The organism is Micromonospora sp. WMMD754 (assembly GCF_049315235.1).
Classification (GTDB): domain Bacteria; phylum Actinomycetota; class Actinomycetes; order Mycobacteriales; family Micromonosporaceae; genus Micromonospora; species Micromonospora sediminicola.
In genome coordinates, this window is the sequence record NZ_CP186058.1 from 679,167 (window position 1) to 734,533 (window position 55,367).

A 55,367-nucleotide genomic window follows, 5' to 3' on the forward strand; every position below is an offset into this window, starting at 1 on the left:
CCACGCCGACCTGCGCCATCTTCGCCTTGCTGGTCAGCCCCATCTTGAGGCCGACCAGCCGCTCACCCCGGTCGAGGCGGCGCTGCACCAGCGCGGTCTGCACCGCGTACGCCGCGTCGACGTCGAGGCCGGTCTCGGCGGCCAGCTGCGGGACCGCGGTGGCGTCGTCGGCCGCCGCGCCCAGCTTCTCCGCGATGCCGGCGATGTCCGGCCCGATCATGCTGCGCCACCTTTCGTTCGCGACTGCGGGGCTCGCAAACCCGGCTCACTCCTCGCGCTCACCGGGTCTCCTTGCCGGCCAGGTCGAGTGCCACGTCCACGATCATGTCCTCCTGGCCGCCGACCATCCGGCGGCGGCCCAGCTCGACCAGGATCGAGCGGACGTCCACGCCGTACTTGGCCGAGGCCCGCTCGGCGTGCCGCAGGAAGCTGGAGTAGACGCCCGCGTACCCGAGGGAGAGCGTCTCCCGGTCGACCTGGACCGGCCGGTCCTGCAACGGGCGGACCAGGTCGTCGGCGGCGTCCATCAGCGCGAACACGTCGCAGCCGTGCTTCCAGCCGTGCAGCTCGGCGACCGCCACGAAGACCTCCAGCGGCGCGTTGCCGGCGCCGGCGCCCATGCCGGCCAGCGACGCGTCCACCCGGACGGTCCGCCCGGCCGGCGACCCGAGCGGGCCGTCGCCGAGGATCCGGCCGTGCTCGACCGCCAGCACGCTGTTCGCCACGCCCAGCGACAGGTTGTGGTGGGCATGGATGCCGATCTGCGTCTCGGGTTCCAGCACCTGCCGGTACGCGTCGACGCGCTGCGCCACGTCCGACATCAGCAGCCGCCCGCCGGAGTCGGTGACGTAGACGCAGTGCGCGCCGTACGACTCCATCAGCTTGGCCTGCGCGGCCAGCCCGGCCGGGTCGTTGAGGTGCGACATCATGAGGAAGCCGGAGACGTCCATCCCGTTCTCCCGGGCCCAGGCGATGTGCTGGGCGGAGATGTCCGCCTCGGTGCAGTGGGTGGCGATCCGCACGCTGGTCACGCCGAGCGCCTTGGCCGCCTTCAGGTCGGCGATGGTGCCGATGCCGGGCAGCAGCAGCGTGGTGAGCCGCGCGTTCGTCAGCACCTCCGCGGCGGCGGCGATCCAGTCCGCGTCGGCGGCGGCGCCGTGCCCGTAGTTGACGCTGGAGCCGGCCAGGCCGTCGCCGTGCGCCACCTCGATGGCGGCCACCCCGGCGGCGTCGAGCGCCGCGGCGATGGTCCGCACCTGGTCGACGGTGTAGCGGTGCCCGATGGCGTGCATGCCGTCGCGCAGTGTCACGTCCTGGATGTAGAGGTCGGTCATCGGGCGCTCACCTCCGTCGCGCGCAGCGCCACCAGCCGCTCGGCGGTACGCAGCGCGGCCGACGTCATGATGTCCAGGTTGCCGGCGTACGCGGGCAGGTAGTGCCCGGCGCCGGAGACCTCCAGGAACACCGACACCTGGAGGCCGGTGACGTGCCGGCCCAGCACCGGCGCGTACGTGTCCACCGGGTCGAACTGCACGTCCTGCTTGAGCCGGTAGCCGGGCACGTACTCCTGCACGGTCGCCACCATGTCGGCCACCGAGGCGGCGATCGCCGCCCGGTCGGCGTCGGCGTCCGGGCAGAGGCAGTAGACCGTGTCGCGCATGAGCAGCGGCGGGTCGGCCGGGTTCAGCACGATGATGGCCTTGCCGCGCTCGGCGCCGCCGACCACCTCGATGGCCCGGGCGGTGGTCTCGGTGAACTCGTCGATGTTGGCCCGGGTACCCGGGCCGGCGGACTTCGAGGCGATCGAGGCGACGATCTCCCCGTACGCGACCGGGGTGACCCGGCCGACCGCGTGCACGATCGGCACGGTGGCCTGGCCGCCGCAGGTGACCATGTTGACGTTCGGCTCGCCCAGGTGCTCGTCGAGGTTCACCGGTGGCACCACGTACGGGCCGATCGCGGCGGGCGTCAGGTCGACGACCGTCCGGCCGTGCGCGCGCAGCACCTCGTCGTGACGCTTGTGCGCGCCGGCCGAGGTGGCGTCGAAGACGAGCTGGACGTCGGCGAACTCGGGCAGCGCGACGAGGCCGTCGACGCCCTCGGCGGTGGTGGTCACGCCGAGCCGGCGGGCCCGGGCCAGGCCGTCGGAGGCCGGGTCGATGCCGGCCATCGCCACCATGCGCAGGCTCTCACTGAGCCGCAGCACCTTGATCATCAGGTCGGTGCCGATGTTGCCCGACCCGAGCACCGCCACACCTGTCGTGGTCACGAAACCTCCCGGGAGAAGCAGGTACGCACCGAGCCGAGCCCGGAGATGCGCGCCTCGTACGCGGCGCCGGGGGTGACCGGCACCATCGGGCCGAGCGCGCCGGAGAGCACCACGTCCCCGGCCTTCAGCGGGTCGCCGGCGCGGGCCATGGTGCCGGCCAGCCACTGCAGCGCGTGCAGCGGGTTGCCGAGGCAGGCCGCGCCGGCGCCGACCGAGACCGGCTCCCCGGCGTGCTCCAGCACCATGCCGCACAGCCGCAGGTCCACGTCGGCGAGCCGGCGGGGCGCGGTGCCGAGCACGAACAGCCCGCTGGAGGCGTTGTCCGCCACCGTGTCCACGATGGAGATGTCCCAGTCGGCGATGCGCGAGTCGACGATCTCGACGGCCGGCAGCACGTGGTCCACGGCCCGGATCAGGTCGACTGTGGTGACCCGCTCGTCCGGCAGGTCGGCGCCGAGCACGAAGGCGATCTCCGCCTCCACCCGGGGCTGGAGCAGCCGGCCGATCGGCACCTCGACGCCGTCGCCGACGGCCATGTCGTCGAAGAGCACCCCGAAGTCGGGCTGGAAGACGCCGAAGCTCTCCTGCACGGTCCGCGACGTCAGGCCGATCTTCGCGCCGACCCGGCGGTGCCCCTTGCCCAGACGCTGCCGGGTGTAGACCTGCTGCGCCTGGTACGCGGCCTCGACGTCGCCCTCGGGCAGCAGCCGGCCGCGCAGCGGCGGGCAGGGTTTCCCCTCCTGCCGGGCCACCGCGAGTTCCCGGTTGGCGGCCTCGATGTCCACTGTCATGTCGGCTCCTCGCTCACTGTCCTCGGGACGCCGGCCATTCTCACTCATGAGAGGTCCACGCAGACGTTGGTCAGCTCGGAGTAGAAGTCGAGCGAGTGCACGCCGCCCTCCCGGCCCACGCCGGACGCCTTCACCCCGCCGAACGGCGTGCGCAGGTCGCGCAGGAACCAGGTGTTGACCCAGACGATGCCGGCGTCCAGCCGGGACCCGGCCCGGTGCGCCCGGCCCACGTCCCGCGTCCAGACGGTCGCCGCCAGGCCGTACTCGGTGCCGTTGGCCAGCGCGTACGCCTCGTCCTCGTCGTCGAACGGCGCGACGTGCACCAGCGGACCGAAGACCTCCTCCTGGTTGGTGCGGGCGTCCGGCCCGAGGCCGGTGAGCACCGTCGGCTGCACGTACGCCCCGCCGTCGCGGGCGTCGCCGAAGCGCGGCGTGCCACCGCCGGCGCGGACCTCGGCGCCCTCGGTGCGGGCCAGCGCGTAGTGGCCGAGCACCTTGTCCCGGTGGCCGTGCGAGATCAGCGGCATGTTCACCGTCGCCTCGTCGGCCGGCCAGCCGTACGCCAGCTCGTCGGCGCGCTTCGCCAGCCGCGCGGTGAACTCCTCGAACACCGGCCGCTGCACGTAGATCCGTTCGGTGCAGAGGCAGACCTGGCCGCCGTTGGTGAAGCTGGAGCGGACCGAGCCGGCCACCGCCGCGTCCAGGTCGGCGTCGGCGAAGACCAGGCCGGCGTTCTTGCCGCCCAGCTCGAAGCTGACCGCCTTCACCCCGTCGGCCGCGGCCCGCATGATCGCGCTGCCGGTGGCCGACTCGCCGGTGAATGTGATCGCGTCCACGCCGGGGTGCCGGGTCAGGTGCTCGCCGGCCGAGCCGGGCCCGAAGCCGTGCACCAGGTTGAACACGCCGTCGGGCACGCCGGCCGCGGCCATCACCTCGGCCAGCAGCGTGGCCGAGGCCGGGGTCTCCTCGCTGGGCTTGACCACCACGGCGTTGCCGCAGGCGAGCGCCGGGGCGACCTTCCAGGTGAGCAGCAGCAGCGGCAGGTTCCACGGCACGATCACCGCGACCACGCCGACCGGCTTGCGGACCGCGTAGTTGAGCGCCCGGCCGCCGGTCGGGGTGACGGTGGTGAACGACTCGGTCGGCGCGGTCGCCACGATCTCGGCGAACGCGCGGAAGTTGGCCGCGCCGCGCGGAATGTCCAGCGTGCGAGCCTGCGAGATGGACTTGCCGGTGTCCGCCACCTCGGCCGCGACCAGGTCGTCGAAGCGCCGTTCCAGCTCGTCGGCGACCCGGCGCAGCACCTCGGCGCGTTCCCGCTCCCCCATCCGGCCCCACGGGCCGCGCAGCGCCGCCCGGCCGGCGGCCACCGCGTCGTCGACCACCGACGAGGATGCCTCGACGACCTCGAACACCGGCTCGCCGGTGACCGGGCTGCGCTTGGTGAACCGGGTCCCGGCGTCGACGAACGCGCCGCCGACGAAGTTGCGCAGCAGGCCGGGGCCGTCCGGCGCGTGCCCGGCCATCAGCCGGGGGTCCCAGAGCGTCATCGCCGCCGCCCCAGCGCCGCGCCGACACCGGCGGCCAGCAGCGCCGCCGCGCCGGCAGCGACCGCGCCGACCACCGCGTACTGCCGGCGCACCCGGCGGCGCACCTGCGCGTACGGGGTGGTGGAGAAGGAGACCAGCTCGTACTGGGAGACGTAGCGGCCGGGCAGCGCGCGCTCCAGCGCGTGCTCGACCTTCTTGCGGGTCCGGAACACCGGCGAGGCGACCTTGTCCCGCATCTCCACGAAGTTGGCCAACGCCATCCGGGCGATCGCCTCCGCGTCGTCCTGCCGGCGGTGCTGGAACAGCGGCAGCGCGGCGGCCCACTCGTCGTCGCACTCGTCGAGGCAGCGGTCCAGCTCGACGACGTCCTCGAAGGCGCAGTTCGCGCCCTGGCCGTAGAACGGCACGATGGCGTGCGCGGCGTCGCCGAGCAGGCCGACCCGGCCGGCCACCTGCCACGGCGTGCAGCGCACCGTGCCGAGGACCCCGACCGGGTTGTGCTGGTAGTCGTCGACCAGGTTCGGGGCGAGCGGGACCAGGTCCGGGTAGTGATCGGCGAAGAACCGCTCGATCGCGGCGGGACTGCTCAGCGACGCGAAGCTGCGGGTGCCGTGCGTGGGCCAGAACAGCGTGCAGGTGAAGGAGCGGTCCGGGTTCGGCAGCGCGATCATCATGGAGGTGCCGCGCGGCCAGATGTGCAGCGCACCCGGGTCGAGCGCGAACTCCCCGCCGATCGGCGGGATGGTCAGCTCCTTGTAGCCGTAGTCGAGGAAGTCCAGGCTCTCGGTCAGGCCCCCGTACGCGAGCAGTTGCCCGCGCACCGCGGATCCGGCGCCGTCGGCGCCGAGGACGACCGACGCGGTGGCGGTGACCTTGCCCTGCGGGGTCTCGAACGTCATCTCGCCGCCGACCGGGTCGAGGCCGACCAGCCGGTGGTCGAACGCGACCCGCACGCCCGGCAGCGCGGTCGCGGCGTCGAGCAGCGCGTTGTTCAGCGCGCCCCGGCTGATCGAGTTGATCGCCCGGTCCCCGGAGACGCTGTACGACTGGAACTGCGACTCGCCCTCGACCGGGTGGATCATCCGGCCGCGCATCGGCAGCGCGTCCGCCATCACCTGCTCGTCCAGGCCGATGCGGCGCAACGCGTCCAGCCCGCGCTCGGAGAGCGCCAGGTTGATCGAGCGGCCCCGCTCGACGGTGCCGGTCCGCGGGTCCGGCCGCCGCTCGTAGAGGGCCACCGGGTAGCCGCGCCGGGCCAGGAAGCAGGCCAGCAGGCAGCCGGCCAGTCCGGCGCCGACCACCGCGACCTCGTCGCGCTCCGTGCTCATGAGGCGGCCTCCACAGTCGCGGCGAGCGCGTCGGCGACGCGCCAGCAGTCGTGGTACGTCGAGTAGAGGGGCACCGGGGCGAACCGGACGATGTCCGGCTCCCGGGCGTCGGCGATCACGCCGTGCTCGTGTCGCAGCCGCTTGGTCAGCTCGTTCGCGCTGCCCGTACCGATGCGGACGGAGAGCTGGCACCCGCGGCGGGCCGGATCGCGCGGGGTGACCACGGTCAGCGGGCGACCCGGCGTCACCTCGTCGAGCAGTTCCTCCAGCCAGCCGGTGAGCCGCAGGCTGCGCTCACGCAGCGCGGGCATGCCGACGGAGTCGAACAGCTCCAGCGAGGTGCGCACCGGGCCCATCGCGAAGATCGGCGGGTTGGAGATCTGCCACGCCTCGACGGTGGCCGGCGGCCGGGACACCGGTGTCATCTCGAACCGGGTGGCCGCCTCGGTGCTCCACCAGCCCTCGAACCTCGGCAGCGAGGGGTCGCCGTGGTGTCGCTCGTGGACGAAGACGCCGCCCAGGGCGCCCGGGCCGGAGTTCAGGTACTTGTAGGAGCACCAGGCGGCGAAGTCGACGTCCCAGTCGTGCAGCGCCAGCGGCACGTTGCCGGCGGCGTGCGCCAGGTCCCAGCCGACGACCGCCCCGGCGGCCCGGCCGGCGGCGGTGATCGCCGGAATGTCCATCAGCTCGCCGGTCAGGTAGTTGACGCCGCCGAGCAGCAGCAACGCGACCGTGTGCCCCTCGCGGGCCAGGTAGTCCAGGACGTCCTGCGTGCCCAGCGTGTCGCTGCCGGGGCGGGGCTTGAGCCGCACCACCGTGGCGTCCGGGTCGAGGCCGTGGAAGCGGGCCTGGCTGCGCACCGCGTAGCTGTCCGACGGGAACGCGCTGTCCTCGATGACGATCGTCGTCCGCTCCCCCGCCGGGCGGTAGAAGCTGACCATCAGCAGGTGCAGGTTGACCGTGAGGGAGTTCATCACCACGGTCTCGGTGGGCAGCGCGCCGACCAGGCGCGCGGCCGGCGCGGTCAACAGCTCGTGGTACGGCAGCCAGGCCCGCTCCGCCTCCAGGTGCCCCTCCACGCCGAGCCGGCGCCAGGCGTCCAGGTCGGCGACGAGTTCGTCCCGGGTGGCCCGGGGTTGCAGGCCCAGCGAGTTGCCGGCCAGGTACGCCACGTCGGGATGGCGCCCGCCCTCGGCCGGCGGCACGTGGAACAGGTGGCGGTGGCCGGGATCGGCGGCGTCCCGCCGGTGGGCTTCGCTCTCGGGGGTGTGCATGCTGTTCTCTCCGGTCACATAGCGGTACGGGCCGACCACAGCTCCGGGAAGACGACCCGGGCCATGCTGCGCTGCAACCATGCCAGGCCGGCCGAACCGCCGCTGCCGACCTTGGCGCCCATGGTCCGCTGCACCGCCTTGACGTGGTTCCAGCGCCAGTCGCCGAACTGCTCGGCCACCTCGGTCAGCGCGTCGCCGAGCAGGCGCAGGTGGTTGTCCGGGCCGCTGTCGGCGTAGACGCGCACCCAGGCCGCCTCGACGCCCGGGTGCGGCTCGTGCTCGGCCGCGACGTCCCGGTCCAGCAGATCGTCCGGCAGGTCGAAGCCGCGGCGGGCGAGCAGCGCCACCACGTCGTCCCAGAGGCTCGGCGTGGCAAGCGCGGCGGTCAGCTCGGCGTGCACGTCGGTCTGCCGGCGGAACGGACGGATCAGCGCCGGGTCCCGCAGGCCGAGCAGGAACTCCAGCTGGCGGTACATCGCGGACTGGAAGCCGGAACCCTCACCGAGCCGGTCGCGGAACCGGTTGAAGTCGGCCGGCGTCATCCAGCGCAGCCCCTGCCAGGCCGCGTTCAGCCCCTCCAGGTGCAGCGCGGCGCGGCGCAGCGGGGGCAGCGCCTCCCAGATCCGGTTGGCCCGCACCTCGCGCTGGGCGTGCCGCAGCTCGTGGCAGGTCAGCTTGAAGTACAGCTCCATGATCTGGCTGACCATCAGGAAGGACATCTCGCCCGGATCGTCGCTGAGCGGCTGCTGGAGCCGGTGCAGCGTGCTCGCGTGCACGTACGCGTCGTAGGGCACACGGTCGGCGAACTCCAGCGTCGGCTCGCCACCGTTGCGTGCCGCTCGGGCCGCCCGCTGCTGCGAGGTGGCCGGGCGCACCGCCGTCGTCTGTTCCACCGTCTTCTCCGTCCGTACGCGGGGTAGACGCCATGATCTCGCCGGTCCGGGCGCGGATGGAATGCCTGTTCAACGGCGGTAAGGTGGTCTGACCTCACGACCTGAAAGCATCTCGGGTCGCCGACTTAACGTAAGGAAGGTCGCCGCGTGGACGACATGGACTGGGCGCTGCTGCGCGAGCTCCAGGCCGACGCCCGGCTCTCCTACAGCGAGTTGTCCCGCCGGGTGCACCTGTCCCCGCCGGCGGTCGCGGAGCGGGTCCGGCGGCTGGAGGAGTCCGGGGTGATCACCGGCTACCACGCCCACGTGGACCTCACCCGGGCCGGGCGGACCGTGCTGGCGCTGATCCGGATGTCCTGTTACGGCTCGCGTTGCATCCTCAACGACCCCCGGGTGGCGCAGTGGCCGGAGATCATGGAGATCCACCGGATCACCGGCGACGCGTGCAGCATGCTCAAGGTCGCGGCCGAGTCGATGGGCGAGTTCGAGGAGGTCATCGACCGGCTCGCCCCGTACGGCCAGCCGTCCAGCACGATGGTGCTCTCCACCCCGCTGGCCTGGCACCCGGTCGTGAAAGGCGGGGCCCCCTCTTAACGCTTCCGGTATAGGCGGGGCCCCCTGTTAACACCCCCGCCGTCCGGGAACGCAGCCCCCACTGCCCGTCAGCAGGATTCCGGTGCACCGACGCACCGGGAGGGGGGAACCATGCGAGGGCTCCTGTCACACCGTGCGCTGTCGTCCGTCCTGGGCCTGGTCGGCCTGGTCGCGGCGTTCGTCCTGACCACCGCCGTACCGGCCCGGGCCGGGGAGAGCGTGTTCATCGAGGTGACGCCGAACAGCGTCCAGGCCGGGTCCCGGGTGACCATCCGGGCCGGCTGCGACAACAGCAACAACCGCCAGGCCCAGGTCACCTCGGACGCCTTCGGCCGGGTGATGCTGCGGCCGGACAACGGCTTTTTGACCGGCTCGGTCACGGTGCCCGGCAACAAGGCGCCCGGCGACTACCCGGTGAACCTCGACTGCTCCAACGGCAACACCGCCTCCACCATGCTCACCGTGCTGAACATGAGCCAGCCGAGCAAGGGCCCGGCGACCGGCGGCGGGGGCACCGCCGGCGGCGGCCGGGGCGCCGGCTCGCTGCTGCTGGTCGGCGGCCTGGTGGCGGTGGCCGTGGTGGCCGGCGTGGGCGCCCGCCGCAAGTCCGGTAGCCGCGTCTGACCGGGGTGCGGCCATGGCCCGCTCACCGCGACGCCACACCCGCACCGGACCGCAGCCGCCCCGGAGTCGCCCCGGCGGCACGGGACGGCGCGGCGCCGCGCACCCGCCCCGCGCCGTCGCCACCGAGGTGGGTCGCGACGGCCGGGATCGCGCCCGACGGCGGCTCCGAGCCGCGCTACGGCTGACGTCCCGCGCCGCCCGCCGGTTCGCCCACGCCGCCGGGCACGCCTTCTCGGCCAGCGTCGCCACCGCCGACCCGCAGGCCCGCCCGGTCGCCGTCCGTCCCGGCCGGACCACCACCCGCCGGTACGCCCCGGGGCGCGGCCCCGGCGCCCCGGTGCTGGTGGTGGCGAGCCTGATGGCGCTGATCGTGGCCATGCTCGGGGTGGAGCGGGTGACCGGGGTCAGCGTGCTGCCCGACCGGATCGTGGCCGGCCTGCGCCCGCCGCCGAAGAAGTTCCCGGTGCTGCCCGCCAGCCCGCCGACCGACCTCACCATCGGCAAGCTCGACCTGCGCGCGCCGGTGCACCGGGTCGGCATCGCGCCCGACGGCAGCATCGCGGTGCCGGACGTGAGCCGCGCCGGCGAGGTCGGCTGGTACGACCAGGGCCCCACCCCCGGCCAGTACGGGCCCGCGGTGCTGGTCGGGCACGTCGACACCACCACCGGGCCGGCCGTCTTCCACGGGCTGAAGGAACTCGACGACGGCGACCGGATCGAGGTGACCCGGCAGGACCGCTCGGTGGCGGTCTTCGAGGTGACCTCGATCGAGCGGTACGGCAAGGAGAAGCTGCCGGTGGAGGACGTCTACGGCGACTTCAGCCGCCCCAACCTGCGGTTGATCACCTGCGGCGGGCGCTGGGTGGGCGGCGAGACCGGGTACGCCGACAACCTAGTGGTCTACGCGTCGCTGGTCCAGGCCCGCTGAGCGCCCTCAGGCCGCTTCGACCTCGGGCTCACGCAGGTCGAGCCAGTCCGCCCAGCGGGGGTCGGGAGCGCGGTGGCCCAGCACCCGCCAGGCGTTGCCCTTCGGCGCGGCCGGCAGGTGGTGCAGCCGCCAGCCCAGCTCGGCCGGGGTCTTGTCGCCCTTGGTGTGGTTGCACCGGGCACAGGCGGCGACCACGTTCTCCCACGCGTGCCGGCCACCCCGGCTGCGTGGGAAGACGTGGTCGATGGTCTCCGCCGGCCCGCGACAGTAGGCGCACCGCCACCCGTCGCGCGCGAAGATCGCCCGGCGGGACAGCCCCACGTGGGTGCGGTAGGGCACCCGGACGTAGCGGGTCAGCCGCACCACCGAGGGCACCGGGAGCGCGTTGCGGGCGCTGTGCAGGATGCCCTCGCCGTCGGCCACGCAGACGGCCTTGGCGGAGAGCACGAGGATCGCGGCACGACGCACCGACACGACGCACAGGGGCTCGTAGGTGGCGTTGAGAACGAGTGCACCGGAGCCCGCCGTGGGTCGTATGTCAGGCATCGCGCTCACCCTCCCGGTCCAGCCGCTCCCGCCGCCTGCACTCCGGGACCGCCCGCGACAGCGCGCGACGGCCCCGAGCGCCGGCCGGGACCACCGACGTCCGTTGCGCCAATAGTCCCTGATCGCGCCCCGGATTGCACGCACGAATCTTCAAAGCCGCCCACCGGATCACCCGCATCGGGTCGGTCCGGCGCCGCACGCTACGCCGGGCCGGCGCTACGCAGGGTGTCGAGCCTGACCCACTGGCCGGCGTGAGCGCCGGAGGCCAGGCGGTAGTGCTGGACACCGTCGAGGGCGGCGCGTAGATCCACCGTCACGGTGTCACCGACGGCGAGGTCCGCGGCCACCGACGTCACCCTTCCGGCCTCGTCGACGGAGTACGCCCTGCCGGGCGCGGCGACGACCACCGCCGGCCGCGGGATGCGGTAGCCGATCGGCGCAGCCCTCCCCCTCTGGTACGACCGGCCGGGGATCTCCCGGACCAGGTAACCGCTCAGCGCGCCCTCGGTGAGGTCGTACCAGATGCCGGTCTGCCGGAGCACCTTGTGCCGTTCCGCGGAGGCCGCCTCCGCGGGCCGGGTCAGGGTGACCCGCTTCCGGTCGAGGACCGTGCCGGACGCGTCGAACCTGTACCCCTCGTGGTCCCCGGCGGCGAGCACGACCGTTCCGGACACCCCTCGGGTGGGGTGGTCGGAGTAGAACAGGTCCATGATCCCGGCGAAGGCCGGGTCGCCGGTGATCGCGTGCAGCACAGCGTGCTGGATGATGTGGGTCGAGTGGTACATGCCCGCGTCCTTGCGGTGGGTGAGGCAGTACCTGCTCCGCCACTGGCGGGTACGGACGAGATGGTGGACGTCCCGGGCGGTCGTGATCGCACCCTGGAGTATCTGCTTGGCCTTGGCGTCGCGGCTCATGGTCCAGTAGTCCCAGAGGCCGAAGGCCGAGAAGATGTGCCCGTTGTAGGTCCGGTCGCCGCGCACCCGCTTCGGGTGGGCGTACTCCTCCAGCCAGAGCAACTCGTCCTTGACGTACATCCCCCACGGCTCGCCGGCCACCGGCGGGACCCGGTAGGACGCGAACGTCGCGTCCGCCGCCTCACGCCAGGGGGTGCGCTCGCCCACCACCTGCGCCAGCCGAACGAAGAGGCTCAGCGCCTGCCCCTGGGCCATCATCGAGTACCACGGCGTCTCGTAGACGTCGGTCTCCCGGTGCATGGCGTGCCGGAATCGGTACGGGTAGAACCAGCCGCCCTGGTGGACGACCCGCCGGTCGATCAGGCGCTGCGCCTGCGTCATCGCCCGATCGAGGAACACCTGCTCGCCGGTGACCCGGTAGGTCTCCAGCAGGTTGATGCCGTACTGGGCCTGGCCGACCGGATGGTCGTAGAGCTTCCCGCCGAGCATCGACATGCGTGCGCCGTGCTCGTCGTGCGTGCCCGAGTCGACGATCGGCAGCCGGACGCCGCTGTAGTACGGCCGCTGGCCCTGCGGCAGATCGCGGATCTCGAACGGGTCGTACCGGAACCTCAGCGGCGAGTCGCCGGACAGCGTTGCCGCCGCCCCCGCGGCCGCCAGCGACGCCGCACCGGCCGCCGCGGCCGCCACCGTCAGCACCCGCCGGCGGGACCAGGACCGGTTCGTGCCTAAGTGTTCCTCCGTCATGTCGCTCTTCTCCCCTTTGCTCGCCCAACCTCGACGTGGACGGCCAGTCACGAGGCCCCCGTGTGGGCCAGGGCGCGTTCTCCCGCCCCCCGGGTACAACGGAGCAGGGAGGCAAGGGGGTTGCCCACGCACCGGCGCACGGTGGGTCCGCGCCGGACGGGGTCAGCGGGTGCGGTACGAAAGCACTGTGAATCTCTCCGACCTGATCACCGCTGTGCTGGCCGCCGTCGCCGACCGGCGACCGGACTGCCAGGGCAGCAGTTCCTGCGAGTGGGTGTACCGGGTGTCCGGCTCCGCCTGGTTCGCCGAGAGCAGCTACTGGATCCTGTTCAAGCCGCTGCGGATCGCGCTGATCCTGCTGCTCGCGGTGGCCGCGCGCTGGGCGTTGCACCGCACCATCAACCGGCTGGTGCGCACCACCACCCACGGCGCGGTGCCGACCATGCTCCGCCCGCTGCGGGAGCGGATCCCCAGCGCCGCCCTCGACCCGGAGCAGTTCGTGCCGGAGCGGCGCCGGCAGCGGGCCGAGGCGATCGGGTCGGTGCTGCGCAGCATGGTCACCGCGTTCGTCTTCGGCATCGCGCTGCTGATGGTGCTCAAGGAGTTCAGCTTCGACCTGGCCCCGCTGCTGGCGAGCGCGGGCATCGTCGGCGTGGCCCTCGGCTTCGGCGCGCAGAGCCTGGTCAAGGACCTGATCGCCGGCCTGTTCATGCTGATCGAGGACCAGTACGGCGTGGGCGACACGGTCGACCTCGGCGAGGCGACCGGCGTGGTGGAGGCGGTGGGCCTGCGGGTGACCACGGTCCGCGACGGCCGGGGTGTGCTCTGGTACATCCGCAACGGTGAGATCGTCCGGGTCGGCAACAAGAGCCAGGGCTGGGCGCTGGTCGTGGTGGACCTGCCGATCGGCTTCGCCGGCACCGAGGAGGCCACCGCGGTGCTGCGTACCGCGGCGGCGTCGGTGGCGCTGGACCCGGAGCTGGCGCCGGAGATCGTGGAGCAGCCGGAGGTGCTCGGCGTCGAGCAGATGACGGTCGACGGCGCGGTGATCCGTACCGTGGTCAAGACCACCGCCGAGGGACAGTTCGCGGTCGGTCGGGAGTTGCGTCGGCGCCTCGCGGAGGCGCTGGAGAACTCGGGGATCACGGCCCGGATCGCGGCGGCCCGGCTCTTCCCCGGCCTGCCCCCGCAGCCCTCGCCGCCGCCGCGGCCGGAGGGGACGGGCACCGGCGGCGCCACCTGACGTACCCGTACCGGACGGACGATTTCCGGGGGTCGCGCGTCGCGCGGCCCCTCGGGTATCGTCCGTTCGTTCAGTCGGAGATGCGACGATCAATCCGTTCGCCCTAGCCAGTTGTCAGACGATCGGGCAGAATCCGGTGAACGCACTCCACCGGGGAGTGTGCTCCTGTCCTCGCTGATCGGTTGATCTGACGACGGTTCCCGGCCGGGCCATCACAAGTGGTCGACCAGGAACGATGGAGGCGACGGTGTCCGACGAGCGACCCGACCAGGAGGGTCCGGCCACCTTCCGCGACGTGTTCGGTCAGTCCGAGTTCCGCGCGCTCTTCGCCGCCAACGTCCTCTCCTGGATCGGTGACTACCTCGCCAAGGCCGCGCTCACGGTGCTGGTCCTCCAGGAGACCCGCTCGGTCGCCCTCTCCGCCGCCGCCTTCGCGGCCAGCTACCTGCCCTGGCTGATCGGCGGCCCGCTGCTGTCGGCGCTGGCCGAGCGGCACCGCTACCGCCGCGTGATGGTCCTCTGCGACCTCATCCGGATGGCGCTGATGGTGCTGGTCGCGATGCCGTTCATGCCGGCCTGGGCGATCCTCGTCCTGATCTTCGTGGCGACGCTGGCCAACCCGCCGAGCCAGGCCGCGCGTTCGGCGTTGTTGCCGCACATCCTCGAAGGCGACCGGCTGGTGGTGGGCCTCACCGCCTCCACCAGCGCCGTCCAGACCGCCCAGGTCGTCGGCTACCTCGCCGGCGCCACCATCGCGGCGCTCAACCCGAGCACCGCGCTGCTGATCAACGCGGGCACGTTCGCCCTGTCGGCCCTCCTGGTCCGGTTCGGCCTGCGGGACCGGGCGCCGGCACTGGCCACGGGGCCCCGCAACCACCTGCTGCGGGAGACCGCCGAGGGCTTCCGGATCGTCTTCGAGCGACCGGTGCTGCGCGCCATCGCGGTGCTGGTGTTCAGCGCGATGGTCTTCTCGATCGTCCCCGAGGGCCTCGCCGCCGGCTGGGCCGCCGAGCGCACCGGCGGCGGCATGGACGCCGGCACCGCGCAGGCGCTGATCATGGCGGCCAACCCGGTCGGCTACGTCATCGGCGGGATCCTCATCGCGCGGCTGGTCGGTCCGACCCGCCGGTTGACCCTGCTGCCGCCACTGGCGGTGCTCGCGCCGGCCGCGCTCGTGCCCGCGCTGCTCGACCCGCCGCCGGCCGTGGTGGCCCTGCTCGCCGCCGCGTGCGGCTTCGCGGTCGCCGGGATCGTCCCGGTCGCCAACAGCCTCTTCGTGCAGGCCCTCCCGGACGGCTACCGGGCGCGGGCGTTCGGGGTGATGGCCAGCGGCACGCAGGTCATCCAGGGCGGCGCGGTGCTGGCCACCGGCGCGCTGGCCGAGCACTTCTCCATCCCGGCGGTGGTCGGGGTCTGGAGCGCGGCGGGGGTGCTCCTGATGCTCGTCGCGGCGGCCACCTGGCCCCGCCCGGCGACGATCCAGGCGGCCGTCGAGACCGCCCAGGCCGAGTCCAGCGCCGCGCGGGCGCACACCCCGGCCCGGGGGCCGGGAGGGGGCGAGCGGGGGCGGGAGCACGGCCGACGCCGGCACGCGGTGACGTGACCGGCGCCGCCCGGCGGGCGGAGGCGGCGGCCGGGGCGCACCTGGCAGGATGGAAGCGTGACTTCCCCAGGCGAGTCGATGACGCTCTTCGAGGCGATCGGCGGTGAACCGGCCTTCCGCAAGCTGGTGGACGTGTTCTACGCCGGCGTCGCCGACGACCCGCTGCTGCGGCCGATGTATCCGGAGGAGGACCTGGGCCCGGCGGCGGACCGGCTGACCCTCTTCCTGGTCCAGTACTGGGGCGGCCCGCACACCTACTCCGAGCAGCGCGGCCACCCGCGACTGCGGATGCGGCACGCCCCGTTCCGCATCGGCGCGGCCGAGCGGGACGCCTGGCTTCGTCACATGCGCCGGGCGGTGGACGAGCTGGACCTGCCGCCGCAGCTCGCCGCCGCGCTCTGGGACTACCTGGAGCGGGCCGCCTATTTCATGGTGAACGTGGTGGAGGACCCGGCCGCCGGCTGACCGACGGCCCGGTGGAAAGTCAGAGCAGGGCGCCCTCGTCGTGCAGCCAGTCGACGAACGTGGTGGCCACCGCGGCGCCGCAGTCGAGCATCTCGACCAGCAGCGCGTCGTGGGTGCCGGCGCCGAGCGGCACCTGCAGCTCGGCGTAGATCGGGAGCTGCCCCCGCTCGGTCGGGTCGCCGATGTAGGCCTTGCAGAACCGTCGGGTGTGGTTCCACTCGTTGACCACCCGGTAGGCCCGGTCGGCCCAGTCCGGCGGCACCGTCGCGTGTGGACGGGCCCGCATCACCAGGATCTCGTCCTCCGGGCCCTCCAGCGCGACCAGCACGGCGTGCCGCTCCCACATGGCGAGCAGGTTGCCGTCGCCGTCGGCCAGGTAACGCACGTCGAGCAGGTCGAGCGCGTCGCAGACCCGGCGGAGGGTGACCGGGGCGACCGTGGCCGGCATGTCGGCGATGACCGGACGCTCGGGCGCCGCCGCGTCGTCTCCCGGCTGGCGCGGGGCCGGTGGCCCGACCCGGACGGTGTCGTCCACTGTGGTCCCGCTTCGAGTCTCCGGATCGCCGCCACCGGCGGGACCGGGGCGCCATGACCACCACGGCATCGCTCGCGCACCTCACTCCCCAGCGGATCCAGCCGCCTACGGTGCGTTGGATCCGAGGATGGACGGTACCCGGACAGCCGGCAGGAGGCATCCCCCCAACGACCGCCCCAGCCCGGAAGAACGATGCGGGGTCAGCCGTTCGGATGAGCCCGGGTAGGCGTCAGTGCAAGATCCGCGACGGTACGCGACCACGCCGCCCCGTACGGACCGACGAGTCCGACCCAACGGCCGGCCACCCGCACCTGAACGTCACCCGCGCCGACGAAGCCCATCCGGACCACGCCCTGCACCAACCGCTGGGACACCTCCACCGGCGCCTGCGGCGCCTCGTCCGGGGTCACCACCACCGCGACGTGGTCCAGCAGCGCGTCGCGCAGCACGCGCTGACCGACCGCCCGCCCGGCCACCCCGTGCGCCGCCGCCTCGCGCAGCGTCCCGGCCGCCGCCTCGGCGATCCGGCGCACCTCCCCGCCGGGCAGCACCTCCACCGGCCGGCTGGCCGGCGGCGGCAACGGCCAGCGCCAGGCGTCGTCCCGCCGCCGCGGCAGCCCGTTCCCGCCGGCCGAGAGTTCGGCCAGGAGTTCCCCGGCGGCGACCGTGACGTCACCGGGGGCCGTGCCGGGCACGCTGCGCACCACGAGCACGCCCCAGGGCAGGTGGGCCCAGAGCGCCGTACGGCCGGCGCCGGGCACCGGCCGGAGCCGGACCGGGGAGGCCGGGTCGAGCCGGACCAGCCGGGCCAGGAACGCGCCGGCGTCGGCCACCGCGGTCAGCCCGTGCCCGGCCGTCGGCCCGGTCACCCGGCCAGCCCGGGGGCGTAGCGGAGCAGGAACGCCCGCTCCTCGGGCGCGATCCGGCGCGGCCGCTGCGCGGACAGGTCGAACGGCACCAGCACCGACCGGGCGGTGCCGGCCAGCGCGTCGCCGTCGTAGAGCTCGTAGGCGACCGAGAAGGACGCGGCGCGGATCTCGTCGACCCAGAGTTCGATCCGCACGGTGGGCGCCGCCTCCGCGGTGGCCCGGCCGAGCGCGTAGTCGACCGGGCGCAGGTAGTCGACCTCGTGCCGGCGGATGACCACACCGTCGGCGAACGAGCCCACCCCCCACGCCCGGCCGCCGGCGAACATCATCGCCACCCGGGCCTCCTCGTAGAGCGTGAGGAAGCGGGCGTTGTTGACGTGGCCGTACGCGTCCAGGTCGGACCAGCGCAGCGCGCAGTGGTAGACGAACCGGTCAGTCACGGGTGAGCTTGCGGTAGGTCACCCGGTGCGGCCGGGCCGCCTCGGCGCCGAGCCGGTCGATCTTGTTCTTCTCGTACGCCTCGAAGTTGCCCTCGAACCAGAACCACTTGGCCGGGTTCTGGTCGTCGCCCTCCCAGGCCAGGATGTGCGTGGCGACCCGGTCCAGGAACATCCGGTCGTGGGAGATGACCACCGCGCAGCCGGGGAACTCCAGCAGCGCGTTCTCCAGGCTGGAGAGCGTCTCCACGTCCAGGTCGTTGGTCGGCTCGTCGAGCAGGATGACGTTGCCGCCGATCTTGAGCGTCAGCGCCAGGTTGAGCCGGTTGCGCTCGCCGCCGGAGAGCACCTTGGTCGGCTTCTGCTGGTCCGGCCCCTTGAAGCCGAACGCGGCGATGTACGCCCGCGAGGGCATCTCGACCTTGCCCACCATGAGGTGGTCCAGCCCGTCGGAGACGACCTCCCACACGCTCTTGTCGCCGGCCAGGCCCTGCCGGTTCTGGTCGACGTACGACAGCGAGACCGTCTCGCCGACCCGGACCGAACCGCCGGTCGGCTCCTCCAGCCCGACGATGGTCTTGAACAGCGTGGTCTTGCCGACGCCGTTCGGGCCGATGATGCCGACGATGCCGTTGCGCGGCAGCGAGAACGACAGGTTGTCGATCAGGACCCGCTCGCCGAACGCCTTGGTCAGGTTGTTCGCCTCGATGACCGTGTTGCCCAGACGCGGGCCCGGCGGGATCTGGATCTCCTCGAAGTCCAGCTTCCGGGTCTTCTCCGCCTCGGCGGCCATCTCGTCGTAGCGGTCGAGACGGGCCTTGGACTTGGTCTGCCGCGCCTTGGCGTTCGAGCGGACCCACTCCAGTTCCTCGGAGAGGCGCTTCTTCATCTTGGCGTCGCGGCGGCCCTCGACGGAGAGCCGGGCGGCCTTCTTCTCCAGGTAGGTGGAGTAGTTGCCCTCGTAGGGGTAGGCCCGGCCGCGGTCCAGCTCCAGGATCCAGTTGGCCACGTTGTCCAGGAAGTACCGGTCGTGGGTGATGGCCAGGACGGTGCCGGCGTACTTGGCCAGGTGCTGCTCCAGCCACTGCACGCTCTCCGCGTCCAGGTGGTTGGTGGGCTCGTCGAGCAGCAGCAGGTCGGGCGCCTCCAGCAGCAGCTTGCACAGCGCCACCCGGCGACGCTCACCACCGGACAGCGTGGTGACGTCCGCATCCGGCGGCGGGCAGCGCAGCGCGTCCATGGCCAGTTCGAGCTTGGAGTCGATGTCCCACGCGTCGGCGGTGTCCAGCTCCTCCTGGAGCTTGCCCATCTCCTCCATCAGCTCGTCGGAGTAGTCGGTCGCCATCTGCTCGGCGATCTTGTTGAACCGCTCCAGCTTGGCCTTGGTCTCGGCGACCGCCTCCTCGACGTTGCCGAGGACCGTCTTGGCGTCGTTGAGCGGCGGCTCCTGCGCCAGCATGCCGACGGAGTAGCCGGGCATCAGTCGGGCCTCGCCGTTGCTCGGCCGGTCGAGCCCTGCCATGATCTTGAGGAGGCTGGACTTGCCGGCGCCGTTCGGACCGACCACACCGATCTTGACACCCGGCAGGAAGTTCAGCGTCACGTTGTCGAGCACGACCTTGTCGCCGTGCGCCTTGCGCGCCTTGTCCAGGACGTAGATGAACTGGGCCACGGTGCGGGCTACCTCCGTCGGTTGCGATCGCGGGCTTGCGGGGCGCGAGGCGCGGGCGTCGATCTCCGCCCGCCGCCGCCGGCCGGGGGCCGGCCGCGCGCACGCCGTCGTCAATCCTGACAGGTACGGGCGGCCCCGCCCACATCACCCCACCCCAGCGGTACGAGGCCGGGGATGTCGACAAGATCACGCGGAGGGTTCGGCGGTTCTCGGACGGGTAGGGAACTCCGGCACGGGGGATCAGACGCCGCAGCTACGCTCAGTACGCTCATCGCGGTGGACCCGTCATACCCGGAGGTGGCCGATCGTGACCGTCCGTAGCTCCTTTGTCGTAGTGGCCAACCGCCTGCCCGTCGACGAGGTGAGCACACCCGAGGGGCGGCAGTGGCGGCGCAGCCCGGGCGGCCTGGTGACCGCGCTGCACCCGGTGCTCGCCGAGCACCAGGGCACGTGGGTCGGGTGGGCCGGCGGCACCGGCGCCGCGCCCGAGCCGTTCGACCTGGAGGGGATCCGGCTGCACCCGGTGCCGTTGAGCGCCGAGGAGCTGGAGCGCTACTACGAGGGCCAGTCGAACGCGACCATCTGGCCGCTCTACCACGACGCGGTGGAGACGCCGGCCTACAAGCGGCGCTGGCGCGAGGCGTACCGGTTGGTCAACGCCCGGTTCGCGGAGGCCGCGGCCGACGTGGCGGCCGAGGGGGCCACGGTCTGGGTGCAGGACTACCAGCTCCAGCTGGTGCCGGCGATGCTCCGCGAGCTGCGTCCGGACCTGCGGATCGGGTTCTTCCTGCACATCCCGTTCCCGCCGATCGAGCTGTTCATGCAGATGCCGTTCCGCACCGAGATCCTGCGCGGCCTGCTCGGCGCGGACCTGGTCGGCTTCCAGCAGCGGCTGGCGGCGCAGAACTTCGTCCGGCTGGCCCGGCACCTGCTCGGCCTGCGCTACGAGGGGCAGATGATCCAGGTCGACGGCCGGCAGGTGAAGGCGGGCGCGTTCCCCATCTCGATCGACACCAAGGAGATGGAGCGGCTGGCCGAGGACCCCGCGATCCAGGCCCGGGCCAAGCAGATCCGCGAGGAGCTGGGCAACCCGAAGACCATCATCCTGGGCGTCGACCGGCTCGACTACACCAAGGGCATCGAACTCCGCCTCAAGGCCTTCCGGGAACTCCTCGCTGACGGAAAGTTGACAGTTCCCGACGCGGTTATGGTGCAGGTCGCCACGCCCAGCCGCGAGCGCGTGGAGCACTACCAGGCACTTCGGGTGAAGGTGGAACGCGAGGTTGGCCGGATCAATGGTGAATTCGGCCGGGTCGGCGTGCCGGCGGTGCATTATCTGCATCAGTCGTACAGTCGCTCCGAACTGGCCGCGATGTACGTCGCGGCCGACGTGATGATGGTGACCCCGCTGCGAGACGGAATGAATCTGGTGGCCAAGGAGTACGTCGCATCGCGCGCCGACCAGGGCGGCGCGCTCGTGCTCAGTGAGTTCGCCGGCGCCGCCACCGAGCTGCGCCAGGCGTTCCTGTGTAACCCGCACGACCCGGACGCGGTCAAGGACGCGTTGCTCCGGGCCGTACACATCGAGAAACCCGAGGCCCGCCGCCGGATGCGCGTCATGCAGCGGCACCTGCGCAGCCACGACGTGGGCCACTGGGCCAAGTCGTTCCTCAGCGAGCTCGGTGTCCCCGATACGGAGGTGGCGTGACCTCGCCCGCAACCGCCACCGCCCACGGTGGCGCGCTGGACCCGGAACTGCGAGCCGCCATCGGCCGCATCGCCCGGATGCCCCAGCTCCTCGTCGCCTGCGACTACGACGGCACGCTCGCCCCGATCGTCGAGGACCCGAGCAAGGCCGTGCCGCTGCCCGAGTCGGTCGCCGCGGTGCGCGCGCTGGCCTCGTTGCCGCAGACCAGCGTCGCGGTGGTCTCCGGTCGCGCGCTGCGTGACCTGGCCACGCTCTCCCGGCTGCCCAGCGAGGTGCACCTCGTCGGCAGCCACGGCTCGGAGTTCGACATCGGCTTCGTCGAGCGGCTCACCCCGGAGCTGATCGCGGTCCGGCACCGGCTCCGCGAGGTCCTGCGCGACATCGCCGCCGCGCATCCGGGGGTCCGCCTGGAGCGCAAGCCGGCCAGCGTGGCCGTGCACACCCGCGGGGTCGACCCGCAGATCGCCGCCGCCGCCGTCGAGGCGGTCCGCAGCGGGCCCGCGACCTGGGAGGACGTCACCGTCACCCAGGGCAAGGAGGTCATCGAGCTGTCGGTGGTGGCCACCCACAAGGGCACCGCCGTCGACCAGCTCCGGACCCAGCTCGCGGCCAGCGCGGTGCTCTTCATCGGCGACGACGTCACCGACGAGAACGCGTTCGGCAACCTGCACGGGCCGGACGTCGGCATCAAGATCGGCCCCGGGGACACCCAGGCGGACTACCGGGTGGCCGAGCCGATCGAGGCGGCCCGGGCGCTCGGCCTGCTGCTGGAGACCCGGCGGCACTGGCTCTTCGGCGAGCGGGCGGTGCCGATCGAGCGGCACTCGATGCTGGCCAACGGCCGTACCGTCGCACTGGTCACGCCCGAAGCCAAGATCACCTGGCTGTGTCACCCGAAGCCGGACTCGGCGGCGATCTTCGCCGACCTGGTCGGCGGCAGCCCGGCCGGGCACTTCACCGTCGGCCCGGAGCGCGGCGGCATCCCACTGGGCCAGCGTTACCGCAGCAACACCATGACCGTGGAGACCCGCTGGTCCGGCCTGACCGTCACCGACTGGCTGGACCTGCCCGTCGGGGAGACGACCCCGGACGACCCGGTCGTGGTCAGCGGCGACTCGACCCTGGTCCGCGTGCTCAGCGGCACCGGGCGGGCCCGGGTCGAGTTCGCCCCGCGCCCCGAGTTCGGTCAGGTGGCGGTCCAGCTCCAGCCACTCGACGACGGTCTGCTGGTGCTCGGCTCCAACGAGCCGGTCGCGTTGCACTCCCCCGGTGTCGAGTGGGAGGTCACCAACGACGCCGGCTACGAGACCGCGAAGGCGGTGGTGGACCTCTCCGCCGCCGGCGGTCAGGTGGTGCTGGAGCTGCGCTTCGGCACGCAGAGCCTGGAGCCGCACCGGCTGCCGGTGCACGAGCGGCAGACCGCCGCCGAGCAGCCCTGGAAGGACTGGGTGGCCTCGCTGCGGCTGCCCGCCACCGCCCGGGACCTGGTCGCCCGCAGCGCGCTGACGCTGCGCGGGCTCTGTCACGAGCCGACCGGCTCGATCCTCGCCGCGGCGACCACGTCGCTCCCCGAGGAGCTGGGCGGGGTCCGCAACTGGGACTACCGCTACTGCTGGCTGCGGGACGCGGCGATGACCGCCCGCGCGCTGGTCGACCTCGGTTCCACCGAGGAGGCCGAGGGGCTGCTGCGCTGGATCGACGGCGTGGTCGACCGCACCGGCGGCCATCCGGAGCGGTTGCACCCGCTCTACACCGTCGACGGCTTCGAGCTGGGCGCCGAGGCGGTCATCGACACGCTGCCCGGCTACGCCGGCTCCCGGCCGGTCCGGGTCGGCAACCTGGCGAACCACCAGCTCCAGCTCGACGTCTTCGGCCCGGTCGCCGACCTGATCGCCGCGGTGGCCGACGCCCGGGGCTCGGTCCGCGACGACGAGTGGCGGGTGCTGGAGAACATGGTCGAGGCGGTACGCCGCCGCTGGCACGAGCCCGACCACGGCATCTGGGAGGCCCGCCTCCCACCCCGGCACCACGTCTTCTCCAAGGTCATGCTCTGGATGACCGTCGACCGGGCGCTGCACGTGGTGCGTCAGCACGGCGGCGAGGACCGGCCGGAGTGGGTCGAGCTGCGCGACCGGATCGCCGCCAACGTGTTGGAGCACGGCTGGCACCCGGAGGCCGAGGCGTACAGCGTCGCGTACGGGTACGAGGAGATGGACGCCTCGTCGCTCTGGATCGGCATCTCCGGCCTGCTCGCCGGCGACGATCCGCGCTTCCTCTCCACCGTGCTGAAGATCGAGGCGGACCTGCGCAGCGGCCCGGTCGTCTACCGCTACCACTGGGACGACGGCCTGCCCGGCCGGGAGGGCGGCTTCCACATCTGCACGGCGTGGCTGATCGAGGCGTACCTGCGCACCGGCCGCCGCACCGACGCCGAGGAGCTGTTCACCCAGATGGTCGACACGGCCGGCCCCACGGGCCTGCTGCCCGAGCAGTACGACCCGCTCGCCGAGCGGGGCCTGGGCAACCACCCCCAGGCCTACAGCCACCTGGGCCTGATCCGCTGCGCCCTGCTGCTGGACAACATGCTCAAGCAGTGACCCGACGGCGGCGGGGGCCCCGTTCCCCCGCCGCCCCGCCCCCGGCGATCTTGCACTTGCTGCCCCGACAAAGGGGCGCAACGGGCATCTCTCGGGCGCCAAGTGCAAGATCGGCGAGGGTTGCGGGGGCGTCAGGGGGTCAGGGCGTGGACCACGTCGCCGATCACCACGATCGCGGGCGGGCGCAGCGCGGCGGCCTCGACGTCGGCGGCGACCGTGGCGAGGGTGGAGCGCAGCGTCCGCTCGGCGGCGGTGGTGCCCTCCTGGATCACCGCGGCCGGGGTGTCGGCCGGCTTGCCGTGCGCGATCAGGGTCGCGGCGATCGCGGCCAGGTTCTTCAGGCCCATCAGGACCACCAGCGTGCCGCGCAGCCCGGCCAGGGCCTCCCAGCGCACGAGCGACGCCGGCGAATCCGGTGCGACGTGCCCGGAGACCACGGTGAACTCGTGCGCCACGCCCCGGTGGGTCACCGGCACGCCGGCCACCCCGGGCACCGCGACCGCGCTGGTGACCCCCGGGACCACGGTCACCGGCACACCGGCCTCGGCGCAGGCCAGCAACTCCTCGCCGCCGCGCCCGAAGACGTACGGGTCGCCGCCCTTGAGCCGGACCACCACCTTGCCGGCCCGGGCCCGCTCCACCAGGATGCGGTTGATCTCCTCCTGGGCGCGCGACGGCCCGTACGGGATCTTCGAGGCGTCGACCAGTTCGACGTCCGGCCGCAACTCGTCCAGGAGCAGCCCCGGGACGAGCCGGTCGGCGACCACCACCTCGGCCTCGGTGAGCAGCCGCCAGCCCTTCACGGTGATCAGCTCCGGATCGCCCGGCCCGGCGCCCACCAGCGCTACCCGACCGCCCGTGGTGTTAAGCGGGGCCCCTTCCTCTACCGGAGGCGTTAACAGGGGGCCCTTCCTTGCGCCCAGGAGGTCGCGGACGGCGTCGCGGACGGTCATCGCCCGGCGCGGGTCGCCGCCGCCGAGGACGGCCACGGTCACCGGGCCGTGCCGGGTCACGGCGGGCGTCCAGGCGCTGGCGGCGGCCCGGTCGTCGGCCCGGACGCAGAAGATCCGCCGTTCGGCCGCGGCGGCGCTGACCGCCGCGGCGGCCACCCGGTCGTCCACCGCCACCTGGACCAGCCAGGCGCCGTCCAGGTCGCCGGGGGCGAACCGGCGCGGCTCCCAGCGCAGCCGGCCGGCGTCGGAGTGCGCGCGCAGCGCCGGGGTCAGCTCGGGCGACACCAGCAGGACGTCCGCGCCCGCGTCGAGCAGCGCGGGCACCCGCCGGGTGGCGACCGCTCCCCCGCCCACCACGACCACGCGCCGGCCGGCCAGCCGCAACCCCAGGGGGTACGGGCTGGGCGACGCCTCCGGGGCCGGCTCGCTCACTTCTCGGCCACCCCGGCCGCGTCGAACGTGGCCACCTCGTGCAGCACCCGGACGGCGCCGGTGACGACCGGCAGGGCGAGCAGGGCCCCGGTGCCCTCGCCGAGGCGCAGTCCCAGGTCGATCAGCGGATCGAGCCCGAGGTGCCGCAGCGCCGCCGTGGCGCCCGGCTCGGCGCTGCGGTGCCCGGCGACCATGGCGCCGACCGCGTCCGGCGCGAACGCGGCGGCGGCCAGCGCGGCGCTGACCGCGATCACGCCGTCGAGCAGCACCGGCACCCGACGCGCGGCGGCGCCGAGGATCAGGCCGGCCAGCGCGGCGTGCTCCAGCCCGCCGACCGCGGCGAGCACGCCCAGCGGGTCGGCCGGGTCGGGCGTGTGCCGGGCCAGCGCGGCCCGGACCACGGCGACCTTGCGAGCGTAGGTCTCGTCGTCCACGCCGGTGCCCCGGCCCGTCGCCGCCGCCGCGTCCACCCCGGCGAACACGGCGACCAGCGCGGCGGCCGGGGTGGTGTTGCCGATGCCCATGTCGCCGGTGAGCAGGATGCCCGCGCCGCCGTCGACCAGCTCGTCGGCGACCCGGATGCCGGTCTCCACCGCCGCCCGGGCCTCGTCCCGGGTGAGCGCGGCGGTGACGGTCATGTCGCGGGTGCCGGCGCGGACGTTCGCGGCCACCAGGCGCGGCCCGTCCGGGTCGGCGGGCGTCGCGACGACGTCGACGGTGAGCGCGGACGGGCCGGCCGGGTCGGCGGCGCGCGCCGCCGGGTCGGGCGGGGTGACCGACAGCGGGGTGGCCACGCCGACGTCGACCACGGTGACCGAGGCGCCGGCCTGCCGGGCGAACGCGTTGACCACCGCGCCGCCGGCCAGGAAGTTGCCGATCATCTGGGCGCTGACCTCCTGCGGCCACGGGGTCACGCCCTGGGCGTGCACGCCGTGGTCCCCGGCGAAGATCGCCACCGCGGCCTGGTCGGGCAGCGGCGGCGGGCAGGCGCCGGCCAGCCCGGCGAGGCGTACCGAGAGCGGCTCCAGGGCGCCGAGCGAGCCGGCGGGCTTGGTCAGCCGGCCCTGCAACTCACGCGCGGCCGCCATGGCCGTCTCGTCGAGCGGCCGGATCGCCGCGACGGTGGACTCCAGCATCATGCCTCCAGGATCCGTGCCAGCGTCTCGATGAACGCGTCGGTGGTGGCCCGGTCGCGCACCGCGATCCGGAGCCAGTCCGGGCCGAGCCCGGGGAACGTGTCACCCCGGCGTACCGCCCAGCCCTGCTCCCGCAGCCGCTCCCGCACGTCGGCGGCGCCGACGCGGTGGATCAGCACGAAGGCGCTGGCCGGGCGGCCCGCCACGCGTACCCCGGGCAGGCCGGACAGGCGGGTCACCAGGTGGTCGCGGTCGGCGGCGAGCCCGGCGGCGATCGCGCGTTCGGCCGCCACGGCGACCGGGGCGGCGCAGGCGGTGGCGGCGGCGAGCGCCGGGGTGGAGACCGCCCAGAGCGGCTGGGCGGCGGCGAACCGGGCCAGCAGCGCGGCGTCGCCGAGCAGGTAGCCGATCCGCAGCCCGGCCAGCCCCCAGGTCTTGGTGAGGCTGCGGACCACCACCAGGCCGGGCAGGTCGCGCCGGGCGGCCAGGGACTCGGGCTCGCCGTCGACGCCGGGCGCGGCGGTGGTGTCGGCGAACGCCTCGTCGACCACCAGCACCCGGCCGGGGCGGGCCAGTGCGGCGATCGTGTCCGCCGGGTGCAGCACCGACGTCGGGTTGGTGGGGTTGCCGACCATGACCAGGTCGGCGTCGGCGGGTATCCGGGCCGGGTCGAGCCGGAAGTCGTCGGCCGGGTCGAGCAGGACCCGGTCCACCCGGTGGCCGGCGGCGCGCAGGGCGGCCTCCGGTTCGGTGAACTGCGGGTGCACCACCACCGGGTGGCGGGCGTCGCGCAGCGCGCGGGCGATCAGCACGAAACCCTCGGCGGCGCCGGCGGTGAGGAGTACCTCGTCCGGGGGTCGCCCGTGCCGGTGAGCGACGGCGGCGCGGGCGGGCGTCGGGTCCGGGTACGCGGCCAGATCGCCCAGGGCGGCGGTCAGCGGGTCGGCGAGCCACTCGGGCATCGGCGCGCGGCGCACGTTGACGGCCAGGTCGACCAGGCCGGGCGTGGCCTCGGAGTCCCCGTGGTGGCCCAGGTCGGGCTCGTCGAGCGCGGCGGCGCTCCCGGTCGGTGGTGCGGGCATGTCCGCGATCCTGCCGGGAAGCCGCCGCCCGGGACAGCGCATCCCGGCGTGGGTCGCGTCACGACCCGCCGGTTTATGAGTTCTTCTCATTTCCGAATCGGAAATGTCATAGCTTGACCCCGTGAGCAACCGACCCCTTGCCTCCGCTGGTCGTGCCGTGCCCCTTCTCCGCGCCGGGCTGATCGCCGGCATCGTCGTCGCCGCCGCGTTGTACCCGCTCGTCGCCGTCACCGGCATCGGCGCCAAGGCCACCGCGCACGCCGTGGAACAGAAGACGAACATCCTCAAGACCGCGCTGCCGGCCGAGACGTCGTACGTCTACGCGCCCGACGGCAAGACCGTGCTGACCATGTTCTACGAGGAGTACCGGCAGTACACCAAGATCGAGAACATGTCGCCGAACATCCAGCAGGCGATCGTCGCCGCCGAGGACAACCGGTTCTACCAGCACCACGGCGTCGACCCGAAGGGCGTGGCGCGGGCGTTCGTGTCCAACGCCCGCTCCGGCGGCGTCTCCCAGGGCGCCTCGACGCTGACCATGCAGTACGTCCGGATGGCCCTGCGGGACAGCGCGACCACGCCCCGGGAGGTCCAGGAGGCCACCCAGCAGACCAGCCTGCGCAAGGTCAAGGAGATGCGCATGGCGCTGGACATCGAGAAGCACCTGAGCAAGGACCAGATCCTGGAGCGCTATCTCAACTCGGCCTACTTCGGCCACCGCGCCTACGGGATCTACGCCGCCGCGCAGATCTTCTTCTCCAAGACGCCGGCCACGCTCACCCCGGTCGAGGCGGCCACGCTGGCCGGCCTGGTGAAGTCCCCCTCGGAGTACGACCCGATCACCTCCGACCAGAAGGACGCCACCGGCCGGCGCAACTACGTGCTCGACAACATGGCCCGCCTCGGCTACCTCTCGCCGGACGCCGCCGCGTCGGCCAAGGGCCAGCCGATCAGGCTGAAGCTGACCACGCCGCCGAACGACTGCGCCGCGATCGACGGCGGGCACCGCAGCTGGGGCTTCTACTGCGACTACCTGAAGAACTGGTGGAGCGCGCAGCCCGCGTTCGGCGAGAACCGCCTGGAACGGATGGACAAGCTGCGGCGCGGCGGCTACCGGATCGTGCTCGCCCTCGACCCGAAGACCCAGGCGGCGGCGGAGAAGAACGTGGGCGCCAAGGACAACACCGGCAGCCCGTTCGCCAACGGCATCGTGGTCGCCGAACCCGGCACCGGCCGGATCAAGGCGATGGCGGTCAACCGGAACTACTCGCTGGACCTGGCGGAGAACCCGAACAGCTCGAACCCCGAGGCCGGCCCGAAGGTCAAGGCGAACTACCCGAACACGGTGGCACCGCTGCTGGGCGGCGGGTCGCTCCCCGGCTACCAGGCCGGCTCGACGTTCAAGATGTTCCCGATGCTCGCCGCGCTCAACGCCGGGATGCCGCTGTCCACCGCCTACGACTCGCCGTACACGTACAAGTCGGCGGTCTACGACGGCTGGGCCCCGTCCAACGCCAGTGGCGCGATGACCGGCCGGCAGACCATGTGGTCCGGCTTCGGCAAGTCGGTGAACACCTACTTCATCCAGCTGGAGGAGAAGATCGGCGCGGACGCCGGGGTGCGGCTGGCCGAGCAGCTGGGCCTGCGCTGGCGGACCGACGTGGACAAGGAGCAGGCGTCGCCGGCCAAGGCGAAGAAGTGGGGCGCGTTCACGCTGGGCGTCTCGGACGCCACCCCGCTGGAGATGGCGAACGCGTACGCGGCGATCGCCGCCGACGGGCGCTACTGCGAGGCGATCCCGGTCAACGCGATCATGAACCGGGACGGCACGCCGGCCACCTACTCCACCGCCGGCGGGGTGCAGCGGGAGATCGCCAAGCCCCGGTGCCGGCAGGTGGTGAACGCGGACGCGGCCCGGGCCGCCACCGACGCGGCGCGCTGCCCGACCGGGGACACCCCGGCCAAGGGGAGCTGTGGCGGCTGGTCGACGGCCGACAGCGTGCGGGGCACGGTCGGCCGCCCGGTCGCCGGCAAGACGGGTACGACCGACAGCACCCGGTCCGCCTGGTTCGTCGGCTACACGCCGGAGCTGGCGGCGGCGAGCTTCATCGCCGACCCGGACAATCCGTTCAACGCGGTGGGCGACGGGCAGTCGCAGATCCCGGTGAACGCGGTGGCCCAGACCCTACGGGACTCCCTGAAGGGCCAGCCCACCCGCCAGTTCACCCCGCCCTCCGACCAGATAGTCGGCTGAGCCCCACGTTCCGCCCGGGGGTGCGCCCGGGTAGTTGATCAAGGAGTTTGCGTCCGGGATCCCCAGATCCGCCGACGCGAACTCCTTGATCGACGTGGGAGAGGGGCTCAGCGGAGGTCGGCGGCGACGAAGGACCACAACTCCAGGTCCACCCGGGCGCCGCGGACGAAACCGGCGTTGCGGAGCAGGCCCTCGTAGCTGAAACCGGCCTTCTCGGCCACCCGCCGGGACGCGACGTTGCCGGGCGCCACCCGCAGCTCCACCCGGTGGAATCCGTGCTCCAGGATCAGCGCGATGGCCACCGCGTCCACCGCCTCGGCGGCCAGGCCGTAGCCGCGGGCGTGCGGCGCGATCGCGTACGACACCTCGGTGAGCCGGGCGCCCCAGTCGGTGCGGCGGGTCCACAGGCACCCCACCACGCGCTGGTCCTCCCGGCGGACCACCGCCCAGTGGTCGCCGTCGCCGCTGTCCCGCCGCTGCCGGGCCAGCTCCGTGCACCACGCCCGCCCGTCGATCTGCCCGGCCGCCTCGGCCAGCGGCAGCCACCGCTGGGTCTGCCGGTCGCCGAACACCTCGTCGACCGCCGCCGCGTCCGTCGCGACCAACCGGCGCACCTCGGTCCGCGGGGTGGAGACGGTCAGCGCCGGGAACCGGCGTACCGCCACCTGACCGATCACGCCAGGGCCGCCGAGGGCGCCAGCGCGGCGGCCACCAGGCGGGACGCGACGCCCGGAAGCGCGGCCCAGTGCGGCACCAGCTGGGAGGCGTGCACGCCGTGGCGGACGAAGCCCTCCGGGGTGCCGCCGTCCCAGCGCCAGGCCGGTTGGTCACCGGCGCGCGGGGTGAGCACGGCGGCGTGCTGCTTGTGCCCGGTCACGGTCGCGCCGGCCGGCGCCACCACGCTGCCGGTGACCGCCGTGGCGTCCCGGTAGCCGACCACCAGGCCGTCGCGGACCGTGCCGACCGCGTCGAGCACGCCGCACATCGGCAGGCCGTCCAGCTCGCGCGCCAGCCAGAGCAGGCCCGCCCCCTCGGCGACCACCGGACGGCCCGACCGGGCCAGCTCCGCCACCGCGATGCACAGCCGGCGGTTGGCGGAGAGCTGCTCCGCGTACGTCTCGGGGAGCCCGCCGCCGACGACCAGCGCGCGGGCCCCGGCGGGCAGCGCCTCGTCGCGCAGTGGGTCGAGCGTGACCACCTCGGCGCCGGCGGCCCGCAGCAGCTCGGCGACCTCCGGATGGCTGTAGCTGCCGGCCGGGCCGCCGGCCAGCGCCACCACCGGCCGCTCCGCCGGGGCGGACGGACCGTCCGCCGGCTCCGGCGACCAGGGCTCCACGCTCAGGGCGGGAGCGGACCGGGCCAGCGCCAGCAACCGGTCCAGGTCGACGGTGGCGGCGACCGCCTCACCGAGCCGGCGCACGCCGCGCTCGGCCTCGGCGTCACCGCGCACCACGGGCGCGGCGCCGTGCCGGCGGGCGGGCAGCACCGGGGGCAGCTCGTGCCGGCGCAGCGCGCCGTAGACCGGCACCCCCACGTCGTCGAGCGCCTCGCGCAGCAGCGTCTCGTGCCGGGGCGAGGCCACCCGGTTGAGGATCACGCCACCCAGCCAGAGCTGCTCGTCGTAGGAGCGGAAGCCGTGCACCAGCGCGGCCACCGACTGCCCCATCGCGGCGACGTCCACGACCAGCACCACCGGGCTGCGCAGCGCGGTGGCCACGGCGGCGGTGGACTCGCTCTCCGGCCGACCGGCGACCGAGTCGTAGAGCCCCATGGTGCCCTGGACCAGCGCGAACCCGGCGCCGGCCGCGCCGTGCGCGAAGAGCGGGGCGACCCGCTCCGGGCCGACCAGCCGGGGGTCCAGCGTGCGGCCGGGGCGACCGGCGGCCAGCCCCAGGTACGCCGCGTCCACCTGGTCCGGCCCGACCTTGAAGCCGGCCACCGGCACGCCGCGCTCGGCGAGGGCGGCGAGCAGGCCGAGGGAGAGGGCACCGGTGCCGTGCCCGGAGGAGGGCGCGCTCAGCACGACGCGCGGCACGTCGGTCATCATCGACTCCTGGGTCCGGGGTGATTTCCGCCCGCGTGACCATACCCGTCCGCCCCGGCGCCCGTCGGCCGCGGAGCGTCCCGTTCCGCCCGGCAGCCGCGAGTGGCCCCGCTCATACGGGTAGCCTTGGCCAACGTGTACCGGTTCCTGCTGACCCCGCGCTGGCTCGGCTACCTCGCGCTGACGCTGGTGGCCGCCACGGTGATGGTGTTCCTGGGCAACTGGCAGCTGGACCGCTACCGGGGCCGGTCGGCGATCAACGACCGGATCGACGCCGGCGCCACGATGACCCCCGCGCCGCTGCGCGACGCGCTGCCCGCACCGACCGGTGGCCCGGGCAGCGTCGGTCCCGCCCCGGCCGAGCGGCTCACCTGGAGCCGGGTCACCGCCACCGGCCGCTACGACACCGCGAACGTCGTGCTGATCCGGGGCCGGACCGTGGACAACAAGGTCGGCTTCGAGGTGCTCACGCCGCTGGTGCTGGCCGACGGCAGCGCGGTGCTGGTCGACCGCGGGTGGGTCCCGCCCGCGCCGGGCGCCGGCGCCACCGCCCAGCCCTCGGTGCCGGCCGCGCCGACCGGCGAGGTCACCGTCACCGGCCGGGTGGTCGGCAGCGAGAGCGGTGGCGGCGGGGTGGACCGGCGCGACGGCAAGCTGGAGGCCCGGCGGATCGTCATCCCCCGCCTGGCGAAGCAGCTGCCCTACCCGGTGACCGGCGGTTACGTGCTGCTCGACGGGCAGACCCCGGCCGCCGACCCGGCGTTCCAGGCGGTGCCGATCGGGCACACGAACAACTGGCAGAACTTCGGTTACGTCTGGCAGTGGTGGATCTTCGCGGTGATGAGCCTGGTCGGCTACGGCTGGGTGGCCCGCCGGGAGGCGCGTCGACGGGCCGGCCTGGACGGCCCGCGCGAGCCGGTGGACCGGGCCGCCGAGCCCGCCGCCACCTGATCCGTCAGCCGGTGACCCGGCCGGCGTGGATCGCCCGCACCGCGTCGATCGTGTCCGCCTCGGCGGCGGTCTTGTCGTCCCGGTAGCGCACCACGCGGGCGAAACGCAGCGCCATCCCGCCCGGGTAGCGGCTGCTGGTCTGCACCCCGTCGAAGGCGATCTCGACCACCTGCTCCGGCCGGACCCGCACCACCCAGTCGCCCTTCTCCACGGCCAACGACAGGAAGCGCTCGGTCTGCCAGCGCAGCAGCTCGTCGGTGAGCCCCTTGAACGTCTTGCCGAGCATGACGAACTCGCCGGTGCCCGGGTCGCGGGCGCCGAGGTGCAGGTTGGACAGCCAGCCCTGACGCCGGCCGCTGCCCCACTCGACCGCGAGCACCACCAGGTCGAGCGTGTGCCGGGGCTTGACCTTGACCCAGGCCGAGCCGCGCCGGCCCGCGTCGTAGGGCGCGGCGGGATCCTTGACCACCACCCCTTCCTGACCGGCGTCGACCGCCGCCGCGAACGCCGCGCCGGCCTGCGCCACGTCGTCCACCTCGACCCGGCCGACCAGCAGCGACGGGTCGACCGCCCCGGCCAGCGCCGCCCAGCGCTCGCGGCCCGGCTCGTCGATCAGGTCGGCGCCGTCGAGGTGCAGCAGGTCGAAGAAGTACGGCGTCAGCACCGGCTCGCCGGTGCGCTCGGCGGCGGCCAGCACGGCGGGCGCGACCGGGGTGCGGCCGGTGGTGCTGGGCGTGGTGCGCCGGGCCGCGCGGCTGGACGTCTCCTGGAACGGCAGTGGACGGCCGGTGGCGTCCAGCCCGATCGCCTCGCCGTCGAGCACCAGCTCGCGGGCGGGCAGCGCGCGGACGGCGGCCACCACCTCGGGCAGCCGGCCGGTGATCTCGTCGAGGCTGCGGGTGAACACCGCGATGTCCTGGCCGGAGCGGTGCACCTGGATGCGGATGCCGTCGAGCTTGACGTCGACCACGGCGGGGAGGCCGGTGGCGGTGAGGGCCTCGTCGACCGAGGGCGCGCTCTGCGCCAGCATCGGCGCGAGCGGCCGGCCCACCTGGAGCCCGAACCCGGCCAGCGCGGCGGCGCCGCCGGTGAGCGCCGCGACCGCCACCGCCCGCAGGTCGCCGGCGAGCAGCAGCGCGCGCCGCACGGCGGTGGCCGGCACGTCGGCGGCCCGGGCCACCGCCTCGGTGAGCAGGCCGGCCTGGGCGCCCTGGCGCAGCTCACCCCGGAACAGGCCGACCAGCAGGCGTTGCTCGTCGGCGGTCGCCGCGGCGAAGAGCCGGCCGACCAGCTCACGCCGCCGCGCCTGGGAGCCGGCGCCCCCGATGCGGGAGATCTCCTCGATCGCCGCGTCGACAGCGGCCACGGTCAGGGTGGGCTCGGTCGCCGGCGGGGGCAGGTCACGCAGACCCGCCCAGCCGACACCGGTCTGGCGCTGACGCAGCTCGCCGGCGAGGTAGCCGGCGCCGGCCGGGATCTCGCCCGGATCGAGCGCGCGCAACGCGGCGGCCAGCAGCTCCACCTTGGCCCGACGGCCGCCGGTGGCGCCGACCGCGGCCGAGGTGGCCGCCAGCTCCGCGAAACGCACGTGCACATCCTGCCAGTGACCTGTGACGGCGGGGCGCTTCCGGCGGCCCGGCGCACCACACGGGTGTCGCCGGGACCGCCGGAAGCTCGGACGCGACGACCCGGGCGTGCCGGTCGCCGGGCCGCGCGCCCCGGGGACGGGCCCGGATCGCTCCGGGACCGGGACGAAGGTCAGGCCGAGACCGGCTCCTCGACGCGCAGGCCGCGCCCGCGCACGCCGTCGGCGACCCGGGTCAGCAACGCGTCGAGGGTGACCAGCGTGGCGGAGAGCTCACCGAGCTGTTCCTTGAGCGTGGCCTCGGGCCACGCGGAGACGTCGACGTCCCCCAGTGCACGGACGGCGGCCTGGAGCCGCGCCATCTCGTCGTTCGTACGCATGTTCGAAAGGCTATAACACCCAGCCGGCCGACACACCGCAAACTCCGACATCCGCCCCGAAGTTACGGTTTCGACACCGGGCGCGTCGTCGGCGAGGTGAGAGGTCGGTCAGGAGCGATATACCTCAGCGGCATAATCATGACTCACCGGTATATCGCTCCGACCACCTCAACTCCCCTACGACCGTCACTCTTCGTGACGACGCCGTCCGGACGTGCCGGTCAGGCGCGGCCCGCCTCGGCCACCTTGGCCAGCAGCAACGCCTCGGCCAGGCAGACCCGGGCGAACTCGCCCAGGTGCAGGCTCTCGTTCGGCCCGTGCGCCCGGGCGTGCGGGTCCTCCACGCCGGTCACCAGGATCGCCGCCCGCGGGAACATCTCCTGGAACGTGGCGATGAACGGAATCGAGCCCCCCACCCCGATGTCCACCGGGTCGGTGCCGTCCCAGGCCCCCCGGAACGCCGCCCGCGCCGCGTCGAACATCGGGCCGGTCGCGTCGATGACGCACGGCGAACCGTCGTGCTCGAACGTCACCGTCACCCGCGCGCCCCACGGCGCGTGCCGCTCCAGGTGGGCGGTCAGCGCCGCGTACGCCTTCTTCGGGTCGTCGCCGGGCGCCAGCCGCACGCTCAGCTTGGCCTTGGCGGACGGCACCAGCGCGTTCGGGGCCTCCCCGGTGGACGGCGCGTCGACGCCCAGGATCGCCAGCGCCGGCTTGGTCCAGAGCCGGTCGGTGATCCGCCCGGTGCCGAACAGCCGCGCGCCGTCGACCAGGCCGGCCTCCGCGCGGAACCGGTCCTCCGGGTAGTCGACGCTGGCGCCCTCGCGGGCGGCCAGGCCCTCCACCGCCACGTCACCGGCGTCGTCGTGCAGCGTGCCGAGCAGCCTCACCAGCGCGGTGAGCGCGTCCGGAACGGCCCCGCCGAACATGCCGCTGTGCACCGCGTGCTCCAGCGTCCGCACCTCCACGAAGCAGTTCACGATGCCGCGCAGCGAGGTGGTCAGCGCCGGCACCCCGACGTCCCAGTTGGCGGAGTCGGCGATCACGATGACGTCCGAGGCCAGCTCGTCGCGGTGCTCGGCGAGCAGCCGCTCCAGCGAGTCCGAGCCGTACTCCTCCTCGCCCTCGATGAAGAGCACCACGCCGACCGGGAGCCGGTCACCGAACGCGCGCAGCGCGGCGACGTGCGCCATGATGCCCGCCTTGTCGTCGGCGGCGCCCCGGCCGTAGAGGCGGCCGTCGCGCTCCACCGGCTCGAACGGGTCGGACTCCCACAGCGACAGGTCACCGACCGGCTGCACGTCGTGGTGCGCGTAGAGCAGCACGGTGGGCGCGCCGGGCGGGGCCGCCCTCGTCCCGATCACCGCCGGCTGGCCGCCCGACCGGACGATCCGGGTGTCGAGACCGCAGCCGCGCAGCAGCTCGGCCACCGCCTCGGCGGAGCGCTCCACGTGCGAGTGGTCGAAGCCCTCGAAGGCGATGCCCGGGATGCGGACGAGGCGTTCGAGGTCGGCACGGACGCCGGGCAGTTCGCGCTCGACGGCGGCCCGCACCTCGGACTCGGAGATGATCGGTGAGGTCATGACCGGAATCGTATGCCGGCCTTACCCGAGCACGGTGTCCGAGCCCGGTCGCCGGCCGAACCGCACGTAGTAGCGGTCCGGGTCGTGCGGCACCGCCGGCGCGCCGTCGACGACCAGGTCCACCGCCGCCACCGTGCCGTCGGCGGCGAAGTGCGCCCGCTCCCCCGCGTGCCAGCGACGCAGCTCCGGCAGGACCTGCGCGCCGTCGCGGGCCAGCGCGCGGGACAGCCGCAGCTCGGCCGGCGCGGTGACCAGCACCGACAGGGTCAGTTCGGGGCGCACCAGGGCGCGGGCGGCGCTCACCCCCTCCACGATCAGCACCGGCCCGGCCGGCACCGCCGTCACCCGGTCCAGGAAGCGGCGGCGGACCCAGCTGTACCGCCGGTAGCCGCCCGGCCGCCCGGCCCGCACCGGCCCGAGCACCCACTCCTCCAGCCGGGTCCAGAAGGTGAGCTGGTCGTCCCAGCCGTCGAGCAGGTCGTCGGTGCGCACCAGCGGCGGCCGGTCCCCGCCGGCCCGCGCCGCGAGGGCGTCCGCGAGGCGCGTCGCGAACACGCTCTTGCCCGCGCCGCTCGGCCCGTCGACCGCCACCAGGCGGGTACGCCCCAACCGCGCCGGCCCGGCCAGCACCCGCCCGGCCAGATCGGCGTACGCCTCGACCACCGCCACGTTCACCCGACCGACGCTAACGTTCCCCCGTCCGCTGGATCCTGCGACCCGGGCGGACCCGTTCACCGGGCGGCGTGGCGGCACCCTGGGCATGATCGGGGGGTGCTCCATGACGTGATGTGTCCGGGCGTCGACGCCCTCCTGGAACAGGCCCGCGCCGGTCTCCGCCGGCTCACCCCGCACGAGACCGTCGAGGCGGTCCGCGGCGGCGCGCTGCTCATCGACACGCGTACCGAGGCGCAGCGCCGCGAGGAGGGTGAGCTGCCCGGCGCGATCGTCATCGACCGCACCGTGCTGGAGTGGCGGCTCGACCCGGCCAGCGCCTGGCGCATCCCGGAGGCGACCGGGTACGACCGCGAGATCGTGGTGGTCTGCCGGGAGGGCTACAGCTCCAGCCTGGCCGCCGCCAGCCTGCAGACGCTGGGCCTGCGGCAGGCGACCGACATGATCGGCGGGGTGCAGGGCTGGCGGGAGGCCGGGCTGCCGATGTCCGACCGGCCGGCCGACGTGCGCCACTGAGTCGCGCCGACCGCTCCCCGCCCGGACCCCGCGGTCACGGTGTCCGCGGCGCGCCGGGTGGCACGAACGGCAGGCCCGGCGGGGGGCCGGACTCGATCAGCCGCCAGAGCGCGTCCGTGTCGAGGTGCTCCTCGACCAGGTCGCCGAGCAGGTCCAGCATCCGCTCCCGGGCGGCGGCGAACGAGGTGTCCGGCGCGACCTTGAAGCCGGTCCGCCCGGCCGCCTCGGCCACCTCGGTGAGGAAGCGGCGGCGGAACGCGTCCGAGGAGAACGTGCCGTGCCAGTGGGTGCCGTAGACCGCGCCGAGCCGGGCGCCCTCGCCGGTGCCGTCGGCGTGGCGCAGCAGCGGCGGCAGACCCGGGTCGGCGGCCGAGACCCGCCCGTGGTGGATCTCGTAGCCGTGCACCGGCACGTCCCCGGCGGCGGTGCCGACCGCGCGGCGCACCGTCTTGCGCTCGTCGAAGGTGATCTCGACGGGGAGCAGCCCGAGGCCGGGGACGGTGCCCCGGCCGCTCTCCACCGGGTCGTGGACGACCCGGGCCAGCATCTGGAAGCCGCCGCAGATGCCGAGCAGCGGCCGGTTGGCGGCGGCGTGCGCCCGGACGGCGTCGGCCAGGCCGGTCTCGCGCAGCCAGGCCAGGTCGGCGACGGTGGACTTGGAGCCCGGGAGCACCACCAGGTCGGCGGCGGCCAGCTCGGCCGGCTCCACGGTCAGCCGGACCCGCACGCCCGGCTCGGTGGCGAGCGCCTCGACGTCGGTGGCGTTGCTGATCCGGGGCAGCCGGACCACCGCCACGTCGAGCCAGTCGGTGCCCCGCGGCGCCGCCGGCCGGCCGAGCACCCGCCCGTAGGCGAGCGAGTCCTCCGCGTCCAGCCACAGGTCGAGCGCCCAGGGCAGCACCCCGTACGTCGGACGGCCGGTGACCTGGCGCAGCATGTCGAGCCCCGGTCGGAGCAGCCCGAGGTCACCCCGGAACTTGTTGATCACGAAGCCGGCGACCAGCGCCTGGTCGGCGGCGTCGAGCAGCGCGACCGTGCCGAACATCGACGCGAAGACCCCACCCCGGTCGATGTCGCCGACCACGACCGTGGGCAGGCCGGCCTGCCGGGCCAGGCCCAGGTTGACGTAGTCGCCCGTGCGCAGGTTGATCTCGGCCGGGCTGCCGGCGCCCTCGCAGATCACCACGTCGTACTCGGACCGCAGTTCGGCCAGCGCCGCGTACGCCGTGGCGGCGAGCCGGGGCCGCAGCGTGTGGAAGTTGCCGGCGGTGACCGTGTCGACCGCCTCGCCGAGCAGCACCACCTGGCTGGCGTGGTCGCTGCCGGGCTTGAGCAGCACCGGGTTGAAGCGCAGGTCGGGGGCGAGCCCGCAGGCGGCAGCCTGCATCGCCTGGGCCCGGCCCAGTTCGCCGCCCCGGCCGTCCGGGCCGACCACCACCGCCGAGTTGTTGGACATGTTCTGCGCCTTGAACGGGGCCACCCGGACGCCCCGGCGGCGCAGCCAGCGGCAGATGCCGGCGGTGACCACGCTCTTGCCGGCGTCCGAGGTGGTGCCGGCGACCAGCAGGCCGCCGCTCACCGCCCGCTCCCCCGCCGCGCGCCGCGCGCGCCGCCGCCCACCGGGGCCGAGCCGGCGAGGACGCGGCCGGCGGTGGACCGGCCGGCGGCGCGCAGGAGCCCGCGCGCCGCGGCGCGGCCGGTGGCACTGGCCAGCCGGCCGACGGTCACCGGGTAGAGCGCGGCCAGGCCGAGCGCGGCCACCCCGACCGCGCCGGAGATGCGGGCGGCCCGCTTCAGGTGCCGCGCCTCCGGGCGGGGGCCGTCGCCGAGGAACGGCCGCGTCTCGGAGCGACCGAAGTAGACGTTGCGCCCACCGAGCCGGACGCCGAGGGCACCCGCCATGGCCGCCTCGCACTGGCCCGCGTTCGGGCTGGGATGGTCGGCCCGGTCCCGCCGCCAGACGTGCCAGGCGGCCGCGCGGTCGCCGTGCGCCACCGGGGCGACGGCCACCGTGAGCAGCCCGGTCAGGCGGGACGGCACGAGGTTGAGCAGGTCGTCCAGGCGGGCGGCCGGGGTGCCGAAGCGCGCGTAGCGGGGCGAGCGGTGGCCGACCATGGCGTCGAGCGTGTTCGCCGCCCGGTAGCCGAGCAGGCCGGGCAGCCCGGCGACCGCGCCCCACACCAGCGGCGCGACCACCGCGTCGGAGGTGTTCTCGGCGACCGACTCGACGGTGGCCCGGGCCAGCTCGGGCTCGTCGAGGGCGGACGGGTCGCGGCCGCAGAGGTGACCGAGGCGGGCCCGCGCGGCGGGCAGGTCGGCCCGACGCAGCGCCCGCGCCATCACCCGGGACTCGTGCCGCAGCGTGCGCCCGCCCAGCACCGTCCAGGTGCCGGCGGCGACCAGCGCGGCCCGGGCGGCCGGATGCCGGCGGGTGGCCAGCGTGGCGGCGGCGCCGAGCAGCACCGGCGCGCCGACCGCGAGCGCGGTGAACGCGGCGCCGGCCGACCGGTCGGGGCGGTAGAGCCGGCGCTCCAGCGCGCCCGCAGACCGGCCGAAGCCGGCCACCGGATGCCACCGGCGCGGGTCGCCGAGCAGCGCGTCGAGCGCGTAGCCCGCCACCAGCCCGGTCGCGTTCGCCATGGCGGTCGCCTGCCGCACCCGTCACCACCTCCGGCCGGCCAGCCTAGCCGTACCGCGGGGTGGCCACGTCGTCGTCGCCACCCCGCGCCCCCGTTCGCACGGCCGGACGCTCAGGCGGGCACCGGGGTCCGTCGCCGTCCGCGACGACCCGGGGCGGGCCCGACGCCGCCCGTGCCCGCGCCACCCGTGCTCCCGTCACCCGGCCCGGGGTCGCCCGGCTCGTCACCGCCCGCGCGGTCGGTCTCCGGCAGGTCGACCTCGGCCAACTCGTCGTCCCCGACCTCGACCGGCTCGTCGCCGTCGTCGGCCGCCAACTCGTCGTGCTCGCCCGCGTCCAGGCCGGTGGGCCAGGCGTCCCCGTCGGGGACCGCGCCGCCGAACCGACCGTCCCCACCGCCCGGCCGGCTCTCGGCGCGGCCGAGCCCGCCGTGGGCGCCGCCCGCGCCGTCGAACCCGCCGGCCGCGTCGGGGCGGGCGTCGAACGGGTGGGGCTCGCCGGCCCGCTCGATCCGGCCGGCGAGCCCGACCCGCGCCGCCCCGAACTCCGGCGGCGGGAAGTCGTCGTCGAACGGCCGGTCGTCGAACGTGGCCGGGGCCTGCGCGTCGGGCACCGGCGCGGTCGCCTCGCCGTGCACCCGCTGCTCCGCCTCCGCGTCCTCGACCGAGCTGGTGGCGGCGCGGGGCTGGTTGCGCAGGAAGCGGGCCCGCCCCCGGGACAGGTCGTGCCCGACCGCGACCGCCTCCAGCTCGTAGAGCGTGCGGTGGGTGCCGGCCTCGTCGGTCCAGTCGCGGGTGTAGAGGCGGCCGGCGACGATCACCGGGTCGCCGACCGCCACCGACGCGGCCACTCCCTCGGCCAGCCGGCGCCAGCAGTTGACCCGCACGCGCAGGCTGTTGCCGTCCACCCAGCGGCCGCTGTCGCGGTCGAGCCGGCGGGCGGTCGAGGCCACCTTGAAGTTGGCCACCAGTGTCCCGCTCTGGGTGGTCCGGCGCCATTCCGGCGCGGTCAGCACGTTGCCGACGATCGTGACGTACGTATCGAACATCGCCCCTCCAGGGATCGGCTTGTCCGGCAGAGCGTGGCCGCTTCGCCCGGTCGGTTCGACCGCCGGCGCCCCGCCTGTGGACGACGGACCGCCTTGTGGACAACCCCCTGATCAAGGTCCCGGTCTGCTAGGACCACGGACCCTACGGTGCCGACCTGCGGCGACGCATGATCGGAATGTGACCGGCGGAGGGCGTTCCGGAATCACGCCGGCTGGGTAAGTACTTGATCAACCGAGAGAAAGGGAGCGCCGATGCTTCTCCGAGACGTCCGCGAGGCAGGGCGATGAGCGCCGTGGCGAACCCCGCGACCGTGGCCGAGTGCCTGCGGGTCGGTGCCGGGTTCTCCCAGGGCGACCGCAACTGGATCGCCGAGCAGTTCGCGACGCTGGACGCCCGGCTCGCCGGCTTCCACGCCGACGCCACCGAGCTGGAGGTGTCGGTCAAGGACCGTGAGGCCCGGGGCCAGAAGGTGACCCTGGAGTGCTGGGTCGCCGGCCGGCAGAAGATCGTCACCACCTCGACCGAGGAGGACCTGCACGCCGCGCTCAACGACGTCCGGGACGACCTGCGCCGCAAGCTGAACGACGCGAAGACCCGGCAGGAGCCGCGCAGCAACAAGCATCTGCGCGCGGTCGACCAGCCCGAGGACGTTCCGGTGCAGGCCACCGCGCGCGAGGACGCCGAGACCGCCTGAGCCCCGTACGCCCCCGCCCGCACGGTGCCGGCGGGCGGGGGCTACCGCCGGGTAGCGAGGCGGCGTACCGTCGCGGTCGTGGAACCGGACGTGCTGGGAGCGCCCTACGAGCGGCGGACGATCGACCTGGGCACCGACGACGAGGGCCCGGTGGTCGCCACCCTGGTCCGCCGGCGGGCCGACCGCCCGACCGGCCGCGCCGTGCTCTACGTGCACGGCTTCGTCGACTACTTCTTCCAGACCCACGTGGCCGACTTCTTCGCCGAGCGCGGGTGGGACTTCTACGCCCTCGACCTGCGCAAGTACGGCCGCAGCCTGCTCCCGCACCAGACCCCGAACTTCTGCCGCGACCTGGCCGACTACTTCCCCGAGCTGGACGCCGCGGCCGAGATCATCCGGGCCGAGGAGGGGCACGACACCCTGCTCGCCATGGGCCACTCCACCGGCGGCCTGATCATCTCGCTGTGGGCGGACGCCCGACGCGACGCCGGCCTGGTCGACGGCATCGTGCTCAACAGCCCCTTCTTCGACATCAACGCCCCCTGGGTGGTCCGCCGGCCCCTCGCGGCCGCCGTCTCCCGCCTGGGCCGTCGGGCGCCGCAGCGCATCCTGCCGTTCGGGCTGGGCACGGTGTACGGCGAGAGCCTGCACGCCGACCACCGGGGCGAGTGGCGCTACGACCTGGCCTGGAAGCCGCTCGCCGGGTTCCCGGTCCGGGCCGGCTGGATCAACGCGATCCGGGCCGGCCAGCGCCGGCTGCGGGCCGGTCTCGACATCCCGGTGCCGGTGCTGCTGGCGTGCTCCACCCGCAGTTTCCGGGGCGCGAAGTGGCACGACAACGCCACGCTCGCCGACGCGGTGCTCGACGTCGAGCACATGGTGCGCTGGGCGCCCCGCCTCGGACGGCACGTCACCCTGGCCCGCTTCGACGGCGGGTTGCACGACCTCACGCTGTCCAGTCCCGTCGTACGCGAGAAGGTCTTCGCGGAGGTCGGGCGCTGGGCGGAGGGCTTCCTCCGGGCCGGCCCGACCGAGCCGGAGTCCGCGCCGCCGGCCCCGCGCCGGCCGGCCGACGAGCCGGCCGGGGCGACCGCCGACGGCTGACCCGGTCAGCCGTCGACCACCTCGGCGAGCGCCGCCCGGATCCGGTCGAACGTCGCGACCGGGTGTCCGCCCCCGCCGGATGGCAGCAGCACGCCCAGGCAGCGCAGCGCCGGCCCGCCGTCCGGCCCGGCCTCGACCGCGAACACCGGCGCGCCCACGTACCCGGCGGGCAGCTCGCGGGTGACCCGCACCTCGTCGCCGTCCCGCGCGACCCGCTCGACCACCGCCTCCAGGGGCCGCGACCCGTCCTCCCCCACGCCCAGGGCCAGCACGAACGCCGAGGCGGGCGCCGCGCCGATCCGGGCGACCGCGTCGGCCGGCGCGGCCACCGCCTCGGTCACCTGCTGGGTACGCCAGCGCCAGCCCCGGTCGTCGGCGTAGCCGTGCAGCCCGCCGGTGGGCATCGCGGCCAGTCCCAGATCCGGCAGGTGCAGCCAGTGGTCGGCGAAGCCGGGCAGCTCGATCGGCTCCTCCGCCCCCTCGGCCGGGTCGGTGACGCTCGGCCGCAGCCCGATCTCCCCGTACGCGGAAGCGGTGACCGGGTCCGCGGTGAGCAGCCACTCGTGCGCGATCTCCCCGTCGTCGGTCGCGCCGACCAGCTCGCTGTAGAAGAAGGCGGTGCCGACCGTGCCGACCGCCGCGCCGGGTCCCGCCGACCCGGTGACGGGCAGGATGGCCCGCCCGAGCAGCTGGCACAGCTCGAAGACGATCTCGTTCTCGGTTTCCTGGTCGAGCAGCATCCGCCGAGGGTACGGACCGCGCCGTGGCCGCCGGCCCGGGACCCGCCGGAACCGGGATGCCGGGCGGGGCCCCGGCATGGGACGCTGGGCGACGACGTGGACGCGCCGACCCGTACCCCCGGGCGGGCCGGAGCCGGCGGTACCCTCTTGGCGCGACGATCGTCGGCGCGCGCCCGTAGCTCAGCGGATAGAGCAGGGGACTTCTAATCCCAAGGCCGCAGGTTCGAATCCTGCCGGGCGCACCCCCACCACCGCAGGTCAGCGGCTTTCCGCTCCCGGTCGGGAAGATCTCCACGGCCTCCGTACGGCCATTCGTGCAGCCGAGTCAGCCGACGAGGTGCTTCGCGGCTTCGTAGCCGAATTCCAGGCGACAGCGCCGGTCCTGTCCGCCACCCTGGCGACCATGAGAGCGGACGAAGCAGGGCTTCCCGAACAACCTGAGGTCGTCCTGATGTGCGGGGTGGCTGGCGCGGGAAAGACGACATTCGCCAACGGCCTCGAGGCCATGGGTTACGTCCGCCTGTCCGTCGATGAGGAGATCTGGCGTCGCTTCGGTCGCTATGGCATCGACTACGAGCCCGACCGGTACGAGATGCACACCGAAGTCGCGAGGCAGGCTGTGCGGGAGCGGTTGCTCTCACTCATCGCACAGCATCGCAACGTCGTCATCGACTCCAGCTTCTGGCAACGGTCACGTCGCCAGGCGTACAAGGAGCTGATCGAGCAGGCCGGGGCCCGTTGGCGCCTCGTCTACCTGAAGACCGACCCGGCGCTGCTACGGCAGCGTCTCCATGCGCGAGCTGAGCGCTTCGACGCCAACGCCGCGTTTCCGATCACCGACGAACTGCTGGACCGCTACCTCCAAAGCTTCGAGCCGCCGTTCGGCGAGGGGGAGGAAATTGTGGAGGTGGCCGCCGACTGACGAGCTGAAGGCCGTGTACGGCACGCGCAGCCGCGAGCAGGTGGGCTCCACAGTGTCACCGTCCGGGACAGGCTGGACGGGCTGACGACTGCCCGACGAGGAGATCCGCCTCAACCGCTCGGTACGGTTGTTGACCATGCAGCGGTTGGCGCTCTTCGATCTCGACAACACGCTCGTGGACCGTTCGGAGGCATTCCGGCGCTGGGCGGTCGAGTTCTGCGCCGATCGCGGACTTCCGGACGACGCATTGGCCTGGCTGATCGCTATGGATCAGGACGGGTCCGTGCCCCGCGACTGGTTCTTCGGCGAGGTGACGAAGCGTTTCGGCCTGGCAGCTTCGGTGGATGAGACATGGAGGCAGTACCGACGCCGGATACCGGAGCTGGTGAGCTGCCACCACGAGGTGCTGGCGTCGCTGACGCTACTGCGCGACGACGGCTGGACGGTCGCGATCGTGACCAACGGTCAGGCCGACAATCAGCTGGGGAAAATCAGGCGTACCGGGCTGGACCGATGCGTCGATGCCTGGGCAGTGTCCGGAGAGTTGGGCATCCGGAAGCCAGCACGCGAGATCTTCGAGGCGGCGGCCCGTGGGTGCGGCCTCGATCTGCGGGGCGGGGGCTGGGCGATCGGTGACAGCCCTGTACTTGATGTCGAGGGTGGCCGCGCGGCAGGGCTCGCCACCATCTGGGTCAGCCGAGGGAAGGAATGGCCGGCGGAACTCACCCCGCCCGACCGCACCGTCACGGGCGTAGTGGCCGCTGTCGAGGTACTGCGAGGCGTTGGCGTGCCCGACACGGCGGCCGACCGAGCGTGCGAGCGAGGGCGGTGAGACATGGGCAAGAAGAACCGATACCCGGGGCCCCGCGTGAACAGGCCCTACCGGACAGGGCCCGAGCAGGCGGACCGCTTGACGCTGCTCACCGAGTGGCGCAACTTCGTGCCCGAGCGCCCGGTCCTGGTCCGGGCCGGAGAGACGATCTGGGTCGAGGACTTCGGGCTACCTGAGCACCGCACGCCGCAGTATCACCTCGTGGTGAGGCGGAAGAACGGCCAGCTGGACGCCTACCCCGGCGATCTGTGCCGCTGAGGCGCGGCGACGGACGCCGGGGCGTACCGCGCGAAAGCCGACGGCGCTGGGGCCGAGACTCCCGGGCGCCGGCAGACACCCTGCGCGGGCGACGGCCCCCGTACAGCCGTTCGGATATGTTCTCCCGGTCGCCCGCCGGCGGCGGCACCACGTCCGACCGGAGGCTCCTGTGGGTGTTCTGTACGACTATTTCCGCGCTCCCGACGACGAGGCCGTCGCGAAGCTGATGGCCGCCACCGACGGCGGTCCCGTGGTGCGGGCGGGAAACTCCCCCGTCGCGGATGCCGTGGACGGCACGGCGATCGATCCAGCCGTCGTCCTCGGCAAGGTCGTCGCGTTCGCCCTCGACGTGCCGTGGTCCACCGACCTGGTCGGGGATCGGCTCGTCTGGCCGGAGGGCGTCGCGCAGGACCGCGAGTACGAGGGACCCTGGGTCGTCGTGCTGGGCGAACGCGCCCGGGACGCGCTCGCCGAGATCCCCGACGACCGCCTGCCGGGCCTGGCCGAGCGGTGGTCGCGCGTCGAGGAGCTGTCGTACTACAGCGACACGCGGCCGGAGGTCATGCTGTCGCGTCTGCGGGAGTTCGTCGGGCTGGCCCGGCGAGCGCGCGGGAACGGGGAGTACATCTACTGCTGGATCTGCCTCTGAGCCATGCCCGACGACTCCGGTCACGCCCAGGCGGTCGGTGCGGCACGGAGGTCCTGTTCGACCCGCGCGCGCACCGACTCCGGGTCGACGCCGAGTTCGCGCAGGATCGCGGCGGCCTCGCCGGCGTCGTCCTCGACCAACGCCAGCAGAAGGTGACTGGTGCCGGTGTCGGGGTGACGGTGGGCGAGGGACATCTCCATCGCCCGTGCCATCGCGGCGGTGACGTCGGCGCCGGTGAACGGGTCGCCGGGGCGCAGACTGCCCAGTTGCTCGGTGAGCGCCTCGGCGGGCGGCTCCTCGGGAGCGCCACGCCGCGAGGCCAGGTCGCGCAGGCGGTCGGCGTCGACGCCGTGGGCACGGAGGACGACCGCTCCCCGGTTACGGCTGGCGTGTTCGGCGGTCAGCGGGATCCGGGCCGCGGCGAGCGTGTCGTCGTGGGTGAGAAGTGCGAGCAGCATGTGCGGCGGCCCGATCACGCCGTGGCCCAGTCGGACCGCCTGCCGCCTCGCCTCGCCGTCGACTCCGGCCAGGACGGGGCCGAGGCGGCTCAGTCGGGACATGCGGGCGAACAACCTTCCCGCGAGTCGGGCGCCCAGCGACCCGGCACCCGGCGACACCGCGAGCCTCTCCACGTCGAGGTCCGGATGGGGGTCGTCGGCCCGGCGCATGGCCGGGTCGGCGCGCAACCGGTCGACGGCCTCGGTGCGGGCGTGTTCGTACGGAAAGACGTAGCGGGTTCCGTCGCAGGTGGGCAGTTCCAGGATGCCGAGCACGAGGTGGGACAGGTTGGCGAACGGGGTCCGGCCGTCGCGCGCCGCCCGCAGGGCGCCGGTCAACGCGCCCCGGGCACCGTTGGTCCAGGTCGGACGGTGCCGCGGAGCCGTCGGGTCGGCCCTGCCGCGCCTGTTCGGACGGCGGTGGACGCTCCACTCGACCTCGCGCAGCGCGGCCCGCACCTCGGCGTCGAACTCGCCGACGGGCTGCGTCACCAGCTCGCCGACGGACCGCCCGGCCGGGAGGCGGCGCGGGTCGGCGACGATCCGCATGAGGTTGGCGCCGTTGGCGCCCGCGAACAGCCACGGCGGGACCGACCTCTGGTACGGGGCCACGCGGCACAGCAGGTCGAGGGTGCCGACGCTGCTCGAACCGTTGCGCACCGCCACCGCGTAGGCCTGCCGCATGACCGTCATGGGCCGGTCCCCGAACGCGACGAACGGTCGCTGTTCCTCGTACGGCGGCATCGGTCCTCCCCGTTCGGACGAAGTCGCGCTCGTCAAACGGTAGGCGGCGCGTGTCGACGACGCCACCGCCGTTCGTCCGATCAGGATCGGGCGTCCTCGGCCTAACCTCTGCGGTATGCGCAAGCGGCTACGGATCGCGCTCGGTGTCGCGCTGGCCGGCGCGTTGGTGGCGCCGGCCACCGTCCTCGGCGTCCACCTCGCCCACCCCAGGGACGAGGACGGTTACCTCGCCTATCTCCAGCGGTACGGCGATCCGGGGAGCGACAACCCCGTACCGGTGCTGCCGCCCGCCGCCGATCTGGTCGCCGAGGGCGAGACGGCGTGCGACTGGATGCGCGACCAGCCGTACGCCCTGTGGCGAACGGATGCTCGGTACCACTTTCAGGCTGTCTACCAGCGCTACGAGCAGCACGTCGGAGATCGCTCGCCACGGTGGGGCTCCGCGCTGCCCGAGATGAGCTCGGTGACGTCGGGTGCCTGGGCCTACCTGTGTCCAGCCGAGTGGGAGCTGCGGCAACCTCGACGCCGTCCCTTCGCCCCACCGCCGGACTGACACCTTCGGGGCGGCCGACGGGAAGCAGTCTCGACGGGCGGCCTCATTGGCACCGTCGGTACTCGGACCTGAAGTGCGCCCGCAACGCGTCGTAGCTGACCCGACCGTGTTGGGTCTCGAACGACATCTCGGTGACGGGCGTGCCGGCCGGATACGCGATCATCTCCTCCGGCAGTTCGAGCGCATCGGAGTACGTCCGGCCGTCGGTCGTCACGATCGTCACCGACAACCGCCTGTCGAACCGGGCCGGCGGCGCCTGCCGGACGTTGCCGAACCCCGCGCCGAGGACGATCAGGCCGGAGCGTGTGTCTTCGTCGGTCGGTTTCCAGGCCTCCCAGAGCAGCACGAAGTCACCGCCCTTGTCCTTGTCGGGCAGCCGGTGGAACTCCACCCCGTCGACCGTGTCCCCGGGGCAGATCGGCGCGTGGACGACGGTTCGGTCGCCGATGCGCGCGAAGCCCAGGTCGTAGTCGGGGCGCGGCGGGTGCAGACAGGCACCGCAGAGCAGAACAAGCCCGAGCGACAGTACGGCGAGGAGTGTGGCTCGACGACGAACTCGGATCGGCATTCGGGTCTGCCCGTCCCCTCGGATGTCGGTGACCATGTCGCGGAGTGTGCGCCAGCGTCAGGCGGGGGGCGGGTCGGTGCGGAGTCGGCTGTAGAGCAGGCCGTCGCACCAGCGGCCGTCCCGGAACTCGCACGCCCGCACCACGCCCTCCAACCGAAAGCCGGCCCGCACCAGCGCCCGCTGCTCGGCTGTGTTCTCCGGGTGGGTGCCGGCCTGGATCCGCTGCACCGGCGTGTGCGTGAACAGGTAGTCGCAGAGCATCGCCTGCGCCCGCGAGCCGATCCCTCGGCCCCGCCACTCGGGCAGCAACGCGATGCCGATCTCCCAGCACCAGGTGGGGCCGCCGAAGTCGCGCCGGCCCCAGCCGACGAAGCCGGCCGCCGTCGGCTCGTCGGTCACCTCGACCATCAGCCGGCTGTTCTCCGTGCCCAGCCAGCCGTCGAGGGCGAAGCGCCGGGCCGGGGCCTGCGGGTCGGTGAAGCCGGCCCAGTCCAGGCCGATCAGGCCGGGTTCGGTGGCGAACCGGCGGAACATCGCCAGATCCTCCTCGGCGACCGGCCGCAGCCGCACCGCCGGCACGCCGTCGGCCCTGCCCGTCCCGGTCACGCGCCGACCATAGCGGCCGGAAGTGTCGCCCGCCGCCCGTACGCTCCCCGCATGGTGACCGAGACCGATCTCCGCCTGCCCGACGGCCGCACCCTGCACGTCTACGACACGGGCGGGGCGGACCGGCTGCCGGTGTTCTGGCACCACGGCACGCCGAACGTCGGCGCCCCGCCCGCGCCGCTGTTCGCCGCCGCCGACCGCCTCGGCCTGCGCTGGGTGTCGCACGACCGCCCGGGTTACGGCGGCTCGACCCCGCTGCCCGACCGCGACGTCGCCTCGGTGGCGGGCGACGTGGCGGCGGTGGCCGACGCGCTGGGTCTCGACCGGTTCGCGGCGATGGGCCACTCCGGCGGCGGCCCGCACGCCCTGGCCTGCGGCGCGTTGCTGGCCGACCGGGTGGTCGCGGTGGTGGTCGGCGCCGGGCTCGCGCCCTACGGCGCGGCCGGGCTGGACTGGTTCGCCGGCATGGTGCCGTCCGGGGTGGCCGCACTGCGCGCCGCCGCTGCCGGGCGGGCGGCCAAGGAGGCGCACGAGGCGTCCGACGTCGAGTACGACCCGGAGTTCACCGAGGCCGACCTGGCCGCGCTGCACGCCGAGTGGTCCTGGTTCGACGGTGTGGTCGGCCCGGCGGTGGCGGCCGGCCCCGACGGGTCGATCGCCGACGACCTGGCATATGTGCGGCCGTGGGGCTTCGACCCGGCCGCCGTCACCGCGCCGGTGCTGCTGGTGCACGGCGAGCGGGACGGCATCGCGCCGGTGGCGCACGCGCGGTGGCTGGCCGACCGTTGCCCCGCCGCCGAGCTGCGCACCTTCCCCGGGGACGGGCACATCTCCGTGCTGCGGCACGCCGAGCCGGCGCTGGCGTGGCTCAGTCGCAGATCCGCCAGTCCCCGTCTTCCTTGACCAGCGGGAGGACCTGGGTGATGGCGACACCCTCGCGCGGGGTGAAGCGGACGTTCGCCGAGCCGCGTACCCGGCCGTTGTTGTTCGTGACGTTCAACCCGACGATCTCGTAACCGGTCAGCTCCGGCTGGGCGGACTGCTGCCGGACGAAGTCCGCCTCGCCGAGCCGGTCGCGCACGTCGGCGCAGAACAGCTCGTAGGCGGCCGGATAGTCGCGGGCGACGACCGCGCCGGCGAAGGTGTCCACTGTGGCGCGGGCCGGACCGGTGGCGTCCTGCACCACCCGGTAGAGGACGAAGCCACCCACGACGCCGCCCGAGCAGCAGAGGGCGAGCACCACACCCAGCACGATGAACAGCGTCCGCTTGGACTTCTTCGGTGGCACCATGGCCGGCTCGTACGCCATGTGGGCAGGGTAGGGAGCCCGGTCAACCGGTAAACCGGATGCCGGTCGTCCGCTTCTCGGCGACCATCGACGGATGCCCGCACACCGTCCACCCGAGCCGGACATCCGCACCTACTACACCGACGTCTTCGTCGAGGCGGACCGGCTCGACCGGTCGCCGCAGGGGCGGCTGGAGGGTCGGCGCACCCGTGACCTGCTGGCCCGGCTGCTGCCCGCCCCGCCCGCCGACGTGCTGGACATCGGCGGCGGGCCGGGGGCCTACGCGGGCCCGCTCGCCGCCGCCGGTCACCGGGTGCACCTGGTCGACCTGGTGCCCGCGCACGTAGCCGCCGTGCGGGCCGCGTTTCCGCTGGTCACGGCCACGGTCGGGGACGCCCGGGCGGTGCCGCTGCCGGACGCGGTGGCCGACGCGACGCTGCTGCTGGGCCCGCTCTACCACCTGCCCGACCGGGCGGACCGGGTGACGGCGTTGCGGGAGGCGGCGCGGCTGACCCGGCCGGGTGGGCCGGTGGTGGCGGCCGTGATCAGCCGCAACGCGGCCCTGATCGACCTGACCGCGCGGGGCCTGGTGGACGACGAGAACCGCTGGCTGCTGCGGGAGGAGTACGCGACCGGGGTGAACGACCCGCGCACGGGCTTCACCACCGCGTACTTCCATCGGCCGGACGAGCTGGTCGGCGAGTTCACCGCGGCCGGGTTGCCCGACCCGACCGTGTACGGGGTGGAGGGTCCGCTCTGGCCGCTGCTGAACGCGCTCGACACCGCCCCGTCCGAGCGGTTGTTCGAGGACGCGGTGGCCTGCGCCGAGACGTTCGAGCGGGACTGGTCGGTGCTCGGGGCCAGCGCGCACCTGCTCGCGGTCGCACGCGCCTGATCCGGGGGTACGACAGCGACGCACCGCGTACCGAGGGTGACCAATTCCGAAAAGGTATGTTATTCTCCGGCGTCAATCTATGCCGTGCGGACCCGGCCGGGTCGCTGCCGGAAGGACACCTCCCCGATGCCGGTCGCTGCCGCCACGCCCCTGTCCCGGTCGCCCCTGGACCGTCCGGCGGGCGGCGCGTTCACCCTGATCTTCACCACGCTGCCCGCGTTGCTGCGACTCACCTGCGGCCTGGTCGGCGCGGTCGTCGCGCTGTCCGTGCGAACACCGCCGGTGCGGGTGGCGCTGCTGCTGCCCGCCGTCGCGTTGCTCACCGCCTGGTCCGGCTGGTACGCCTTCCGCGCGCTGCGGCACGGCATCGGCGGCGCGCTGGTCGCCGGTGACGTGGCGCTGACCACCGCCGCCGTGCTCGCCCTGCCCTGGCTGGTCGCCCCGGAGGTGCTCCCGGGCGAGGCGAGCTGGGTCGCGGTGCTGGCCAGCACCACGGTCATCAACGCGCAGGCCACCGCCCCGGCCCGCTGGTCGGTGCCGGCCGGCCTGCTGGTGACCGCCGCCTACGCCACCGGGGCCACGGTGGCCGGGAACCCGGTCGAGGCGCGGGCGCACACCGGCACGCTGCTGGTGCAGACCGGCTGCACGGCGGTGATGACGGCGGTGATGCGCCGGCGGATCGGGCGGGCCGACGCGGCGTTCGCGGACTACCAGCGCCTCTCCCACGAGGCGGTGGTGGCCCGTGCCGCGCGCGAGGCCGAACGGCGGCACCACCGGGACCTGCACGACACCGTCCTGGGGACGCTCACCATGGTCGGGCTCGGCGCGGTTCCCGGCAGCTCGGCGGCGTTGCGCGAGCGGTGCGCGGCGGACCTGCGTACCCTCACCGCGCTGGCCGGCGCGCGGACCGCGACCGGCGACGTGGACCTGGACGAGCGGCTCCGCGCGGTCCTGGCCGGGTTGCCCGAGCTGTCCGTGGCCGCGACGCTGGCGCCGTGCCGGGTGCCGGCCGAGGTCGCCGCGGCGCTCGCGGACAGCGCCGCCGCCGCGTTGGCCAACGTCGCGCGGCACGCGCCCGGCGCGACCACCACGCTGCGCCTGGCCCGCGAGGGGCGCGCCGTCGTGGTCGAGGTGGTCGACGACGGTCCCGGCTTCGACCCGACGACCGTCCCGGCGCACCGGTACGGGCTGCGCGAGTCGATCCACGGTCGGATGGCCACCGTGGACGGCCGGGCGGTCGTGACCTCCGCCCCTGGCGCCGGCACCGGAGTCCGGTTGGAGTGGTCGAATGGCGACTGAGGCGGGTACGGCGGTGACCACCGGCGCCGCGCCGCGTACCCTGCCCCGGCCCCGGCTGGCGGCGCGCTCCGGGACCGCCTCCGCCCCGCCGGAGGCGCACGCGGTGGCGGACGCGTCGGACCGGGGCGCCCGGGTCGTCGCGGTCGTCATCGCGCTCGCCTGGCATCTGGCGATCGGGCTGCCGGCGGTGCTGGCGGCCGGTCCCGGGATGGCCGCCCCGGCGGTGGTGGCCGCCGGTTGGCTGGTGACCGCGTTGGTCGGCGTCGCGACCGGCGTACGCCTGCTGCGTGGCGGCCTGCCCCCGGCCGGGCGACTGGCCGCGGTGCTGCTGGTGGTCGACGCGGCGGTGTTCGCGGCGGCCGGCGGGCGGTTCCTGTTCACCTCCGCCAACTGGGTGTGGGGCGGCCTGGCGTGGTTCTTCCTGCTGGTGCTCTGGCGGCGGCCGGTGCGCTGGCTGCTCGCGCTGCTCGCCGCGCACGCGACGATCGCGCTGGCCGCCGTCGTGCTCCACGGGGCGACCGCGCCGGCCGACCTGAGCCGCTACGCGATGTACGTCTACGGCACCTCCACCCTGCCGGTGGCGGTCTTCGCGGGCGCGGCGGCGCTGACCGCCCTGGTCCGGGACCGGGCCGGCACCGCCGCGGCGGTGCTGGCCGTGGCCGCGGAGCGCGAGGCCGCCGAGCGGGCCCGCAGCGAACGGCAGGAACGGCTCGCGCTGGTCAGCGGCACGGCCGAGGAGGTGCTGGCCGCCTTGGCCGCCGGGGACGCCGATCCGGCCGACCCGGCGGTACGCCGCCGCGCGGTGCTGGCCGCGGCCCGGCTGCGCCGGTTGATCGCCGAGTCGGACGACGTGCCCGACCCGCTGCTGCACGAGTTGCGCGCCGCCGCCGACCTGGCCGAGCGGAACGGCCTGCCGATCGAGCTGGTCGCGGTCGGCACCCCGCCGGCGCTGCCGGTCGAGGTGCGCCGGGGCCTGGCCGACCCGCTGACGGCGGCACTCGCCGGCGCCCGGGGCTGGGCTCGGCTGACCGTGGTCGCCGGCCCGGACGAGGTGGTGGTCAGCCTGGTGACACCGGACCACGACGGCCCGGACGACGGCGTCGCCCCACCGGGCGGGGACGGGTCGGTGGAGCATCTGCACGAGCGGGACGGGGAGATCAGATGGACGCAGACCCGCTGGCGGCGGATGTGAACGCGGGACGGGCGATCGGGGTGGCGATCGTGGACGACCATCCCGTCGTCATCGACGGGGTGCGCGCCTGGCTGGCCACGGAGCCACGGCTGCGGGTGCTGGCCACCGGAGACGACCCGGACGCGGTGCTGCGGGCGGCGCCGGACGCCGAGGTGGTGCTGCTCGACCTGCGCCTGCACGGTCGGATGGTGCTCGACAAGCTGGCCGAGTTGAGCGCGGCCGGGCGGCGGGTGGTGGTCTACTCCGAGCACACCGACCCGCAGACCATGCTGGCCGCGCTGGACGCGGGGGCGATCGCGTTCCTGGCCAAGCACGAGGGGCGCGAGCACTGCGTGGCCACGGTGCTCGCCGCGGCGAGCGACCGCCCGTACGTGCCGCCGGCGCTGGCCGGGGCGATGGTCGGCGACGCGCGTCCGGACCGTCCGTCCCTGTCGGACAAGGAGCGCGAGGCGCTGCTGCTGTGGTTCCAGTCGATGTCGAAGGCGTCGGTGGCCCGGCGGATGCAGATCAGCGAGCACACCGTGAAGCAGTACGTCGACCGGGCGCGCATCAAGTACACCCGGGCGGGGCGTCCGGCCGCCACCAAGGCGGCGCTCCTCGCCCGGGCGATCGAGGACGGCCTCGTCCGACCGGAAGATATCGGCATCTACCGGTCGCAGGCGTCGGCCGACCGGCCGACCCCCTAACGGCTGTCATGACAATCACCCCAGGAATCCGCGAGGCTCGTCAGTATCGCCAACCGTCACCGGGAGGTCGTACCGTGCCGGAGGACGCCGCACCCTTCTTCATCGGGCCACACCGGTTCGACGCCGACGACGACCCCACCCGTCCCGTGCTCGACCGGCGCTACGCGCTGGTGCCCGAGCCGGGCGAGCGGCTGCTCGGCCAGCACCGGCTGCCGGTCGCCGGTCACCTGCTCGGCCCGTCCGAGGACGTGCGCTGCTGGGCGATGCCCGCCCCGGCGTCCGTCACGGTGACCGACCGGCGGCTGGCGTACGTCTGCACCGGCTCGGAGCTGTCCCTGGTCTCCGGGCGGGACAGCCGGACGGACGCCCGGCACCGGCGTACCGTCCGGCTGTCCCGTCTGGTCAGCGGTCAGATCCGCTGGCAGTGGCCGTCCCGACTGGAACTGGCCGAGGTCGGCGACGACACCGCGGAGCTGCGCGTGGTCTGCGACGCGCTGCGCACCATCCGGCAGCCGGCGCTCGCGCTCAGCGGCCCCGTCGACCTGGTCACCGCGCTGGCCCGGCAGGTACGCCGGTCGGTGGCCGGGTTCCGGCTGGCCCACCCGGACCTGGTGGACCTGTCCCCGCCGGAACGCGACGCCCTCGCCACCCGGGTGGCCGCGTCCCCCGGTCCGGCGCTGGGCGCGGTGACGTTGCCGGGCTCGCTGCCGGTGGAGTTCCTGTCCCGGGACGACTACTACCGCCCGCTGGCGGTGGACACGCCCGCCTGGCCGGTGACCGACTTCCCGGTCCGCGACCAGCCCGGCTCCGCCTGCTGACGCCTCTCCCCGTCGACCGCCGTCCGGTCGTCCCCGCCCGCCCGTCCTGGGCGGTGGGGACGTGGACGCGGAGGGTCAGGAGGTGCTGCGGGAGCGGCGGTCCGACCGGTCCAGTTCGGCGGCCTGCTCCGGCGTGGGCGCGCTGCCGCCCAGATGCGCC

The 55,367-nt window shown here is 74.2% G+C and carries 55 protein-coding genes, 1 tRNA gene and 1 pseudogene (2 of these 57 cut by a window edge); 25 read left to right on the top strand and 32 right to left on the bottom strand.

Translation table 11 applies throughout. The features are described 5' to 3' along the window. The 8 genes in view from ACN27B_RS03160 to ACN27B_RS03195 are tightly spaced (at most 58 nt apart) and all read right to left on the bottom strand, a layout consistent with a single transcriptional unit that may run on beyond the window. Positions 1–220, bottom strand: the beginning of a protein-coding gene (locus ACN27B_RS03160) for a 2-keto-4-pentenoate hydratase (RefSeq protein ID WP_099163971.1). Its footprint begins 554 nt before the window's first position; the window shows 220 of its 774 coding nt (coding positions 1–220); it begins with the start codon at positions 218–220; its stop codon lies beyond the left edge, outside the window. Between the two features lie 58 nt (positions 221–278). After that, entirely contained in the window at positions 279–1,334 is a 1,056-nt protein-coding gene (dmpG, locus tag ACN27B_RS03165; RefSeq protein WP_422743426.1) for a 4-hydroxy-2-oxovalerate aldolase, read from the bottom strand. Next, complete coding sequence (locus tag ACN27B_RS03170; RefSeq protein WP_422743428.1) at positions 1,331–2,269, bottom strand: acetaldehyde dehydrogenase (acetylating); 939 nt, start codon at positions 2,267–2,269, stop codon at positions 1,331–1,333. Before ACN27B_RS03170 ends, dmpG begins: the two co-directional genes overlap by 4 nt. Continuing rightward, positions 2,266–3,060, bottom strand: a complete 795-nt coding sequence (locus ACN27B_RS03175) for a 2-keto-4-pentenoate hydratase (RefSeq protein WP_099163968.1) — start codon at positions 3,058–3,060, stop codon at positions 2,266–2,268. Before ACN27B_RS03175 ends, ACN27B_RS03170 begins: the two co-directional genes overlap by 4 nt. 44 nt (positions 3,061–3,104) lie before the next feature. Continuing rightward, positions 3,105–4,586, bottom strand: coding sequence for a 2-hydroxymuconic semialdehyde dehydrogenase (locus ACN27B_RS03180; protein ID WP_091577061.1), 1,482 nt, complete (start codon positions 4,584–4,586; stop codon positions 3,105–3,107). Positions 4,587–4,606: 20 nt separating this feature from the next. After that, positions 4,607–5,938: an FAD-dependent oxidoreductase gene (locus tag ACN27B_RS03185; protein WP_355525675.1), complete on the bottom strand. Its 1,332-nt coding sequence runs from the start codon at positions 5,936–5,938 to the stop codon at positions 4,607–4,609. Beyond that, positions 5,935–7,212 carry a kynureninase gene (gene kynU, locus ACN27B_RS03190; protein WP_099164943.1) on the bottom strand — a complete coding sequence of 426 codons (1,278 nt, stop codon included), beginning with the start codon at positions 7,210–7,212 and terminating at the stop codon, positions 5,935–5,937. Before kynU ends, ACN27B_RS03185 begins: the two co-directional genes overlap by 4 nt. Positions 7,213–7,226: 14 nt before the next feature. After that, the gene (locus ACN27B_RS03195) at positions 7,227–8,105 is read right to left on the bottom strand and encodes a tryptophan 2,3-dioxygenase (protein WP_099163966.1); all 879 of its coding nucleotides are present in this window, start codon (positions 8,103–8,105) and stop codon (positions 7,227–7,229) included. A gap of 147 nt (positions 8,106–8,252) precedes the next feature. On the opposite strand from ACN27B_RS03195, the gene ACN27B_RS03200 reads away from it, so the two are divergent. From ACN27B_RS03200 to ACN27B_RS03210, 3 genes are all read left to right on the top strand, one after another. Further along, positions 8,253–8,699 carry an Lrp/AsnC family transcriptional regulator gene (locus ACN27B_RS03200; protein WP_099163965.1) on the top strand — a complete coding sequence of 149 codons (447 nt, stop codon included), beginning with the start codon at positions 8,253–8,255 and terminating at the stop codon, positions 8,697–8,699. A 111-nt stretch (positions 8,700–8,810) separates the two neighbouring features. Further along, positions 8,811–9,323, top strand: coding sequence for a hypothetical protein (locus tag ACN27B_RS03205; RefSeq protein WP_099163964.1), 513 nt, complete (start codon positions 8,811–8,813; stop codon positions 9,321–9,323). Positions 9,324–9,336: 13 nt separating this feature from the next. Then, positions 9,337–10,251 carry a class F sortase gene (locus ACN27B_RS03210; protein WP_422743432.1) on the top strand — a complete coding sequence of 305 codons (915 nt, stop codon included), beginning with the start codon at positions 9,337–9,339 and terminating at the stop codon, positions 10,249–10,251. Positions 10,252–10,257: 6 nt separating this feature from the next. Here ACN27B_RS03210 and ACN27B_RS03215 read toward each other — a convergent pair whose 3' ends face one another. Both ACN27B_RS03215 and ACN27B_RS03220 read right to left on the bottom strand, forming a co-directional pair. Beyond that, positions 10,258–10,797: an HNH endonuclease gene (locus ACN27B_RS03215; protein WP_091571705.1), complete on the bottom strand. Its 540-nt coding sequence runs from the start codon at positions 10,795–10,797 to the stop codon at positions 10,258–10,260. Between the two features lie 200 nt (positions 10,798–10,997). Continuing rightward, positions 10,998–12,458 carry a D-glucuronyl C5-epimerase family protein gene (locus ACN27B_RS03220; RefSeq protein ID WP_099163962.1) on the bottom strand — a complete coding sequence of 487 codons (1,461 nt, stop codon included), beginning with the start codon at positions 12,456–12,458 and terminating at the stop codon, positions 10,998–11,000. A 187-nt stretch (positions 12,459–12,645) separates the two neighbouring features. On the opposite strand from ACN27B_RS03220, the gene ACN27B_RS03225 reads away from it, so the two are divergent. The 3 genes from ACN27B_RS03225 (at position 12,646) to ACN27B_RS03235 (ending at position 15,769) form a co-directional block, all read left to right on the top strand. Beyond that, positions 12,646–13,701 (top strand): mechanosensitive ion channel family protein, encoded by a 1,056-nt coding sequence (locus ACN27B_RS03225; RefSeq protein ID WP_371682245.1) that lies wholly within the window; start codon positions 12,646–12,648, stop codon positions 13,699–13,701. 235 nt (positions 13,702–13,936) lie between these two features. Next, positions 13,937–15,304, top strand: a complete 1,368-nt coding sequence (locus tag ACN27B_RS03230) for an MFS transporter (RefSeq protein WP_172967937.1) — start codon at positions 13,937–13,939, stop codon at positions 15,302–15,304. A gap of 78 nt (positions 15,305–15,382) precedes the next feature. After that, a complete protein-coding gene (locus ACN27B_RS03235; RefSeq protein WP_099163960.1) occupies positions 15,383–15,769 on the top strand; it encodes a globin in 387 nt (128 codons plus the stop codon). A 19-nt stretch (positions 15,770–15,788) separates the two neighbouring features. On the opposite strand, the gene ACN27B_RS03240 is transcribed toward ACN27B_RS03235, so the two are convergent. The 4 genes from ACN27B_RS03240 to ettA form a co-directional block, all read right to left on the bottom strand. Continuing rightward, complete coding sequence (locus ACN27B_RS03240; protein WP_099163959.1) at positions 15,789–16,373, bottom strand: YbjN domain-containing protein; 585 nt, start codon at positions 16,371–16,373, stop codon at positions 15,789–15,791. A 131-nt stretch (positions 16,374–16,504) separates the two neighbouring features. Continuing rightward, positions 16,505–17,173 carry a hypothetical protein gene (locus ACN27B_RS03245; RefSeq protein WP_422743436.1) on the bottom strand — a complete coding sequence of 223 codons (669 nt, stop codon included), beginning with the start codon at positions 17,171–17,173 and terminating at the stop codon, positions 16,505–16,507. After that, positions 17,170–17,613: an acyl-CoA thioesterase gene (locus tag ACN27B_RS03250; RefSeq protein WP_099163957.1), complete on the bottom strand. Its 444-nt coding sequence runs from the start codon at positions 17,611–17,613 to the stop codon at positions 17,170–17,172. The genes ACN27B_RS03245 and ACN27B_RS03250 overlap by 4 nt, the downstream gene beginning before the upstream one ends. Beyond that, positions 17,606–19,282 carry an energy-dependent translational throttle protein EttA gene (gene ettA / locus ACN27B_RS03255; RefSeq protein ID WP_091571685.1) on the bottom strand — a complete coding sequence of 559 codons (1,677 nt, stop codon included), beginning with the start codon at positions 19,280–19,282 and terminating at the stop codon, positions 17,606–17,608. The genes ACN27B_RS03250 and ettA overlap by 8 nt, the downstream gene beginning before the upstream one ends. Before the next feature lie 307 nt (positions 19,283–19,589). Here ettA and ACN27B_RS03260 point away from each other — a divergent pair, with 307 nt between their 5' ends. Continuing rightward, positions 19,590–20,990 carry an alpha,alpha-trehalose-phosphate synthase (UDP-forming) gene (locus ACN27B_RS03260; protein ID WP_099163956.1) on the top strand — a complete coding sequence of 467 codons (1,401 nt, stop codon included), beginning with the start codon at positions 19,590–19,592 and terminating at the stop codon, positions 20,988–20,990. 77 nt (positions 20,991–21,067) lie between these two features. After that, entirely contained in the window at positions 21,068–23,587 is a 2,520-nt protein-coding gene (gene otsB / locus ACN27B_RS03265) for a trehalose-phosphatase (RefSeq protein ID WP_422745827.1), read from the top strand. 131 nt (positions 23,588–23,718) lie between these two features. Here the strand turns inward: otsB and cobA are convergent, their stop codons facing one another. The 3 genes from cobA to cobC are packed head-to-tail and all read right to left on the bottom strand — an operon-like array spanning position 23,719 to position 27,190. After that, a complete protein-coding gene (gene cobA / locus ACN27B_RS03270) occupies positions 23,719–24,972 on the bottom strand; it encodes a uroporphyrinogen-III C-methyltransferase (protein ID WP_422743439.1) in 1,254 nt (417 codons plus the stop codon). Beyond that, the gene (gene cobT, locus ACN27B_RS03275) at positions 24,969–26,108 is read right to left on the bottom strand and encodes a nicotinate-nucleotide--dimethylbenzimidazole phosphoribosyltransferase (protein ID WP_422745829.1); all 1,140 of its coding nucleotides are present in this window, start codon (positions 26,106–26,108) and stop codon (positions 24,969–24,971) included. The genes cobA and cobT overlap by 4 nt, the downstream gene beginning before the upstream one ends. Next, complete coding sequence (cobC, locus tag ACN27B_RS03280) at positions 26,108–27,190, bottom strand: Rv2231c family pyridoxal phosphate-dependent protein CobC (protein WP_099163953.1); 1,083 nt, start codon at positions 27,188–27,190, stop codon at positions 26,108–26,110. The genes cobT and cobC overlap by 1 nt, the downstream gene beginning before the upstream one ends. Before the next feature lie 121 nt (positions 27,191–27,311). On the opposite strand from cobC, the gene ACN27B_RS03285 reads away from it, so the two are divergent. After that, a complete protein-coding gene (locus tag ACN27B_RS03285) occupies positions 27,312–29,444 on the top strand; it encodes a transglycosylase domain-containing protein (RefSeq protein ID WP_099163952.1) in 2,133 nt (710 codons plus the stop codon). A gap of 107 nt (positions 29,445–29,551) precedes the next feature. On the opposite strand, the gene ACN27B_RS03290 is transcribed toward ACN27B_RS03285, so the two are convergent. Further along, a complete protein-coding gene (locus ACN27B_RS03290; protein WP_091571659.1) occupies positions 29,552–30,121 on the bottom strand; it encodes a GNAT family N-acetyltransferase in 570 nt (189 codons plus the stop codon). Continuing rightward, a complete protein-coding gene (locus ACN27B_RS03295; protein WP_099163951.1) occupies positions 30,118–31,488 on the bottom strand; it encodes a cobyrinate a,c-diamide synthase in 1,371 nt (456 codons plus the stop codon). The genes ACN27B_RS03290 and ACN27B_RS03295 overlap by 4 nt, the downstream gene beginning before the upstream one ends. Positions 31,489–31,623: 135 nt before the next feature. On the opposite strand from ACN27B_RS03295, the gene ACN27B_RS03300 reads away from it, so the two are divergent. Beyond that, positions 31,624–32,439, top strand: coding sequence for an SURF1 family protein (locus ACN27B_RS03300; RefSeq protein ID WP_091571652.1), 816 nt, complete (start codon positions 31,624–31,626; stop codon positions 32,437–32,439). Between the two features lie 4 nt (positions 32,440–32,443). On the opposite strand, the gene ACN27B_RS03305 is transcribed toward ACN27B_RS03300, so the two are convergent. The 4 genes and pseudogenes from ACN27B_RS03305 to ACN27B_RS03320 form a co-directional block, all read right to left on the bottom strand. After that, entirely contained in the window at positions 32,444–34,027 is a 1,584-nt protein-coding gene (locus ACN27B_RS03305; RefSeq protein ID WP_099164940.1) for an ATP-dependent DNA ligase, read from the bottom strand. Between the two features lie 170 nt (positions 34,028–34,197). Beyond that, complete coding sequence (locus tag ACN27B_RS03310) at positions 34,198–34,404, bottom strand: hypothetical protein (RefSeq protein WP_091571646.1); 207 nt, start codon at positions 34,402–34,404, stop codon at positions 34,198–34,200. Positions 34,405–34,625: 221 nt separating this feature from the next. Next, a complete protein-coding gene (locus tag ACN27B_RS03315) occupies positions 34,626–35,987 on the bottom strand; it encodes a dipeptidase (RefSeq protein ID WP_099163950.1) in 1,362 nt (453 codons plus the stop codon). Further along, a pseudogene (locus tag ACN27B_RS03320) lies at positions 35,962–36,662 on the bottom strand (uridine kinase family protein); the annotation flags it as partial. The gene ACN27B_RS03315 and the pseudogene ACN27B_RS03320, both read right to left, overlap by 26 nt. A 111-nt stretch (positions 36,663–36,773) precedes the next feature. On the opposite strand from ACN27B_RS03320, the gene ACN27B_RS03325 reads away from it, so the two are divergent. Then, the gene (locus ACN27B_RS03325; protein ID WP_091571639.1) at positions 36,774–37,175 is read left to right on the top strand and encodes a rhodanese-like domain-containing protein; all 402 of its coding nucleotides are present in this window, start codon (positions 36,774–36,776) and stop codon (positions 37,173–37,175) included. 34 nt (positions 37,176–37,209) lie between these two features. Here the strand turns inward: ACN27B_RS03325 and ACN27B_RS03330 are convergent, their stop codons facing one another. The 3 genes from ACN27B_RS03330 to ssb form a co-directional block, all read right to left on the bottom strand. Beyond that, a complete protein-coding gene (locus tag ACN27B_RS03330; protein WP_422743443.1) occupies positions 37,210–38,754 on the bottom strand; it encodes a cobyric acid synthase in 1,545 nt (514 codons plus the stop codon). Next, positions 38,751–39,833, bottom strand: a complete 1,083-nt coding sequence (locus ACN27B_RS03335) for a cobalamin biosynthesis protein (protein WP_422743445.1) — start codon at positions 39,831–39,833, stop codon at positions 38,751–38,753. The genes ACN27B_RS03330 and ACN27B_RS03335 overlap by 4 nt, the downstream gene beginning before the upstream one ends. 92 nt (positions 39,834–39,925) lie before the next feature. Further along, positions 39,926–40,861, bottom strand: a complete 936-nt coding sequence (ssb, locus tag ACN27B_RS03340) for a single-stranded DNA-binding protein (RefSeq protein ID WP_422743447.1) — start codon at positions 40,859–40,861, stop codon at positions 39,926–39,928. Positions 40,862–41,145: 284 nt separating this feature from the next. On the opposite strand from ssb, the gene ACN27B_RS03345 reads away from it, so the two are divergent. Both ACN27B_RS03345 and ACN27B_RS03350 read left to right on the top strand, forming a co-directional pair. Continuing rightward, a complete protein-coding gene (locus ACN27B_RS03345; RefSeq protein ID WP_099163947.1) occupies positions 41,146–41,556 on the top strand; it encodes an HPF/RaiA family ribosome-associated protein in 411 nt (136 codons plus the stop codon). 78 nt (positions 41,557–41,634) lie between these two features. Then, positions 41,635–42,660 (top strand): alpha/beta hydrolase, encoded by a 1,026-nt coding sequence (locus tag ACN27B_RS03350; protein WP_172967935.1) that lies wholly within the window; start codon positions 41,635–41,637, stop codon positions 42,658–42,660. Between the two features lie 5 nt (positions 42,661–42,665). Here the strand turns inward: ACN27B_RS03350 and ACN27B_RS03355 are convergent, their stop codons facing one another. Then, the gene (locus ACN27B_RS03355; RefSeq protein WP_099163946.1) at positions 42,666–43,400 is read right to left on the bottom strand and encodes a hypothetical protein; all 735 of its coding nucleotides are present in this window, start codon (positions 43,398–43,400) and stop codon (positions 42,666–42,668) included. Positions 43,401–43,569: 169 nt separating this feature from the next. Here ACN27B_RS03355 and ACN27B_RS03360 point away from each other — a divergent pair. From ACN27B_RS03360 to ACN27B_RS03380, 5 genes are all read left to right on the top strand, one after another. After that, positions 43,570–43,642 (top strand) — tRNA-Arg (locus ACN27B_RS03360). A gap of 161 nt (positions 43,643–43,803) precedes the next feature. Continuing rightward, entirely contained in the window at positions 43,804–44,322 is a 519-nt protein-coding gene (locus ACN27B_RS03365) for an AAA family ATPase (RefSeq protein ID WP_422743450.1), read from the top strand. A 136-nt stretch (positions 44,323–44,458) separates the two neighbouring features. Continuing rightward, complete coding sequence (locus ACN27B_RS03370) at positions 44,459–45,154, top strand: HAD family hydrolase (RefSeq protein WP_099164937.1); 696 nt, start codon at positions 44,459–44,461, stop codon at positions 45,152–45,154. 3 nt (positions 45,155–45,157) lie between these two features. Continuing rightward, positions 45,158–45,412 (top strand): hypothetical protein, encoded by a 255-nt coding sequence (locus ACN27B_RS03375; RefSeq protein WP_157779177.1) that lies wholly within the window; start codon positions 45,158–45,160, stop codon positions 45,410–45,412. 169 nt (positions 45,413–45,581) lie between these two features. Then, the gene (locus ACN27B_RS03380) at positions 45,582–46,061 is read left to right on the top strand and encodes a hypothetical protein (protein ID WP_099163943.1); all 480 of its coding nucleotides are present in this window, start codon (positions 45,582–45,584) and stop codon (positions 46,059–46,061) included. A 20-nt stretch (positions 46,062–46,081) separates the two neighbouring features. On the opposite strand, the gene ACN27B_RS03385 is transcribed toward ACN27B_RS03380, so the two are convergent. Further along, positions 46,082–47,302: a Clp protease N-terminal domain-containing protein gene (locus ACN27B_RS03385; RefSeq protein ID WP_422743453.1), complete on the bottom strand. Its 1,221-nt coding sequence runs from the start codon at positions 47,300–47,302 to the stop codon at positions 46,082–46,084. A 115-nt stretch (positions 47,303–47,417) separates the two neighbouring features. On the opposite strand from ACN27B_RS03385, the gene ACN27B_RS03390 reads away from it, so the two are divergent. Beyond that, entirely contained in the window at positions 47,418–47,855 is a 438-nt protein-coding gene (locus ACN27B_RS03390) for a hypothetical protein (protein ID WP_099163941.1), read from the top strand. Positions 47,856–47,898: 43 nt separating this feature from the next. On the opposite strand, the gene ACN27B_RS03395 is transcribed toward ACN27B_RS03390, so the two are convergent. Further along, the gene (locus ACN27B_RS03395) at positions 47,899–48,459 is read right to left on the bottom strand and encodes a hypothetical protein (RefSeq protein ID WP_099163940.1); all 561 of its coding nucleotides are present in this window, start codon (positions 48,457–48,459) and stop codon (positions 47,899–47,901) included. 21 nt (positions 48,460–48,480) lie between these two features. Next, the gene (locus ACN27B_RS03400; protein WP_422745831.1) at positions 48,481–48,957 is read right to left on the bottom strand and encodes a GNAT family N-acetyltransferase; all 477 of its coding nucleotides are present in this window, start codon (positions 48,955–48,957) and stop codon (positions 48,481–48,483) included. 123 nt (positions 48,958–49,080) lie between these two features. Here ACN27B_RS03400 and ACN27B_RS03405 point away from each other — a divergent pair, with 123 nt between their 5' ends. Next, on the top strand, positions 49,081–49,932 hold the full coding sequence (locus ACN27B_RS03405) for an alpha/beta fold hydrolase (RefSeq protein ID WP_422743455.1): 852 nt from the start codon (positions 49,081–49,083) through the stop codon (positions 49,930–49,932). On the opposite strand, the gene ACN27B_RS03410 is transcribed toward ACN27B_RS03405, so the two are convergent. Continuing rightward, positions 49,898–50,338 carry a hypothetical protein gene (locus tag ACN27B_RS03410; RefSeq protein ID WP_099163938.1) on the bottom strand — a complete coding sequence of 147 codons (441 nt, stop codon included), beginning with the start codon at positions 50,336–50,338 and terminating at the stop codon, positions 49,898–49,900. The two genes, ACN27B_RS03405 and ACN27B_RS03410, sit on opposite strands and share 35 nt — an antisense overlap. 73 nt (positions 50,339–50,411) lie before the next feature. On the opposite strand from ACN27B_RS03410, the gene ACN27B_RS03415 reads away from it, so the two are divergent. The 5 genes from ACN27B_RS03415 (at position 50,412) to ACN27B_RS03435 (ending at position 55,207) form a co-directional block, all read left to right on the top strand. After that, entirely contained in the window at positions 50,412–51,212 is an 801-nt protein-coding gene (locus tag ACN27B_RS03415) for a class I SAM-dependent methyltransferase (RefSeq protein WP_422743457.1), read from the top strand. Positions 51,213–51,338: 126 nt separating this feature from the next. Beyond that, the gene (locus ACN27B_RS03420) at positions 51,339–52,511 is read left to right on the top strand and encodes a sensor histidine kinase (protein WP_422743459.1); all 1,173 of its coding nucleotides are present in this window, start codon (positions 51,339–51,341) and stop codon (positions 52,509–52,511) included. After that, the gene (locus ACN27B_RS03425) at positions 52,501–53,703 is read left to right on the top strand and encodes a hypothetical protein (RefSeq protein ID WP_396821915.1); all 1,203 of its coding nucleotides are present in this window, start codon (positions 52,501–52,503) and stop codon (positions 53,701–53,703) included. Before ACN27B_RS03420 ends, ACN27B_RS03425 begins: the two co-directional genes overlap by 11 nt. Further along, positions 53,673–54,389 carry a response regulator gene (locus ACN27B_RS03430; RefSeq protein WP_099163935.1) on the top strand — a complete coding sequence of 239 codons (717 nt, stop codon included), beginning with the start codon at positions 53,673–53,675 and terminating at the stop codon, positions 54,387–54,389. The genes ACN27B_RS03425 and ACN27B_RS03430 overlap by 31 nt, the downstream gene beginning before the upstream one ends. 74 nt (positions 54,390–54,463) lie before the next feature. Beyond that, positions 54,464–55,207, top strand: coding sequence for a hypothetical protein (locus ACN27B_RS03435; RefSeq protein WP_422743462.1), 744 nt, complete (start codon positions 54,464–54,466; stop codon positions 55,205–55,207). A 75-nt stretch (positions 55,208–55,282) separates the two neighbouring features. On the opposite strand, the gene ACN27B_RS03440 is transcribed toward ACN27B_RS03435, so the two are convergent. Beyond that, a protein-coding gene (locus ACN27B_RS03440; RefSeq protein ID WP_091571575.1) for a lysophospholipid acyltransferase family protein crosses the window boundary here: on the bottom strand, positions 55,283–55,367 show its end. The gene runs 668 nt beyond the window's last position; 85 of the gene's 753 nt are visible here — the last part of the coding sequence; its start codon lies off the right edge, out of view — the gene reads right to left on this strand; its stop codon occupies positions 55,283–55,285.

Bases quoted from the DNA above. Each gene is read 5' to 3' on its own strand.
- ACN27B_RS03230 (WP_172967937.1), top strand. From the start codon at position 13,937: ATGGAGGCGACGGTGTCCGACGAGCGACCCGACCAGGAGGGTCCGGCC.
- ssb (WP_422743447.1), bottom strand. From the start codon at position 40,861: ATGTTCGATACGTACGTCACGATCGTCGGCAACGTGCTGACCGCGCCG.
- ACN27B_RS03295 (WP_099163951.1), bottom strand. From the start codon at position 31,488: ATGACCGACGTGCCGCGCGTCGTGCTGAGCGCGCCCTCCTCCGGGCAC.
- ACN27B_RS03315 (WP_099163950.1), bottom strand. From the start codon at position 35,987: ATGACCTCACCGATCATCTCCGAGTCCGAGGTGCGGGCCGCCGTCGAG.
- cobT (WP_422745829.1), bottom strand. From the start codon at position 26,108: ATGCTGGAGTCCACCGTCGCGGCGATCCGGCCGCTCGACGAGACGGCC.
- ACN27B_RS03180 (WP_091577061.1), bottom strand. From the start codon at position 4,586: ATGGCCGGGCACGCGCCGGACGGCCCCGGCCTGCTGCGCAACTTCGTC.
- ACN27B_RS03420 (WP_422743459.1), top strand. From the start codon at position 51,339: ATGCCGGTCGCTGCCGCCACGCCCCTGTCCCGGTCGCCCCTGGACCGT.
- ACN27B_RS03215 (WP_091571705.1), bottom strand. From the start codon at position 10,797: ATGCCTGACATACGACCCACGGCGGGCTCCGGTGCACTCGTTCTCAAC.
- ACN27B_RS03410 (WP_099163938.1), bottom strand. From the start codon at position 50,338: ATGGCGTACGAGCCGGCCATGGTGCCACCGAAGAAGTCCAAGCGGACG.
- ACN27B_RS03405 (WP_422743455.1), top strand. From the start codon at position 49,081: ATGGTGACCGAGACCGATCTCCGCCTGCCCGACGGCCGCACCCTGCAC.
- dmpG (WP_422743426.1), bottom strand. From the start codon at position 1,334: ATGACCGACCTCTACATCCAGGACGTGACACTGCGCGACGGCATGCAC.
- ACN27B_RS03325 (WP_091571639.1), top strand. From the start codon at position 36,774: ATGTGTCCGGGCGTCGACGCCCTCCTGGAACAGGCCCGCGCCGGTCTC.
- ACN27B_RS03425 (WP_396821915.1), top strand. From the start codon at position 52,501: ATGGCGACTGAGGCGGGTACGGCGGTGACCACCGGCGCCGCGCCGCGT.
- ACN27B_RS03240 (WP_099163959.1), bottom strand. From the start codon at position 16,373: ATGCCGTGGTGGTCATGGCGCCCCGGTCCCGCCGGTGGCGGCGATCCG.
- ACN27B_RS03430 (WP_099163935.1), top strand. From the start codon at position 53,673: ATGGACGCAGACCCGCTGGCGGCGGATGTGAACGCGGGACGGGCGATC.
- ACN27B_RS03395 (WP_099163940.1), bottom strand. From the start codon at position 48,459: ATGGTCACCGACATCCGAGGGGACGGGCAGACCCGAATGCCGATCCGA.
- ACN27B_RS03210 (WP_422743432.1), top strand. From the start codon at position 9,337: ATGGCCCGCTCACCGCGACGCCACACCCGCACCGGACCGCAGCCGCCC.
- ACN27B_RS03235 (WP_099163960.1), top strand. From the start codon at position 15,383: ATGACGCTCTTCGAGGCGATCGGCGGTGAACCGGCCTTCCGCAAGCTG.
- ACN27B_RS03345 (WP_099163947.1), top strand. From the start codon at position 41,146: ATGAGCGCCGTGGCGAACCCCGCGACCGTGGCCGAGTGCCTGCGGGTC.
- ACN27B_RS03310 (WP_091571646.1), bottom strand. From the start codon at position 34,404: ATGCGTACGAACGACGAGATGGCGCGGCTCCAGGCCGCCGTCCGTGCA.
- ACN27B_RS03205 (WP_099163964.1), top strand. From the start codon at position 8,811: ATGCGAGGGCTCCTGTCACACCGTGCGCTGTCGTCCGTCCTGGGCCTG.
- ACN27B_RS03375 (WP_157779177.1), top strand. From the start codon at position 45,158: ATGGGCAAGAAGAACCGATACCCGGGGCCCCGCGTGAACAGGCCCTAC.
- ACN27B_RS03175 (WP_099163968.1), bottom strand. From the start codon at position 3,060: ATGACAGTGGACATCGAGGCCGCCAACCGGGAACTCGCGGTGGCCCGG.
- ACN27B_RS03400 (WP_422745831.1), bottom strand. From the start codon at position 48,957: ATGTTCCGCCGGTTCGCCACCGAACCCGGCCTGATCGGCCTGGACTGG.
- ACN27B_RS03385 (WP_422743453.1), bottom strand. From the start codon at position 47,302: ATGCCGCCGTACGAGGAACAGCGACCGTTCGTCGCGTTCGGGGACCGG.
- ACN27B_RS03365 (WP_422743450.1), top strand. From the start codon at position 43,804: ATGAGAGCGGACGAAGCAGGGCTTCCCGAACAACCTGAGGTCGTCCTG.
- ACN27B_RS03415 (WP_422743457.1), top strand. From the start codon at position 50,412: ATGCCCGCACACCGTCCACCCGAGCCGGACATCCGCACCTACTACACC.
- kynU (WP_099164943.1), bottom strand. From the start codon at position 7,212: ATGCACACCCCCGAGAGCGAAGCCCACCGGCGGGACGCCGCCGATCCC.
- ACN27B_RS03185 (WP_355525675.1), bottom strand. From the start codon at position 5,938: ATGAGCACGGAGCGCGACGAGGTCGCGGTGGTCGGCGCCGGACTGGCC.
- ACN27B_RS03370 (WP_099164937.1), top strand. From the start codon at position 44,459: ATGCAGCGGTTGGCGCTCTTCGATCTCGACAACACGCTCGTGGACCGT.
- otsB (WP_422745827.1), top strand. From the start codon at position 21,068: ATGCCCCAGCTCCTCGTCGCCTGCGACTACGACGGCACGCTCGCCCCG.
- ACN27B_RS03390 (WP_099163941.1), top strand. From the start codon at position 47,418: ATGCGCAAGCGGCTACGGATCGCGCTCGGTGTCGCGCTGGCCGGCGCG.
- ACN27B_RS03220 (WP_099163962.1), bottom strand. From the start codon at position 12,458: ATGACGGAGGAACACTTAGGCACGAACCGGTCCTGGTCCCGCCGGCGG.
- ACN27B_RS03355 (WP_099163946.1), bottom strand. From the start codon at position 43,400: ATGCTGCTCGACCAGGAAACCGAGAACGAGATCGTCTTCGAGCTGTGC.
- cobC (WP_099163953.1), bottom strand. From the start codon at position 27,190: ATGCCCGCACCACCGACCGGGAGCGCCGCCGCGCTCGACGAGCCCGAC.